At 69.7% G+C, this 47,482-nt stretch carries 47 protein-coding genes, 2 tRNA genes, 1 other RNA gene and 2 pseudogenes (1 of these 52 cut by a window edge); 17 read left to right on the top strand and 35 right to left on the bottom strand.

The features are described 5' to 3' along the window. Positions 1-203: 203 nt before the first annotated feature. Together AB0368_RS31545 and AB0368_RS31540 are read right to left on the bottom strand one after the other, a co-directional pair. Complete coding sequence (locus tag AB0368_RS31545) at positions 204-842, bottom strand: hemolysin III family protein (RefSeq protein ID WP_366157661.1); 639 nt, start codon at positions 840-842, stop codon at positions 204-206. A gap of 218 nt (positions 843-1,060) precedes the next feature. Further along, positions 1,061-1,498 (bottom strand): chemotaxis protein CheW, encoded by a 438-nt coding sequence (locus tag AB0368_RS31540; RefSeq protein ID WP_366157650.1) that lies wholly within the window; start codon positions 1,496-1,498, stop codon positions 1,061-1,063. A gap of 491 nt (positions 1,499-1,989) precedes the next feature. Here AB0368_RS31540 and AB0368_RS31535 point away from each other — a divergent pair, with 491 nt between their 5' ends. Next, complete coding sequence (locus tag AB0368_RS31535) at positions 1,990-2,913, top strand: phosphotransferase (protein WP_366157649.1); 924 nt, start codon at positions 1,990-1,992, stop codon at positions 2,911-2,913. Positions 2,914-2,998: 85 nt separating this feature from the next. Here the strand turns inward: AB0368_RS31535 and AB0368_RS31530 are convergent, their stop codons facing one another. Continuing rightward, complete coding sequence (locus tag AB0368_RS31530; RefSeq protein ID WP_366157648.1) at positions 2,999-3,493, bottom strand: pyridoxamine 5'-phosphate oxidase family protein; 495 nt, start codon at positions 3,491-3,493, stop codon at positions 2,999-3,001. A 347-nt stretch (positions 3,494-3,840) separates the two neighbouring features. Between AB0368_RS31530 and fxsT the strand changes: the two genes are divergently transcribed. Further along, positions 3,841-6,300 (top strand): FxSxx-COOH system tetratricopeptide repeat protein, encoded by a 2,460-nt coding sequence (fxsT, locus tag AB0368_RS31525; RefSeq protein ID WP_366157647.1) that lies wholly within the window; start codon positions 3,841-3,843, stop codon positions 6,298-6,300. Positions 6,301-6,307: 7 nt separating this feature from the next. Here the strand turns inward: fxsT and AB0368_RS31520 are convergent, their stop codons facing one another. After that, positions 6,308-7,006 (bottom strand): SDR family oxidoreductase, encoded by a 699-nt coding sequence (locus AB0368_RS31520; protein WP_366157646.1) that lies wholly within the window; start codon positions 7,004-7,006, stop codon positions 6,308-6,310. Positions 7,007-7,065: 59 nt separating this feature from the next. Here AB0368_RS31520 and AB0368_RS31515 point away from each other — a divergent pair, with 59 nt between their 5' ends. Next, positions 7,066-7,458, top strand: a complete 393-nt coding sequence (locus tag AB0368_RS31515) for a MerR family transcriptional regulator (protein WP_366157645.1) — start codon at positions 7,066-7,068, stop codon at positions 7,456-7,458. Further along, complete coding sequence (gene cutA, locus AB0368_RS31510) at positions 7,455-7,781, top strand: divalent-cation tolerance protein CutA (protein WP_366157644.1); 327 nt, start codon at positions 7,455-7,457, stop codon at positions 7,779-7,781. Before AB0368_RS31515 ends, cutA begins: the two co-directional genes overlap by 4 nt. Here cutA and pyrE read toward each other — a convergent pair. Then, the gene (gene pyrE / locus AB0368_RS31505; RefSeq protein ID WP_366157643.1) at positions 7,778-8,302 is read right to left on the bottom strand and encodes an orotate phosphoribosyltransferase; all 525 of its coding nucleotides are present in this window, start codon (positions 8,300-8,302) and stop codon (positions 7,778-7,780) included. The two genes, cutA and pyrE, sit on opposite strands and share 4 nt — an antisense overlap. Positions 8,303-8,457: 155 nt before the next feature. Between pyrE and AB0368_RS31500 the strand changes: the two genes are divergently transcribed. After that, positions 8,458-8,742, top strand: coding sequence for a hypothetical protein (locus AB0368_RS31500; RefSeq protein ID WP_366157642.1), 285 nt, complete (start codon positions 8,458-8,460; stop codon positions 8,740-8,742). 60 nt (positions 8,743-8,802) lie between these two features. Here AB0368_RS31500 and AB0368_RS31495 read toward each other — a convergent pair whose 3' ends face one another. From AB0368_RS31495 to AB0368_RS31485, 3 genes are all read right to left on the bottom strand, one after another. Beyond that, entirely contained in the window at positions 8,803-9,891 is a 1,089-nt protein-coding gene (locus AB0368_RS31495; protein ID WP_366157641.1) for a glycoside hydrolase family 19 protein, read from the bottom strand. Between the two features lie 171 nt (positions 9,892-10,062). After that, positions 10,063-11,127, bottom strand: a complete 1,065-nt coding sequence (locus AB0368_RS31490; RefSeq protein ID WP_366157640.1) for an aspartate-semialdehyde dehydrogenase — start codon at positions 11,125-11,127, stop codon at positions 10,063-10,065. 8 nt (positions 11,128-11,135) lie between these two features. Next, positions 11,136-12,401 carry an aspartate kinase gene (locus AB0368_RS31485; protein WP_366157639.1) on the bottom strand — a complete coding sequence of 422 codons (1,266 nt, stop codon included), beginning with the start codon at positions 12,399-12,401 and terminating at the stop codon, positions 11,136-11,138. 214 nt (positions 12,402-12,615) lie between these two features. Here AB0368_RS31485 and AB0368_RS31480 point away from each other — a divergent pair, with 214 nt between their 5' ends. The 5 genes from AB0368_RS31480 to AB0368_RS31460 all read left to right on the top strand — a co-directional run bounded on the left by AB0368_RS31480 (position 12,616) and on the right by AB0368_RS31460 (position 18,355). Next, positions 12,616-13,437 carry a hypothetical protein gene (locus tag AB0368_RS31480; RefSeq protein ID WP_366157638.1) on the top strand — a complete coding sequence of 274 codons (822 nt, stop codon included), beginning with the start codon at positions 12,616-12,618 and terminating at the stop codon, positions 13,435-13,437. 207 nt (positions 13,438-13,644) lie between these two features. Then, on the top strand, positions 13,645-15,384 hold the full coding sequence (leuA, locus tag AB0368_RS31475) for a 2-isopropylmalate synthase (RefSeq protein ID WP_366157637.1): 1,740 nt from the start codon (positions 13,645-13,647) through the stop codon (positions 15,382-15,384). A gap of 236 nt (positions 15,385-15,620) precedes the next feature. Then, a complete protein-coding gene (locus AB0368_RS31470; RefSeq protein ID WP_366157660.1) occupies positions 15,621-16,283 on the top strand; it encodes an HNH endonuclease family protein in 663 nt (220 codons plus the stop codon). Beyond that, a complete protein-coding gene (locus tag AB0368_RS31465; RefSeq protein ID WP_366157659.1) occupies positions 16,175-16,639 on the top strand; it encodes a hypothetical protein in 465 nt (154 codons plus the stop codon). The genes AB0368_RS31470 and AB0368_RS31465 overlap by 109 nt, the downstream gene beginning before the upstream one ends. Positions 16,640-16,687: 48 nt before the next feature. Next, positions 16,688-18,355 (top strand): beta-N-acetylhexosaminidase, encoded by a 1,668-nt coding sequence (locus tag AB0368_RS31460; RefSeq protein ID WP_366157636.1) that lies wholly within the window; start codon positions 16,688-16,690, stop codon positions 18,353-18,355. A gap of 133 nt (positions 18,356-18,488) precedes the next feature. On the opposite strand, the gene AB0368_RS31455 is transcribed toward AB0368_RS31460, so the two are convergent. From AB0368_RS31455 to ffs, 9 genes are all read right to left on the bottom strand, one after another. After that, complete coding sequence (locus AB0368_RS31455; RefSeq protein ID WP_366157635.1) at positions 18,489-19,544, bottom strand: dipeptide ABC transporter ATP-binding protein; 1,056 nt, start codon at positions 19,542-19,544, stop codon at positions 18,489-18,491. A 70-nt stretch (positions 19,545-19,614) separates the two neighbouring features. Beyond that, positions 19,615-20,682 carry an ABC transporter ATP-binding protein gene (locus AB0368_RS31450; RefSeq protein WP_366157634.1) on the bottom strand — a complete coding sequence of 356 codons (1,068 nt, stop codon included), beginning with the start codon at positions 20,680-20,682 and terminating at the stop codon, positions 19,615-19,617. A gap of 10 nt (positions 20,683-20,692) precedes the next feature. Next, positions 20,693-21,694, bottom strand: coding sequence for an ABC transporter permease (locus AB0368_RS31445; RefSeq protein ID WP_366157633.1), 1,002 nt, complete (start codon positions 21,692-21,694; stop codon positions 20,693-20,695). Between the two features lie 115 nt (positions 21,695-21,809). Then, the gene (locus AB0368_RS31440) at positions 21,810-23,579 is read right to left on the bottom strand and encodes an ABC transporter substrate-binding protein (protein WP_366157632.1); all 1,770 of its coding nucleotides are present in this window, start codon (positions 23,577-23,579) and stop codon (positions 21,810-21,812) included. An 85-nt stretch (positions 23,580-23,664) separates the two neighbouring features. Next, on the bottom strand, positions 23,665-24,672 hold the full coding sequence (locus AB0368_RS31435) for an ABC transporter permease (protein WP_366157631.1): 1,008 nt from the start codon (positions 24,670-24,672) through the stop codon (positions 23,665-23,667). 734 nt (positions 24,673-25,406) lie between these two features. Continuing rightward, positions 25,407-26,000: a recombination mediator RecR gene (gene recR / locus AB0368_RS31430; RefSeq protein WP_366157630.1), complete on the bottom strand. Its 594-nt coding sequence runs from the start codon at positions 25,998-26,000 to the stop codon at positions 25,407-25,409. 4 nt (positions 26,001-26,004) lie between these two features. Next, positions 26,005-26,337, bottom strand: coding sequence for a YbaB/EbfC family nucleoid-associated protein (locus tag AB0368_RS31425; RefSeq protein WP_366157629.1), 333 nt, complete (start codon positions 26,335-26,337; stop codon positions 26,005-26,007). A 71-nt stretch (positions 26,338-26,408) separates the two neighbouring features. Beyond that, positions 26,409-29,624: a DNA polymerase III subunit gamma and tau gene (locus AB0368_RS31420; RefSeq protein WP_366157628.1), complete on the bottom strand. Its 3,216-nt coding sequence runs from the start codon at positions 29,622-29,624 to the stop codon at positions 26,409-26,411. 74 nt (positions 29,625-29,698) lie between these two features. After that, positions 29,699-29,789, bottom strand: an RNA gene (gene ffs / locus AB0368_RS31415) — signal recognition particle sRNA small type. A gap of 84 nt (positions 29,790-29,873) precedes the next feature. On the opposite strand from ffs, the gene AB0368_RS31410 reads away from it, so the two are divergent. Continuing rightward, positions 29,874-29,961 (top strand) — tRNA-Ser (locus AB0368_RS31410). A 74-nt stretch (positions 29,962-30,035) separates the two neighbouring features. Here AB0368_RS31410 and AB0368_RS31405 read toward each other — a convergent pair. The 4 genes and pseudogenes from AB0368_RS31405 to AB0368_RS31390 all read right to left on the bottom strand — a co-directional run. After that, entirely contained in the window at positions 30,036-30,704 is a 669-nt protein-coding gene (locus tag AB0368_RS31405; protein WP_366157627.1) for a tyrosine-type recombinase/integrase, read from the bottom strand. Between the two features lie 128 nt (positions 30,705-30,832). Further along, positions 30,833-30,895: pseudogene (locus AB0368_RS31400) on the bottom strand (hypothetical protein); the annotation flags it as partial. 221 nt (positions 30,896-31,116) lie between these two features. Next, a complete protein-coding gene (locus tag AB0368_RS31395) occupies positions 31,117-31,380 on the bottom strand; it encodes a helix-turn-helix domain-containing protein (protein ID WP_366157626.1) in 264 nt (87 codons plus the stop codon). Between the two features lie 491 nt (positions 31,381-31,871). After that, a pseudogene (locus AB0368_RS31390) lies at positions 31,872-32,297 on the bottom strand (cell division protein FtsK); the annotation flags it as partial. 353 nt (positions 32,298-32,650) lie between these two features. Between AB0368_RS31390 and AB0368_RS31385 the strand changes: the two are divergent. Beyond that, complete coding sequence (locus AB0368_RS31385) at positions 32,651-33,391, top strand: GAF and ANTAR domain-containing protein (RefSeq protein WP_366157625.1); 741 nt, start codon at positions 32,651-32,653, stop codon at positions 33,389-33,391. Positions 33,392-34,122: 731 nt separating this feature from the next. On the opposite strand, the gene AB0368_RS31380 is transcribed toward AB0368_RS31385, so the two are convergent. The 5 genes from AB0368_RS31380 to AB0368_RS31360 all read right to left on the bottom strand — a co-directional run bounded on the left by AB0368_RS31380 (position 34,123) and on the right by AB0368_RS31360 (position 37,818). Further along, positions 34,123-34,926 carry a class I SAM-dependent methyltransferase gene (locus AB0368_RS31380; RefSeq protein ID WP_366157624.1) on the bottom strand — a complete coding sequence of 268 codons (804 nt, stop codon included), beginning with the start codon at positions 34,924-34,926 and terminating at the stop codon, positions 34,123-34,125. Positions 34,927-35,027: 101 nt separating this feature from the next. Beyond that, complete coding sequence (locus AB0368_RS31375) at positions 35,028-35,369, bottom strand: STAS domain-containing protein (protein ID WP_366157623.1); 342 nt, start codon at positions 35,367-35,369, stop codon at positions 35,028-35,030. A 332-nt stretch (positions 35,370-35,701) separates the two neighbouring features. Next, positions 35,702-35,911 carry a hypothetical protein gene (locus AB0368_RS31370; protein WP_366157622.1) on the bottom strand — a complete coding sequence of 70 codons (210 nt, stop codon included), beginning with the start codon at positions 35,909-35,911 and terminating at the stop codon, positions 35,702-35,704. Positions 35,912-36,151: 240 nt separating this feature from the next. Further along, the gene (locus AB0368_RS31365) at positions 36,152-36,586 is read right to left on the bottom strand and encodes a universal stress protein (RefSeq protein WP_366157658.1); all 435 of its coding nucleotides are present in this window, start codon (positions 36,584-36,586) and stop codon (positions 36,152-36,154) included. A gap of 5 nt (positions 36,587-36,591) precedes the next feature. Then, positions 36,592-37,818, bottom strand: a complete 1,227-nt coding sequence (locus tag AB0368_RS31360; RefSeq protein ID WP_366157621.1) for an SLC13 family permease — start codon at positions 37,816-37,818, stop codon at positions 36,592-36,594. A 39-nt stretch (positions 37,819-37,857) separates the two neighbouring features. On the opposite strand from AB0368_RS31360, the gene AB0368_RS31355 reads away from it, so the two are divergent. Beyond that, positions 37,858-38,259, top strand: coding sequence for a glutaredoxin domain-containing protein (locus tag AB0368_RS31355; protein WP_366157620.1), 402 nt, complete (start codon positions 37,858-37,860; stop codon positions 38,257-38,259). Here AB0368_RS31355 and AB0368_RS31350 read toward each other — a convergent pair. Both AB0368_RS31350 and AB0368_RS31345 read right to left on the bottom strand, forming a co-directional pair. Next, the gene (locus AB0368_RS31350) at positions 38,198-38,602 is read right to left on the bottom strand and encodes a DUF2809 domain-containing protein (RefSeq protein ID WP_366157619.1); all 405 of its coding nucleotides are present in this window, start codon (positions 38,600-38,602) and stop codon (positions 38,198-38,200) included. The two genes, AB0368_RS31355 and AB0368_RS31350, sit on opposite strands and share 62 nt — an antisense overlap. A gap of 145 nt (positions 38,603-38,747) precedes the next feature. Next, positions 38,748-38,837, bottom strand: a tRNA-Ser gene (locus AB0368_RS31345). A gap of 110 nt (positions 38,838-38,947) precedes the next feature. Here AB0368_RS31345 and deoD point away from each other — a divergent pair. Then, complete coding sequence (gene deoD, locus AB0368_RS31340) at positions 38,948-39,655, top strand: purine-nucleoside phosphorylase (protein WP_366157618.1); 708 nt, start codon at positions 38,948-38,950, stop codon at positions 39,653-39,655. Here the strand turns inward: deoD and tadA are convergent. The 4 genes from tadA to AB0368_RS31320 form a co-directional block, all read right to left on the bottom strand. Further along, entirely contained in the window at positions 39,652-40,101 is a 450-nt protein-coding gene (gene tadA / locus AB0368_RS31335; protein ID WP_366157657.1) for a tRNA adenosine(34) deaminase TadA, read from the bottom strand. The two genes, deoD and tadA, sit on opposite strands and share 4 nt — an antisense overlap. Then, positions 40,101-40,622, bottom strand: coding sequence for a tRNA adenosine deaminase-associated protein (locus tag AB0368_RS31330; RefSeq protein ID WP_366157617.1), 522 nt, complete (start codon positions 40,620-40,622; stop codon positions 40,101-40,103). Before AB0368_RS31330 ends, tadA begins: the two co-directional genes overlap by 1 nt. Positions 40,623-40,774: 152 nt before the next feature. Then, on the bottom strand, positions 40,775-41,350 hold the full coding sequence (locus AB0368_RS31325; RefSeq protein ID WP_366157616.1) for a DinB family protein: 576 nt from the start codon (positions 41,348-41,350) through the stop codon (positions 40,775-40,777). 41 nt (positions 41,351-41,391) lie between these two features. Further along, positions 41,392-42,369, bottom strand: a complete 978-nt coding sequence (locus tag AB0368_RS31320) for a prephenate dehydrogenase/arogenate dehydrogenase family protein (protein ID WP_366157615.1) — start codon at positions 42,367-42,369, stop codon at positions 41,392-41,394. 103 nt (positions 42,370-42,472) lie between these two features. On the opposite strand from AB0368_RS31320, the gene AB0368_RS31315 reads away from it, so the two are divergent. Then, positions 42,473-43,627, top strand: coding sequence for a hypothetical protein (locus AB0368_RS31315; RefSeq protein ID WP_366157614.1), 1,155 nt, complete (start codon positions 42,473-42,475; stop codon positions 43,625-43,627). Between the two features lie 89 nt (positions 43,628-43,716). Here AB0368_RS31315 and AB0368_RS31310 read toward each other — a convergent pair whose 3' ends face one another. Beyond that, positions 43,717-44,460 carry a M23 family metallopeptidase gene (locus AB0368_RS31310; protein WP_366157613.1) on the bottom strand — a complete coding sequence of 248 codons (744 nt, stop codon included), beginning with the start codon at positions 44,458-44,460 and terminating at the stop codon, positions 43,717-43,719. A 246-nt stretch (positions 44,461-44,706) separates the two neighbouring features. Between AB0368_RS31310 and AB0368_RS31305 the strand changes: the two genes are divergently transcribed. Both AB0368_RS31305 and AB0368_RS31300 read left to right on the top strand, forming a co-directional pair. Further along, positions 44,707-45,093 (top strand): hypothetical protein, encoded by a 387-nt coding sequence (locus tag AB0368_RS31305; RefSeq protein ID WP_366157612.1) that lies wholly within the window; start codon positions 44,707-44,709, stop codon positions 45,091-45,093. A gap of 103 nt (positions 45,094-45,196) precedes the next feature. Further along, positions 45,197-45,364: a hypothetical protein gene (locus AB0368_RS31300; protein ID WP_366157611.1), complete on the top strand. Its 168-nt coding sequence runs from the start codon at positions 45,197-45,199 to the stop codon at positions 45,362-45,364. A 93-nt stretch (positions 45,365-45,457) separates the two neighbouring features. Here the strand turns inward: AB0368_RS31300 and mtnA are convergent, their stop codons facing one another. Together mtnA and AB0368_RS31290 are read right to left on the bottom strand one after the other, a co-directional pair. After that, positions 45,458-46,420 carry an S-methyl-5-thioribose-1-phosphate isomerase gene (mtnA, locus tag AB0368_RS31295; protein WP_366157610.1) on the bottom strand — a complete coding sequence of 321 codons (963 nt, stop codon included), beginning with the start codon at positions 46,418-46,420 and terminating at the stop codon, positions 45,458-45,460. Positions 46,421-46,530: 110 nt separating this feature from the next. Further along, a protein-coding gene (locus AB0368_RS31290) for a DUF885 domain-containing protein (protein ID WP_366157609.1) crosses the window boundary here: on the bottom strand, positions 46,531-47,482 show its 3' portion. It continues 719 nt past the right edge of the window; only the last 952 of its 1,671 coding nucleotides appear in the window; its start codon lies off the right edge, out of view; its stop codon occupies positions 46,531-46,533.

Raw genomic sequence — 47,482 nt, 5'->3', positions numbered from 1 at the left:
TGAAACGACGCCTCTCCGACGTCGTCTACCAAGCGCTTCGCACCGACGTCAACGGCCGCCAACCAGCCGTCGCTTGACAGAGGAGCAATCCACAGGCCCGCCCGGCACTACCCCCTATCTGCGGGGGGCGAGGTTCGACGCCGGCGCGGTCGTGAGCAAGATGTGGTGATGCGGGTTCTGGCCTTGACCGGCGGGTGGGGTGTTCAGGCGGTGGCGGTGCGAAGGGCGAGGGTGATGCCGATGCAGTGGGCGGTGAAGGCTGCGATGGTCAGGGCGTGGAAGACCTCGTGGAAGCCGAACCAGCGCGGGTTGGGGTTGGGCCGTTGGAGGCCGTAGACCACGGCGCCGACGGTGTAGAGCGCGCCGCCGAGAAACAGGAACGTGACGACTGGCGCGCCGCCGGTCCGCCAGAATTGGGGGAGGTAGATCACGGCGACCCATCCCAGGGCGATGTACACCGGCACGTACAGCCAGCGGGGGGCGCCGATCCACAGCACCCGGAACGCGATGCCACCGACCGCGCCGCACCACACGATCCACAGCAACGTTCGGGCCTGCCCGGGTGGCAGCACGAGTACGCAGAAGGGTGTGTAGGTGCCGGCGATGATCAGGAAGATGTTGGCGTGGTCGAAGCGCCGCAGCACCTTCTCGGCGCGTTCGGCCCAGTCGCCGCGGTGATAGAGCGCGCTGATGCCGAACAGCAGCGTCGCCGACAGCGTGAACAGCGCTAAGGCCAGCCGGGAACGGGCATTCGGTGACAGTACGGTCAAGAGCCCGCCGGCCGCGACGGCGACAGGAAGGGTGGCGGCGTGCAGCCACCCTCGAAGCCGGGGTTTGATCATGGAGTTGAGATGGTCCAGGCCGTGCTCGACCCGGTCCTCCAGCCGATGCAGACCGGCATCCAGGCCGGTGTCCGGCCGGTTGTCGGCTTCTGTTCGCCGGCCACGGTCCGTACTCACGTCACCGTGGCTACCCGGTGTGGCTCGTCGATAACGCCCCCGCAGGAATGAGGATCGGTGGTAGGCAGGGGCGCCGAGCGCGCCTGCCGAGCAGCCTGGTCTTAGGCCGTGACGCGGGAGGTGTTCACGCACTCGGCGACGTCCAGCACCAGCATCAGCGGACCTTCGGTCTTGTACGCGCCGGTGATCAGCGCCCGTGACGGGCCGGTCAGTGTTGCCGGCGGCTCCTCGAACAACTGCACGTCCAGGTCGGCGACCTGCCCGATGCGGTCCACCAACAGGCTCACCGACTCACCGGCGTACCGCACGATCACGTTCATCACCAGGCCGGACATGTCCCGGCGCGGCAACCCGAACTGCACACGCAGGTCCACCGCGGCGATCACCTGCCCGCGCAGATTGAACAGCCCCCCGACCGCGTTCGGTGCCAGCGGCACCAGCGTGTACTCGCCGTACGACAGCACCTCCTGCACGGCGTCCACGTCCACGCCGAAGAACTGGCCGGCGACCTCGAAGGTGACGAACTGGCGAGTGGACATGTGTGACTCCCTGGGGGTGATGACCGCCGGGGACGTGCCGCGACCGATCGCCAGGATTATCGGAAGATCGAGTACCCGATCCAAGGAATCCGGCGTGATCAATCTCCGGCAGCGCCACTCTCGAACCACTGACAACGACGTGGCGACTCCCAGGAGGCCGGTGACCGGGGGCGGCGGTGTTTGTGCAGGTCAAAGCCCAGTTTGACTGTCAACAACAAGGCCGGCGGGTGTTGGTCGTCAAGAAGGCCGTCGGTTCAAATCCGGCCACCCCGACCACGTGAAAGTGCAGGTCAGGCCCGGTGGCCCGGTCACGGGAGCCGGGCCTGCCGCTTCTCCCCGGCCGGTCTTGCGAAGTCCTTCCTCCTCAGCCGGCTGCCGCCGGCTTCCAAGGCTGCCTGCTACATCTCGGTCAGGCCCTCCACCAACCGTCGGCGCATGCCTGCTGTGATGTGCTCATGCATCGACGAACTACCAAACCTGGATTGCGTGGGATGGACCTTTCACATCTCGGCGCGCCGATCGGTCCGATGGTCCGGGTCCACGGCGGGTTCGCCAACCGGATGTACCGACTCGACACCGACCAGGGGTCATTCGCGGTGAAGGAGTTGAACCTCCTCGATCGCCGCTGGTCCTACCGCGCCGATGACGTGTTCAGGTTCGAGCGGGCGGCCTTCGCCGCCGGCATCCCGATGCCGGAGCCGATCTCGGCCAGCCACCAGACACTCGTCCACCGGTGGGTCGAGGGCGAGAAGATGCCCGAAGCACCCGTGTCGCCGGCGTACGCGTTCGAGATCGGTGAGATTTTCGCGCGCATCCACGCGCTCGACGTCGCGTGGACCCCCGTCTCGATCGAGGACCCGACGTCTCGGGACTGGCCCGAACTCGCCGAGCGGGCGACGGCGACCGGACAGCCGTGGGCCGAGGAACTCACCTCCCAGGTCGAGACGTTCCTCGCGATTGCCCACTTCGTCGACACCTGCGAGCGACCGGGCCCCGTCGTGCTGACCCACAAGGACATCCAACCGTGGAACCTCCTCGCTCGAGAGGGTCGGCCGGTGGTGCTCGATTGGGAGCTCTCGGGGATGCTCAACCTGTCCAGCGAGCTGGGCTCGACAGCGCTGAGCCTCGCGAAGGGACCCGGCTTCGACGACGTCAAGCCCGCCATCTTCCGCTCGGTCCTCGACGGCTACGTCGCAGGAGGCGGAGCGCTGCCGCCTTGGGGTCCAGGCTGGTTCGTGTTCATGATCAGCGGCTGGCTGGGGCACACGAGGTGGAACATCCTCCGCTGCCTCGCAGGTGTCGAGGCCAGCACCGGCCCTGACCTCGCGCTGTCGCACGAGTCCGTGCGCAACGGAGTGCGCGGCCTCCCCGAACTGTTCGGCCGACTTCCCGAACTCGAGGCGCTGCTCGGGTGACAAGCGCCGGGTGCGCGGCGCGAACGCGCAAACAGATACGGCGGCCGCACATCGGGCACCCTCAGCCCCGCTCGATCGAGGAGTGTCAGGGCCGGGCGCGTTCGGCCAGTTCCTGCAGGAATCGGGGCAACCGGCCGGCGCCGAAGTCGTAGAAGCGGACCCACTGCGGGGCGATCGCGATGCGCGCCATCTGCCCGTACATCGCGCGGACCTGCCGTTCGAACTCGGCCGCCGCTGCGGCGTCCATGCTCTTGCGGGCGGCGGCCAGGTACTCCGGGACCACGCCGTCGATGATCTCGATCTTTGCCTGGCCGCGGATCGAGAGGGCTCGGGCCTGGCCGGGCGTGTTCCCGCCGTCGATGGACAGGGCAACGTCCGGGTGGGCGGACAACGCCGCGACCTTCGGGGCGGTAGAGGCGGTGGAGATCACGAATTCGTCGCCGGTCCAGAAGTACCCGACCGGGATCACTCGGGGTTTTCCGTCCTTGGCGGTGTAGGCGAGATGAGCGGCCGAGGTGGAGTCGAGCAGCTCCCGCGCGCCGGTCGTGGACAGCTCATCCTCGATCTCCTGCCGTTCCATCCGTGTCCTCCTCGTTGTGTCCCGGTGGCGATCCTCAGGCCGTCGCAGGGCGCCCGGCGGAGCGCCGCGATGATATCTCGCGCCGGAGCCGGTCGGCCTCGTCCTGCTCCCCAGAGCGACCAGGTCGAACACGTCGGACACGTCGATCGCGCCGGCCGGGCCGTCCATTCGTCGGTGGTGAACTTCTCGGGGTCGAGGTACGCGGTAGACAGCAGCCCCAACAGGGGATTCCGCCGGCCCAGATCGGGAGGCGGCTGCGGTCACGACGTCCACACTGCACGACCGGCAGACGGACGACGACCACCGAATGGGCGACAGATGCCCCCGGCGCCGGACCATGATGGACCATGGCCGGGTTCATCTTCGTCAGCTACAGCCGCCAGGACACCGCGTATGTCGACCGACTCGCGGCGCACCTGCAGCAGGCCGGGCTGGCGGTCTGGCGGGACACCGAGGGCATCACGTACGGCGACCGTTGGGAGCTGACGATCCGGGACCGCGTCGACGACTGCGCGGCGGTGGTGGTCGTGATGAGCCCGGCCGCCGAGGCGTCCCCGCACGTGGGCAACGAACTGCAGCGCGCCCGTGACCTGGGCAAGCAGGTTCTGCCGGTGCTCATCTCCGGCCAGGCGTTCTTCGCGCTGGGCACGACCCACCACTTCGACGCCCGTGACGGCGGCCTGCCCGACGATCGGTTCCTGCACCGCCTGACCGAGCTGGCCGGCGCGCCGCCGGTGACCGTTCGACCGGCACGGCCCGGCCCGAGCGACGCCGGACAGCAGATCGTCGTGGGCGACCCGCCCGGGCAGGCGGTGGCCTGGCAGGACCGGCCCGGCCTGCTTCAGGACCTGGTCGAGAGCGCGGGGGCCGGCGGCACCACGGTGGTCTGTGCGCTGGCGGGGCAGCGAGGCGTGGGTAAGACGCAGCTGGCCGCGGCGTACGCCCGGCTGCGCATCCAGCACGGCTGGCCGATCATCGTGTGGGCCACGGCGGAGACCGAGGCCGGGATCGTGGCCGCCCTCGACGAACTGGCCGGGGTGGCCGGGGTGCGTCAGGCCGGTACGGATCCACAGCAGGCCGCCCGGGCCGCGCTGCGCTGGCTGCGTACCCGATCCGGGCCCGCCCTGCTGGTGTACGACAATGCGGTGGACGCCGACCTGATCCGCGCCTGGACGCCGCCGTTCGGATCGGCGCAGACGGTGGTCACCACCACCCACCGGGACCTGGACGGTCTCGGCGACCTGATCGACGTCACCCTGTTCACACCCGGCGAGGCCGTCGACTACCTGCGCCGGCGTACCAAGGTGGACGATCCGGATCGCGCCGCGCAGCTGGCGGAGGAGTTGGGTCAGCTGCCCCTGGCGCTCGCACAGGCGGCGGCCGTGATCGGACCCGGACGTCGCTATCCCACGTACGAAAAATATCTGGTCGCGCTGCAGGAGACCGATGCCGCCCGGCTGCTGGCGCGGTCGCCCGGCGATCCTTACCCGCACGGTCTCGCCGAAGCGGTCTTCCTCAGCATCGAGGACCTGGCCAGCGTGGACCGTGACGGGCACGCCCGCCGGCTGCTCGACCGGCTCGCCGTCCTGGCACCGACCGGCGCCGACGCCGCACTGCTCGACCACCTCATCGCCACGGACGACGCCGGCCGGGAACGCGCCGACGACGAACCGGTCGAGGCGGACGCCCTCGTCGCGGCCCTGTCCGGGCGCTCCCTGACCGTCGCGGCCGAGGAGACCGACCGGATCGTCGTGCACCGCCTGGTCCAGCGGGTGGTCCGGGAACGCTCCCGGCACACCGGCACCCTCGACGCCGCGATCATCGCGGCGGCGACCGCTCTGCGAGAGGCCGCCGACCGGGTGGGTCTCCAGTGGGCGGCCCGTGCCCTGATCGGCGAGTACGCCGCTCACATGGAGGCCCTGCTCACCAACCCGGTGGCGAAGAAGACCCACCGGAGCCTGCTCACCGCGCGATTGTCGGTGCTCTACTGGCTACGCGAGGTCCACAACTACACCGCGGCGCTGCCGTTCGGCGTCGCCCTGCTCGCCGACTGCGAACTCACGCTCGGTGGGATGGACCGGACCACGATGACCACCCGGTTGAACCTGGCGGCCGCCTACCGCGCGGTGGGCCGGCTCAACGAGGCGCTCGACCTGCACGCCCGTACCGCCACCGATCGCGAGCGTGTGCTGGGCCCGGACCACCCCGACACCCTCAACTCGCGCAACGAGCTCGCCGCCGCCTACCAGGCGGTGGGCCGGTTGGAGGAGGCGACCGACCTCTATGCGCGTACCCTTGCCGACCGCGAACGGTTGCTCGGCCCGGACCACCCGCGCACTCTGACGTCGCGCAACAACCTCGCCAACGCTTACCAGGCGCTGGGCCGGTTGGACGAGGCCGTCGAGCTGTACACCAGGAACGTCGCCGACTGCCACCGGGTGCTGGGCCCGGATCACCCCCGGACCTCTACGTCACGGAACAACCTCGCCTACGCGTACCACGTGATGGGCCGCCTGGACGAGGCCATCGACCTGTACACCCAGACCGTCGCCGATCAGGAGCGGGTGCTCGGGCCGGACCACCCCGACACCCTCGTGACGTGCAACAACCTCGCGGGTGCGTACAAGGCGGCCGATCGGCTGGACGAGGCGATCGCGCTGAACGTCCGTACCCTGGCCGACCGCAGGCGGGTCTTGGGGCCGGACCACCCGGACACCCAGACCTCCCTCGGCAATCTCATCGCCGCCTATCTGGCGGCGGGCCGATCGGACGAGGCGAACGCGCTGCGGAACGACCAGGCACAGTGATCCGCGGTCAGGCCGCCGGGCTGGGGGCGTAGAACGCGCTCGGGTCGCCCGCGAGTGCCGCCTTGACGTGCCTGCTCCAGTCGTCCGCCAGCACCTCCAGCCGGTGCTCCTCGAGGCCGTCGAGGGCCGCCGTCACGGCCTGCTCCGGGGAGATCTTGGGCCCCTCGAAGCGGGCCGACATGTCGGTGTCCGCCGCGCCCAGGTGCAGGCCCGTGACCAGAGTGTCCTGGGCCGCCAGCTCCAGGCGGACGCCGTTCGTCAGGCTCCACTCCGCCGCCTTCGCCGCGGCGTACGCGTTGGCACCGGGGTACGAGAACCAGGAGAGCGCCGAGAGGACGTTGAGGATCGCTCCCCCGGCGAGCTGCGGTGCGAAGGCGCGGATCACGGCGAGCGTCCCGTAGTAGTGGGTGTCCATCTCGCGGCGGATCTCCGCCAGGTCGCCGGTGATCAGGTTCTGGCCGGTCGCGATGCCCGCGTTGTTGATCAGCAGGGTGACGTCCGGTGCCGCCGAGGCCGCCGCCGCGACCGAGGCCGGGTCGGTGACGTCGAGGCGCAGGGTGTCGACGCCGGGGATGTCGATGAGGTCGGGGCGGCGGGCGGTCGCGTACACCTTGGCCGCGCCGCGCTCGAGCAGGGAGGTCACGAACTGCTTGCCGAGGCCCCGGTTGGCGCCGGTGACCAGGGCGATCGATCCGGAAATCTTCATGCGGGCTACGCTAGAACCTGACGTTGACGTCAGAGGCAAGTGCTGCGACGGGAGTCACCATGCGGATCGGCGAGCTCGCCACGAAGGCGGGCGTGAGCGTACGCGCGCTGCGCTACTACGAGGAGCAGGGACTGCTCGGCGCCGACCGCAGCTCCAGCGGTCAGCGGCACTACCCGGAGCCGGCCGTCGACCGGGTGCGGCTCATCCAGATGCTCTACTCCGCCGGCCTCTCCAGCAGGACGATCGCGGAGCTGTTGCCGTGCGTCGACGCGAAGGTCAGCACGCCGGAGTCGCGGGCCCGGCTGGCCGCCGAGCGCGACCGCATCGACGCCCAGATCGCGGAGCTCACCCTGACCCGCGACCGGCTCGACGCCGTGATCGCCTGCTCGAGCAGCCACGACGGCTGCATGACCGTGGTGGAAGAGCCCCTGATGGAGGCGGTGTCCGCTTGAAGGGCGACGAGATCTGCGAGGTGGTGATCACGGCTGCCGACGCGGAATGGCTGGCCGGCTTCACGCGGCGCCTGGTCGAGGACCGGCTCGCCGCGTGCGGGCAGCAGGTCACCGCGATCCGGTCGATCTACCGGTGGGAGGGCGCCGTGCACGACGATCCTGAGGCGCGGGTCGCTCTGCACACCCGCGCCTCGCTCGTACCGGAGATCGTCGCCCGGGCCGATGCCGAGCACCCGTACGACGTACCGTGCGTCTTCGCCCTGCCGATCCTGGCCGGGAACCCGGCGTACCTGAATTGGGTTCTCGCGGAAACCCGCAGTTAGGCCGCGGCCTCGAGGTCCGCGCGGGTCAGCAGCGCACGCAGCTGGATCCCCTCCGCGGACAGCGCCTCGGCACCGCCCTCCTGGCGGTCGATCACGCAGAGCGCGTGGTCGACGTGTGCGCCCAGCTTGCGCAGGTCGGTCGTCGAGATGACGACCTGGCCGCCGGACGTGACCACGTCCTCCACGACCAGCACGCGGCGGCCGGCGACCTCGGCGCCCTCCGCCAGCCGGGCCGTACCGTACGCCTTGGCCTGCTTGCGCACGAAGGCGCAGGGCAGCTTGGCGTGCCGGCCGAGCGCGGTCACCACGGCGATGCCGCCCATCTCGAGGCCGGCCAGCACCTCGGTGCCCTCGGGGATGAGCACGGCCATCTGTTCGGCCAGCCGGTCGAGCAGCACCGGATCCGACTCGAACTGGTACTTGTCGAAGTATTCGGTGGCGGTCCGGCCGGAGCGCAGCACGAACTCCCCGGTCAGTCGGCTCACGTCGCGGACCTGCCGCGCAAGGTCAGAGTCAGTCACGAGGACATAGCCTTTCACCTCGCCGCCCGGTCCGGCCGGGCGGGTGGCCAGGCGCGTTTCACCCGTACGCGTAATTGCTCGAACGACTGGGTAGAGGTTTGTCTAGATTCGACTATTTTGCGGGTAATGAACGTCGACCCTTTGAAAGGCTTGTCGTGACACCCTTCGCGCTGCTCTTCCTGATCGCTCTCGCCGGTTCGTCGTGCTTCGCCATCGGCCGCGCTCTCGGTCGCGGCGAACGCTACGAGAAGGGTTATCGCGAGGGCTTCCGCGACGGCGAGACCGGTTCGCTGGCGCGCGCCGCCCGCCTGATGCAGCTCGGCGAGCGCCGCTCGATCGCGCCCGCCGTGGAGTCGATGCTCATCCCGCACCCGACCGTGCCCCAGCAGGCGGCGCCGGTGATCGTCGGCATTCCGGCCCGTCCGCAGCTCGCGCTCTGAGAACACCGAAAACCGACGGGGGTACGGCCGGAGCGGCCGTACCCCCGTCATGTTTTTCGCTCAGCAGTAAAGGTTTCCTCCGGGGCTGACGCCCAGGATGGCGGTGAACCGGTTGTACGCGTCCACCCGGCTCTGCACCTGCGCGGGGTTGCCGCCGTTGCACTCGAGCGAGCCGTTGATGCTGCGGATCGTCTCACCGAAGCCGCGGCTGTTGACCATGGCGTCGTGCGGGGTCATCGTGCCGGGCCCACGCTGGGTCATCCAGTACCAGACGGCGGTCTGATAGGCGACCGACGTCTCGTTCTTGACCCGGTCCGGGTTGTTGAGCAGGTCGATGCCGAGCGCGTCACCGGCCGCCTTGTAGTTGAAGTTCCAGCTCAACTGGATCGGCCCGCGGCCGTGGTACGCCGACTGGCCCGCCGGGCACCCGTACGGCTGACTCTGATCGCAGTAGAGCGGCCAGTTCGCCTGGTTGATCTCCTCGACGTAGACCAGCCCACCGGACTCATGGTTGACGTTCGCGAGGAACGCCGCGGCCTCCTGCTTCTTCACCGTGTCGCTGCCCGTGGTGGCGAATGCCGGGTACTTCTTCACCGCGTCGATCAGGCCGGCGTACGAGTAGAAGGAGATCCGGCTCGGGAACATCTGGTTGAACTGGGACTCGCTGACCGGGAAGCCGCCGTCGCCTCCGGGAGGCTGGGGGGTTTCGCCGCCGCACGTGTACGGCTCCCAGTACCAAGTGCTGATGACCGGGTCGTAGCCCGGGTTCTCGTTCTTGGCACGGTAGTAATTGCCGTCGGTGTATTTCACGATCGAGCCGGCCGGGTAGAAGGTGCCCGCCGCCCAGTTCGGGTAGTCGCAACCCGTGCCACCGCCGCCACCGTCACCGCCGCCACCGCACGCGCCGTTGTCCTGCCAGACGCCGGAGCCACCGGTGCTGGGCGCCTCGTACTGGGTCCACCACTTGGCGGTCCAGTTGTGGCTGCTGTACGACACCTTCGCGCCACCGGTGTAGACCGCACTGTTGTTGTACGCCGCAGCGCACGCCTCCGCCGCGTTGGAGGCCGTCATGGGGATGACTGCGGCAACCGCACCGACGATGGCGACGCCGATCGTCGCCATGATCGCCATGAGCCGTTTTCTGGGCATGGTTCACCGTTCCGCATCGGGGGATGAGGGGATTGACATCGACCTAACTAGATGTCCGGTGATCCCGTCAATATCTCTAAAGAAACTTCAAAGATTCCGTGAACCAAGCCGTGACCTGCCGGACCGACCTGGCATACTCCACTGGGGAGCGTGTCCTGCACCAAGCGGGCGTCAGCCCTTGGCGATCTCCGCGGCCAGCAGTTCGGCGATCTGGACCGTGTTCAGCGCCGCGCCTTTGCGCATGTTGTCGCCCGTGATGAAGAGGTCCAGCGCTCGAGGGTCGTCGATCGCGCGGCGGATGCGGCCAACCCAGGACGGGTCGGTGCCGACCGCGTCGATCGGCATCGGGAATTCGCCGGCCTCCGGATCGTCGACGAGGATGACGCCCGGGGCGTTGCGGAGGACCTGGCGGGCGCCCTCGGCGTCGAGTTCCGAGCCGAAGACCGCGTGGACCGCGATCGAGTGGCCGGTCACCACCGGTACGCGGACGCAGGTGGCCGAGACCTTCAGGGCCGGCAGCGCCAGGATCTTGCGGGACTCGTTGCGGAGTTTCAGCTCCTCGGAGGACCAGCCGTCCGGGGCCAGGTCGCCGGACCACGGGACCACGTTGAGGGCGAGCGGGGCCGGGAAGGGGCCGAGGTCGTCGCCGACCGCCTGGCGGACGTTGCCCGGGCGGGAGCCGAGGGCGCGGTCGCCGGCCACCTTGCTGAGCTGGTCGTGCAGGGTGTCGACGCCGATCTGGCCCGCGCCGGAGACGGCCTGGTACGACGCGAGGACGAGTTCGCGCAGGCCGTACTCGCGGTGCAGCGGGGCGATCGCCATGATCATGGCCATCGTCGTGCAGTTGGCGTTGGCCACGATGCCGCGGGGGCGATGGCCGAGGTCTTCCTTGTTGACCTCGGGGACGACCAGGGGCACGTCCGGTTCCATGCGGTACGCCGACGAGTTGTCGACCACCGTCGCGCCGCGGGCGACGGCGACCGGCGCCCATTCGAGGGAGACGTGGTCGGGGACGTCGAACATCGCGACGTCGACGCCGTCGAAGACCTCCGGGGTGAGTTCCTGGACGGTGAGCTGCTCGCCGCGGCAGGACAGCTCCTTGCCGGCCGAGCGGGCCGACGCGATCAGGCGGATCTCGCCCCAGACGTTGCGGCGGGAGGTGAGCAGCTCACGCATCACCGTGCCGACGGAGCCGGTGGCTCCGACGACGGCGAGGGTGGGCTGCGGCGACCCCATCCGTCGCGTTACCGGCCGGTGCCCGCGTAGACGACGGCCGTCTCGTTACCGCCGAGCTCGAACGTGTCGTGGACGGCGCGTACGGCGGTGTCGAGGTCGCTGTCGCGGCAGACCACCGAGACGCGGATCTCCGAGGTCGAGATCATCTCGATGTTGACGCCGGCCTCGCCGATGCAGGCGAAGAACTGCGCCGCGACGCCCGGGTGCGAGCGCATGCCGGCGCCGATCAGCGACACCTTGCCCACGTGGTCGTCGAAGAGCAGGCTCTTGAACTTGATCTGCTCCTTGATCTTGTCCAGCGCCGCCATCGCGGTGGGGCCGTCGGCCTTCGGCAGCGTGAACGAGATGTCGGTGCGGCCGGTGCCCTCGGTCGACACGTTCTGCACGATCATGTCGATGTTGATCTCGGCCTGGGCGACCGTCTCGAAGATGCGGCCGGCCGCACCGGGCTCGTCGGGCACGCCGACGATCGTGATCTTGGCTTCGCTCCGGTCGTGGGCGACCCCGGTGATCAGCGCTTGTTCCACGTTCGGGTCCTCCATCGATCCCTTGACGAGAGTGCCCTGCTTGTTCGAGTACGACGAGCGTACGTGGATCGGCACACCGAATCTGCGGGCGTACTCCACGCATCGCAACATCAGCACCTTCGCCCCGCCGGCGGCCAGCTCGAGCATCTCCTCGTAGGTGATCTGCTTGATGTGGCGCGCGTTGGAGACGATTCGCGGGTCGGCGGTGAAGACACCGTCGACGTCGGTGTAGATCTCGCAGACGTCGGCGCGCAGCGCCGCGGCGAGGGCGACGGCCGTGGTGTCCGAACCGCCGCGACCCAGCGTCGTGATGTCCTTGGTGTCCTGCGAGACGCCCTGGAATCCGGCGACGATCGCGATCGCACCCTCGTCGAGGGCGGTCCGCAGCCGGCCGGGGGTCACGTCGATGATCCGGGCCTTGCCGTGCACCGACGTGGTGATCACGCCCGCCTGCGAGCCGGTGTACGACCGGGCCTCGTAGCCGAGGTTGTGGATCGCCATCGCGAGCAGGGCCATCGAGATGCGCTCACCCGCCGTCAGCAGCATGTCGAGCTCGCGGCCGGGTGGCAGCGGGCTCACCTGATTGGCGAGGTCGAGGAGGTTGTCGGTGGTGTCGCCCATCGCCGACACCACGACCACCACGTCGTCCCCCGCCTTGCGGGCCGCCACGATCCGCTCCGCCACGCGCTTGATGCGCTCGGCATCGGCCACGGACGAACCGCCGTACTTCTGCACCACCAGGGCCACGGCAGCCGACTCCTTCCAACGCCGCACGTGCCGACGCCGCCGGCGTTCCGGCCGGCGGCGTCGGTCGAGTCAATCGGTGACCACCCTAGCGGCGCATGTCCCGGTCGCTGACATGCGATCCCAGAATCCGGCCGAGCGGACTTCGCGACACGCCGGAAAAGGGTTCCGCTCGGCGCAACGACCCGTACGGGCGAAGAGAGGCGAGAATGTCTCAATGCGCTCCCGCCCCGCCTCGCGTGTTCTGCCCGCGCTGGCCGCCGTCCTGCTCGCCGCCGGCGTCTCCGCCTGCGGTGATGCGGCCCCGGCGAAGGGACCGGCGAGCCCGGAGCCCAGCGCGGCGCCCGAGGCCGAGGACGCACGCATCGAGCTGGCCGCTCGGGCCGCGCTGGCCCAGGACCACCGTTTCGCGGCGCTCTACACCCTCGACGTCCCGGGCCGGGCGCAACGCTCGATCATGGCGACGGTCGCCGCGGACGGAAGCTGGCGGGTGGACGTCCCCGGCGGCGCCCTGGGCGGCACGACGAACGTGTCGATCGCCGAGACCGAGGCGGGCGTGTTCCAGTGCGCGATCCCGTCGGCGACCAACCCGGTGACGCCCTCCTGCGTGCGGGTGGCCGATCGCGGCAAGCGCGTACCGAGGAGGTACGACCCCAGGGTCCAGCGCGTCTTCCGCCAGTGGCTGCCCGTCTTCACGGATCGCCAGGCGGCGTTGTCGGTGACCGCCGCGCAGCCGCTTCCCGGCTCGACCGGCAGCTGCTACTCGGTCGACACGATCTCCGCTTCGCTGTCCGCGCCGGTTGACGTGGGCATCTACTGCTATGCCGACGACGGCCTGCTCACGGCGGCGCGGGTGACCTTCGGGACGATCACGATCTCGGGTACGGCCGCAGCACCGCCCCCGTCCGTGGACCTGCCGGGCCCGGTGGTCGGCGGCGACCCGATGGGCATGGACGCACCGCCGCCGACCACACCCCCGACGACGACGGCGTCCACACCCGCCACCCCGGCTTCCGGCCGGCCGTCCCCGTCCGCGTGAAGCCGGCCGCCGGACGCTGCGGTTTCCCACGATCCGGGCGTACAGTTAGCGACGGCCAGGTTGATCACGTAGGGTGACGTTCGACATGTGGCATGCGCTCCTTCTTCGCTGCCGCGACGAGGCCCCATCCGAGGCCGGCACCTCGTCGCGGAGTTGACGCGCGCCGGTCGGTCCTCGTGAACTGACCAACCTCCTGTAGGAGCTCGCATGTCCAGCGACGTAACCGTTGATCCCATCGCCCGGCAACGTCCCAGCCGGATGCCGTTCCAGCGGTACACCCCTTACCAGCAGCAGTTCGCCATCGACCTCCCCGACCGCCGGTGGCCGTCCCAGCGCGTCGAGGCCGCCCCGCGGTGGTGCGCGGTCGACCTGCGCGACGGCAACCAGGCCCTGATCGACCCGATGTCCCCCGAGCGCAAGCGGCGCATGTTCAGCCTGCTCGTCGCGATGGGTTACAAGGAGATCGAGGTCGGCTTCCCGGCCGCCAGCCAGACCGACTTCGACTTCGTCCGCCAGCTCATCGAGCAGGACCTGATCCCGGACGACGTGACCATCCAGGTGCTCGTCCAGTGCCGGGAGCACCTGATCGACCGCACCTTCGAGTCGATCCGCGGCGCCAAGCGCGCGATCGTCCACTTCTACAACTCGACCTCGACGCTGCAGCGCCGCGTCGTCTTCGGCCTGGACAAGGCGGGCATCACCGACATCGCCACGACCGGGGCGCGGCTCTGCCAGAAGTACGCGGAGATCCACACCCCCGACACGGAGATCTTCTACGAGTACTCGCCGGAGTCCTACACGGGCACCGAGCTCGACTACGCCCTGGAGATCTGCTCGGCCGTCATCGACGTGATCGACCCCACCCCGGACCGCCCGCTGATCATCAATCTGCCGGCGACGGTCGAGATGGCCACCCCCAACGTGTACGCGGACAGCATCGAGTGGATGCACCGCCACCTGCCCCGCCGCGAGAGCATCATCCTGAGCCTGCACCCGCACAACGACCGTGGCACCGCCGTGGCCGCCGCCGAGCTGGGTGTGCTGGCGGGCGCCGACCGCGTCGAGGGCTGCCTGTTCGGCAATGGCGAGCGTACGGGCAACGTCGACCTGGTCACGCTGGGCCTGAACCTGTTCTCCCAGGGCATCGACCCGATGATCGACTTCTCGGACATCGACGAGGTGAAGCGCGCGGTCGAGTACTGCAACCAGCTGCCGGTGCACGAGCGCCACCCGTACGTGGGCGACCTGGTCTACACCGCGTTCTCGGGCTCGCACCAGGACGCGATCAAGAAGGGCCTGAGCGCCCTGCAGGACGACGCGTCGGACGCCGGCGTCGAGGTGGACCGGTTCACCTGGGGCGTGCCGTACCTGCCGATCGACCCGAAGGACGTGGGCCGCACGTACGAGGCGGTCATCCGGGTCAACTCGCAGTCCGGCAAGGGCGGCGTGGCGTACATCATGAAGGAGGAGCACAAGCTCGACCTGCCGCGCCGGCTGCAGATCGAGTTCTCCGGCGTGGTGCAGCACGTCACCGACGAGGAGGGCGGCGAGGTCGGCCCGCAGCAGATGTGGGACATCTTCGCGAGCGAGTACCTGGTGGACCACCAGCAGTTCGGCGTGATCGAGCTCGAGCGCTACTCGACGGCCACGGTGGACGGCAAGGTCGAGATCGACGCGGAGATCCGGCACCGCGGCACCCGCCGGCCGCTGATCGGCCTGGGCAACGGCCCGATCGACGCGTACGTGCAGGCGCTGGAGCCGCTCGCGATCAAGGTCCGGGTGCTGGACTACGCCGAGCACGCCCTGACCTCGGGCGAGGACGCGCAGGCGGCGGCCTATGTGGAGTGCGAGATCAACGACCGCACGGTGTGGGGCGTCGGCCTCGACGCGAACATCGTCACCGCGTCGATCAAGGCCGTGACGAGCGCCGTCAACCGCGCCCGCTGACCTTCCGAACTGAGGACCGCCGCCGGCCACGAGCCGACGGCGTCCGTCGGCGTGCCCTCCACAAGAGTCGCAAGCGCCCGACAGCGACTCGCGCCCCCGCCGGGTGAATGTCCGGCGGTGCGCGGGACGCAGAACGGCTTCGTGCGCCGCCCGGTGACACCCGGGCGGCGCGCGGAACGTATCCGGCACGGATGACGAGCGGCGCCAAACGGGCGTACGCCGCATACGCTGGTTTCGTGCCCCCACGCCCCGCTCCTCGATGGACCCTGCGCCTCGCCGCCGCCCTGCTCGTCTCTCTCACCCTCGCCGGCTGCGAGGTGACCGTCACGGACCCCGGCTCCAAGTCCGGCGGCACCAGCTCGACCCGCAACGGTGACGAAGCCCGGAAGCAGCTCGCCAAGCTGACCGTCGCCAAGGCCGGATCCATGCGCGGCTACAGCCGTGACAAGTTCCCGCACTGGCGCAGCACCGGAGACAACTGCGACGTCCGCGACACCGTCCTCAAGCGCGACGGCACGAAGGTCAAGGTCTCCGGATGCAACGTCGTCGCGGGTACGTGGACCAGCGCGTACGACGGCGACAAGCTCACCGACCCGGCGAAGGTCGACATCGACCACATGGTGCCGCTCGCCAACGCCTGGCGCTCGGGTGCGAGCGCGTGGACCACGGACAAGCGCGAGGACTTCGCGAACGACCTGGACGACCCGCAGCTGGTGGCGGTTTCGGCGGCGGCCAACCGGTCAAAGGGAGATCAGGACCCGTCGACCTGGAAGCCCGAGCGAACCGGTTCCTGGTGCCAGTACGCCGAGGACTGGGTAGCAGTGAAGACCCGGTGGAAGCTGACTGTGACCTCCGCCGAGAAATCCGCGCTCGCCGACATGCTGGAGAACTGCCGATGACCGACCCGGCCACCCCCGACACCGCCGCGCCCGCAACCGCCGCCTCGTCCGCAACCCCGGCCGGCGCCGAATCTCCGGCCGGCGCCGGTGCGGCGACTCTCGCCGGCGCGGAGAGCAGGACCACGGACATCACGGCCGGTCAGGGCGGGGTGATGACCGACGAGGTCGGCGTCATCACCGGCGATCTCACCCTGCGCACCGAGCTCTCCAGCGGCCAGGTCGTCGTCCGGGCCCAGTACAAGGACGCCGACGAGTGGTACGCGGTCACCGGAGCCAAGGCCGCTCTCAAGGATCCGGCCGATCTGGAGGCGGTGCACACGGTCGTCGTGGGGATTCTCAACCGTCCCGAGGGATGACAATGAGGATGCTTTACAGATAGACCGCGTTCTTTGTAGCGTCGGGCCATGGCCCAACCCCCGATCTTCCGCCTGCTGTCCGCGGCAGCGCTCGGCCTGCCCCTCATAGCCGCACCCGCCTCGGCGGCCTCCATCACCGCAAACGGCGCCATCACTGCGAGCGGCCCCGCGGCCGTTCACTCGGCGGCGAACTCACCGGCCGTCGGATCCCGGCCGAGCGCCACCCCGGCCCTGACCGCCGTCATTCCCGCTCCGGTGCAGGTCACGCCGGCCGCCGGGAGGACGTTCCGGCTCGGGCCGCTGACCGTGATCCGCACTCAGCCCGGCTCCCCCGCCGCCCGCGCGGTCGGCGAGCAGCTGGCCCGGGACCTGCGCCCAGCGACCGGCTTCCGGCTCCCCGTGCTGCCGGTCGCGCCGCCGCGGCTGCCGGTGGTGTCGCTGCTGCTCGGCGCCGGCGACGGCCGGCTCGGGACGGAGGGGTACCGGCTGACCGTCGCCGCCGACCGGGTCACGATCCGGGCGAACAAGCCGGCCGGCCTCTTCGCCGGCACCCGTACGCTGCTGCAGCTGCTGCCCCAGGAGATCGACTCGCCGACACCGGTCCGTCGCCCCTGGACGGTCGCGGGCGGCAGCATCCTTGACTATCCGCGGTTCGCCTATCGCGGCGCGATGCTCGACGAGGCGCGGCATTTCCATACGCCAGACGAGATCAAGAGCTACATCGACGAGATCAGCCGGTTCAAGGTCAACTACCTGCACCTGCATCTCTCCGACGATCAGGGGTGGCGCATCCAGATCGACAGCTGGCCGAAGCTCACCACGGTCAGCGGCGGTCCGGGCACCGGCGTCGACGGCGAGGGTCCCGGCTTCCTCACGAAGAGCCAATACCGGGAGATCGTCGGGTACGCGGCCAGACGGTACGTGACGATCGTGCCGGAGATCGACATGCCGGGTCACGTGAACGCGGCTCAGGTGGCGTACCCGGAGCTGACCTGTGACGGGGTGGCACCTCCGCCGCGTACGGACACCGAGGTCGGGTACAGCTCGCTGTGCATCGGGTCGGAGACGACGTACCGCTTCGTCGAGGACGTGATCCGCGAGCTGGCCGCGATGACGCCGGGGCCGTACATCCACATCGGCGGCGACGAGGCGCATGCCACGCCGGAGGCCGACTACCTGGCCTTCGAGCAGCGGGTGCTGCCGCTGGTCGCGAAGTACGGCAAGACCGCGTACGGCTGGAACGAGATCGCCAAGTCGCCGGCGTCGACCACGGCTGTCGCCCAGTACTGGGACACCGCCACGACCAATGCGACCGTGGCGGCGGCCGTCACGCGCGGCACCAAAGTGGTGATGTCCCCGGCCAACCAGGCATACCTCGACATGAAGTACGACCGGCACACCCCACTGGGCCAGTCGTGGGCGGGCTACATCGAGGTGCGGACGGCGTACGGCTGGGATCCGGCCACCCGGGTGACCGGCGTGGGCGAGAGCGCGGTGCTGGGGGTCGAGGCGCCGCTGTGGTCGGAGACCCTGCGCACCCTCGACGACATCGAGTTCATGGCGTTCCCGCGCCTGCCGGCGATCGCGGAGCTGGGCTGGTCACCGGCGTCGACGCACGACTGGGAGTCGTTCTCGACCCGCCTCGGCTCCTACGGTCCGCGATGGACCCTCCAAGGCGTCAACTTTTATCCGTCGCCGCAGATCAATTGGGGTTGAACGACCACTTACGCAGAATGAAGGGCCCGGGGATCCGCCCATGAGCCGCTAGGCGATTGGATCTCCGGGCCCGGCCTCGACGGGAGTTGCGGTCCGCACCACCCACCGAGCTACGACATGAAGCTCTTGATCTTTAAGCTGATGCCCCCGCGGGCCGGCGCCCCTCGACGGCCTCGTCCTCGACGATCGGGAAGTGGCAGGCGGTCCGGTGCGAGGCCGGGTCGTCGAGGCGCGCGACCAGCGGCGGTTCCTCGGTCGCGCAGATGTCCTGAGCCTTCCAGCAGCGGGTCCGGAAGCGGCAGCCCGACGGCGGGTTGATCGGGCTCGGGACGTCGCCGGTGAGCAGGACCCGCTCGCGCTGGGCCCGGTCGCGGCGTGCCGGGTCGGGCACCGGGACGGCCGACATCAGCGCCACCGTGTACGGGTGCCGCGGGCTGCTGTAGAGCTCGTTCCGGTCGGCGATCTCGACGATCTTGCCCAGGTACATGACCGCGACCCGGTCCGAGATGTGGCGGACCACCGACAGGTCGTGCGCGATGAACACGTACGTCAGGTCGAACTCCCGCTGGAGGTCGTCCAGGAGGTTGACGACCTGGGCCTGGATCGACACGTCGAGGGCCGAGACCGGCTCGTCCGCGACGATCAGCTTCGGCCGCAGCGCGAGGGCGCGGGCGATGCCGATGCGCTGCCGCTGGCCGCCCGAGAACTCGTGCGGGTAGCGGTTGTAGTGCTCGGGGTTCAGGCCGACCAGCTTGAGCAGGTCCTGCACCGCGCTCTTGAGGCCGTTCGGCGTCGGCATGTTCTGGATCTGCAGCGGGGCCGAGATGATCGAACCGACGGTGTGCCGCGGGTTCAGCGACGAGTACGGGTCCTGGAAGATCATCTGGACGTCGCGGCGGAGCGGGCGCAGGCCGGACTGGCCGACGTGGGAGACGTCGCGGCCCTCGAAGACCACCTTGCCGCCGGTCGGCTCGAGGATCCGGGTCATCAGGCGGCCGGTGGTGGACTTGCCGCAGCCGGACTCGCCGACCAGGCCGAGCGTCTCGCCGGCCTTGACCGCCACGTCGATGCCGTCGACCGCCCGCACCGCGCCGACCTTGCGCCGGAGCAGGCCCTTGGTGATCGGGAAGTGCATCTCCAGGCCGCTGACCTCGAGCAGGTTCTCGTCACGCTGAGCTGCGTTCGTCATGCCTCCTGGCCCTTCACTCGTTCCTCGCTCCGGTGCAGTCGGTCATGACCGTCCTTCTCCTCACTCCCGCTCACAGGTTCGGAGCGACTTCCTGCTCGAAGATCGTCCGGCGGTCCTCGGCCGGCAGGTGGCACGCCACCGCGTGCACTCCTCCACGCAGCTCCGGGACGTCGGTGAAGGACCGGTCACCGTTGCGGCCCGCGTACGGGCAGCGGGGGTGGAACGCGCAGCCGGACGGCAGGTTGATCAGGCTGGGCGGGGTGCCCTTCACCGGGGTGAGCCGGTCGCGCACCTCGCGGTCGAGGCGGGGCATCGACCCCAGCAGACCCCAGGTGTACGGGTGCTGCGGCTCGTGGAACACGTCGGCGGCCGGGCCGCGTTCGATGATCTTGCCGCCGTACATGACCAGGACGTCGTCGGCCAGCTCCGCCACCACGCCGAGGTCGTGAGTGATCATGATGACCGCGGAGCCGAACTCCTCCTGCAGGTCCCGGATCAGGTCCAGGATCTGCGCCTGCACGGTCACGTCGAGCGCCGTGGTGGGCTCGTCCGCGATCAGCAGTTGCGGGTTGTTGACCAGCGCCATCGCGATCATCGCGCGCTGGCGCATACCGCCGGAGAACTGGTGGCCGTACTCGTTGAAGCGCCGCTCGGGCTGCGGGATGCCGACCCGGGCCAGCATGTCGATCGCGCGCTCCCGGGCCTCCTTCTTGGACGCCTTCGGGTGGTGCACCCGGTACGCCTCCACGATCTGCGCACCCACCGTGTAGAACGGGTGCATCGCGCTCAGGGGGTCTTGGAAGATCATGGCCATCTTGCCGCCACGGAGCTTGCGCACCTGCTCGTCGCCGGCGGTGACCAGCTCCTCGTCGTCCAGCCAGATCTGGCCGGAGACCTTGGCGTTGCTGCGCGTCCGGTGCAGGCCCAGCACGGCGAGCGAGGTGACGCTCTTGCCGGAGCCGGACTCGCCGACGATGCCGAGGGTCTGGCCGCGCTCGACCGCGAAGGACGAGGAGCTGACCGCCTGGACGACGCCGTCGTCCGTCTCGAAGCGGACGGTGAGGTCCTTGACCTCGAGGAATGGTCGGGTGCTGCGGTCGCCCGGCAGCGTGAGGCCCGCGAGGGAGTCTGTCGACATGGTTCTCTCCTCAGCCCAGCCGTACGCGCGGGTCGATCACGCTGTAGAGCAGGTCGACGATGAGGTTGATGATCACGATGAAGATCGCGGCCAGCAGCGTCACCCCGAGGATCACGGGGAGGTCGTTCTGCCGGATCGCCGTGAGTGCCTGGTAGCCGAGGCCGCGCAGGTTGAAGACCTGCTCGGTGAGGATCGCGCCGGCGAGCAGGGCACCGAAGTCGAGGCCGAAGATCGTGATCAGGGGGGTCAGGCCGGAGCGCAGGGCGTGCTTGCCGATGACCGTACGTTCCGGCAGGCCCTTGGAGCGCGCCGTCCGGATGTAGTCCTCGCCGAGCGTCTCCAGCATGTTCGCCCGGGTGAGCCGGGCGTACGTCGCGGCGAAGAGGAAGGCCAGCGTCACCCAGGGCAGGATGAGGCCGGTGAACCAGGCCACCGGATCCTCGAAGAAGGGCGTGTACGCGGAGGGTGGAAGCCACTCCAGCCAGTAGACGAAGATCAGCAGTGCCAGCTGACCGGTGAAGTAGATCGGCAGCGAGACCCCGGCCAATGCGCCGGTCATCGCCATTCTGTCGAGGAAGCTGCCTCTTCGCAGGGCGGAGAGCACACCCGTGCCCACGCCGATGAGAACCCAGAGCACGGCAGCGCCGATCGCCAGTGACAACGTCACCGGGATGTCGCTGATGAGCAGTGGGGTGACTTCCTGCTCGGTCTTGAACGAGTAGCCGAGGCAGGGCGCGTCGCAGTGCGTCACGTCGTTGCCGCTGACGTAGTCGCGGCCGACCGCGAGGCCCTTCAGGAACTTGCCGTACTGGACCATGATCGGGTCGTCGAGCCCGAGCTTCGTCCGGATGCCCTCCAGCGCCACGGCGTCGGCGGTCTTGCCGATGTAGAGCAGCGCCGGGTCACTGCCGGTGACCTTCGGAACCATGAAGAAGATGCCGAAGGTCACGAGCGTGACCACCAGCAGGGTGATCACGGCGTTGACGATCCGCCTGATGAGGTAAGCCAGCACGACGTTCGGCCGAACAGCGGGCGGGCGCCGATTCCTCGCGGAACCGACGCCCGCCCACCGTGGGCGGCCTTCACCTGCCCTTCGATCTACCCGTTACTTGGTCGGGCGGGAGTTGTTACTTGCCGTCGCTGACGCCGACGGCCTGGAAGTCGACCATGCCGAACGCGTCGTGAATGTAGACGTTCGTCAGCCGCGGGTTGCGGTAGTTGAGCGCCTTGTCGAACACGAACGGCAGGTAGTACGCGCCTTCCATGACCTTGGTGTTGACCTGCTTGTAGAGGTCCTGCGCCTTGGTCAGGTCGGTCTCCTGCGAGGCCTGGTCGAACAGCCCGTCGATCGCGGGATCCGCGACCTCGGCCAGGTTGTAGTTGCCGTTCTTCTGGATGAAGCGGCTGTCCACGAGGGCCTGCAGGTAGCCGGTGCCGGACGGCCAGTCGGCGCCCCAGCCGGCGATCATGATGCCGTAGCCCTTCTTGTGGACGTTGTCCGGCGCACCGACGACCGACGACACCTGGGCGCCGTCGTACTGGTCGATGGTGGCCTTGACGCCGATGGTGGCCAGCGACGCCTGCAGCGCCTCGGCGGTCTTGACCTCGGCCGGCTTGTTGTTGCGGACGGCGATGATCGTGTTGAAGCCGCTCGGCTTGCCACACGCCGCGAGGGCGGCCTTGGCCTTGTCGACCTGCGGCTTGCCCTGGGCGCGGCCGTACGGGTCGTACGCCGGGTCCGAGCCACCGATGTTCGGGGGCAGCATGTTCGTGCCGATGTCGCCACCGGCCACCGGGCCGCCACGGGCGGTCTGGAGCGCGGTCGGGTCCGACGCGTAGATGACGGCCTTGCGGCAGTCGACGTTGTCGAACGGCGCGACCTTGGTGGACATCGCGGCGTACCGGATGAAGCCGGTGGCCGGGGCATCCGAGTTGGCCTTCTTCTTCGGGTCCTGCAGGATCTCGGCGCGGGCCTTGGCCTGCACACCCGTCTGGCCGATGTCGAGGTCCGCCGTGCCGGCGACCAGGCGTGAGTCCATGTCGTCGGCGTTGGTCGTGATCGTCACGTTGATCGCGTCCGGCAGCGCCTTGCGGATCGTGTCCGTGCTCGGGTCCCAGTTGGGGTTACGCACGAACTTGACGATCTTGCCCGGCTGGTACTCCGACATCATGTACGGGCCGGAGGCGGCGGGCTTGGAGGTGTACTGCGCGCCGGTGTCCCGCTTCTGCGGCACCGGGCCGGAGCCCGGCATGGCGAGCAGGTACGGGAAGTCCGCGAACGGCTTGGCCAGCTTGAAGATGATGGTCGAGTCGTCCGGCGTCTCGACCGACTTCAGGCCCAGCTTGTTCGGGTCGGTGTCCTTGTACGGGCCGGGGTACTTCTGGCCCTGGTCGAGCTGCTCGATCATGTACGTCGGGCCACCCGGCAGGACGTCCTGCGCGAAGACGCGCTCGACGCCGTACTTGATGTCCTTGGAGGTGATCGGGCTGCCGTCGTCGAACTTGATGCCCGACTTCAGCTTGAAGGTGTACGTCTTCTTGTCCGCGCTGATCTCCGGCTCCGACTGCGCCAGGTCGGGGGCCAGCTTCAGGCCCTCCTTGCCGGGCGCCGCGGAGTAGTCCACCAGCTTGCGGGTGTACAGCCGGTTCATGTTCCACACGAACGCGTAGTAGCCGCGTACCGGGTCCCAGAAGTCGGCGTCCTGGGCGGTCCACAGGTTGAGCGTGCCGCCCTTCTTGTCGCCCGGGTTGACCACAGAGGTGATCGCGGCGTTGTACTCGCTCTTGCCGGAGCTGGTGCTCCCCTTGTCGCTGCTGGAACCGCCACCGCACGCGGCGGTGAAGCCCAACGCGACGGCGACCCCTGCGGCCGCCACCACCCTCGTCTTGCTGACCACCTGTTCTCCTACCTCCTTGAAACGGAACCAGCGGCTCCGCGAACCGTGCGACGGTGCACCACGACCCGGCAGATCACGGATGTGATCAGCGGGCCTTGGGGTCAAGGGCGTCCCGCAGGCCGTCTCCGAAGAGATTGAAGGCCAGTACGGTAACGAAGATCATGACGCCCGGAATGATCATGTACATGGGGTCGGTCGTGTAGTAGCTCAACGCGTCCGACATCATCCCGCCCCACGACGGGTTCGGCGGCGGGATGCCGACGCCGAGGAAGCTCAGCGCGGCCTCGGTGAGGATGTTGGTCGGAATGATCAGCGTCGTGTAGACGAGGATCGGCGCGGCCAGGTTCGGCAGCAACTCCCGGAAGAGGATGCGCGGGGAGCGGGCGCCGAGGCTCTTGGAGGCCTCGATGAACTCACGCTCGCGCAGCGACAGGGTCTGGCCCCGCACGATGCGCCCGATGTACGGCCACCCGAAGAAGCCGATGACCCCGACCAGCACGCCGACCCGGGACCACCGGCCACCCAGGCCGAACATCTCGTGCGGCAGGACGGAGACGAGGGCGATCGCGAAGAGCAGCTGCGGGAAGGCCAGCAGGAAGTCCATGATCCGGCTGATCACCGAGTCGACCCAGCCGCCCAGGTAGCCGGCGGCCAGCCCGAAGAGGGAGCCGAGGAAGGTGGAGACGAGGGCCGCCAGGACGGCCACGACGAGCGAGGTCTGCGCGCCGTAGAGGATGCGGCCGAAGATGTCGCGGCCGGAGCCCGGCTCGACACCCAGCAGGTACTCCTTGCTGATGCCACCGAGCCTGCCCAACGGCGTACCGATCGTGGTGTCGATCGTGTCGCCGTGCCACTCGTTGATCGGGTGGCCCCACAGGCCGGTCAGCACCGGCGCGAGAAAAGCGAGGAGCACGAAGATGATGACGACGATGCCACCGGCCATCGCGACCTTGTCGCGCTTGAGCCGCCGCCAGGCGATCTGCTTCAGCGACCGGCCGACGACCGCCTTCTCGCCACTGTCGCGAATGTCGGCGGGGTCGTCGGTGGGCGCCGACCGCTCATCGGTAATCGACGCCTCTGGGCCGATCGACATCTAACCGCCGGTCCTTTCCCCGGCCGCCGACCACCACACGGCTCCATAGCCTCTTCAAGCGGGCAAAGGCCCGTTCGTCCGGAGGCGATGGCTCCCGCAGCGCTCCGGCAACCGATCGGTTAACGCAAGCCTCGAGTGCCGTCCTCCGAGAACCGGCCAGGTCCGGCCGGGCCGCGGAGGCAGCCGACGGCGGGTGTGCCGCCATCGTTAGGAACATTCACCTAAGGCGGGGGTGCGGTCAAGGCTGTCGCCAGCTCTCGGTAGCTTCCGTGTCTCGCCCGTGATGCGACCGTGACCTAGGCGCCCGCCAAGACGGAAAACTACCGGGTACAAGACCGAGAAGTAGGTTAAACCGGGCAAAAGAGACCGGGTTGCGACGATGAAAGAGTGACGTCGGGAACAGTCGGCTGACCGGTGGAGGGCGGTGTCATCCGGCCGAGGGATGGTTCGGGGGCCTCGACCGCCGTTCGGACTACGGGGTGTCGGGCGGGTCGGGGGTTGTCGACACGTCACTGTTGCTTTCGGACGGCCGTGGGGTGCTTTGGACGGCGGCGGGCGATCGGTGCTGTTTCGGCTCCGGCGGATGCGGGGTTGGCCGCGCGGCTGGGCGGCGATTCCGGCACCTCGCCCGGTGCTCGTCTTCGGTCGCGGCCGGCACCCGGCCCCGCTCGCCCCGCTGCTCGCCTTGGTCGCCCCCGGCGCCCGGCCCGGCGGCGCGGGGCGGGCGGCCGCCGTCAGACGGCGCGGCGCCCCTCGAAGGCTCTGCCCAGCGTGATCTCGTCGGCGTACTCCAGGTCACCGCCGACCGGCAGGCCACTGGCGAGCCGGGTCACCGCGATGCCCATCGGCTTCACCATCAGGGCGAGATAGGTAGCCGTCGCCTCGCCCTCGGTGTTCGGGTCCGTGGCCAGGATCAGCTCCTTGACCTCGCCCGTACCCAGCCGCATGAGCAGCTCACGGATGCGCAGGTTGTCGGGGCCGATGCCCTCGAGCGGATTGATGGCGCCACCCAGGACGTGGTACCGGCCGCGGAACTCGCCGGTGCGCTCGATCGCGACGACATCCTTGGGCTCCTCGACGACACAGAGCACCTCATTGGTACGCCGTGAGTCGCGGCAGACCCGGCATTGCTCCGACTCGGCCACGTTGAAGCAGATCGTGCAGAAGCGGACCAGCTCCTTCACCTTGCGCAGGGCGGTGGCCAGCCGGTTCACGTCGGCGGGGTCGGCGGAGAGGACGTGGAACGCGATTCGCTGGGCACTCTTCGGGCCGACGCCCGGGAGCCGTCCCAGCTCGTCGATCAGGTCCTGGATGGCGCCCTCGTACACGGACTCAGAACCCCGGCAGGGTCAGGCCGCCGAGACCACCGGTGGCCGGGCCCATCTTCTGCTCGGTGAGCACGCGCTGCGCCTCGGCGGCATTGTGGATCGCCGCGAGCACCAGGTCCTCCAGCGTCTCGACGTCGTCGGCGTCGACGGCCTTGGGGTCGATCTTCACGGACTTGAACTCACCGAGTCCGGTCACGACCACCGTGACGAGGCCACCGCCGGCGGTGCCGGTCAGCTCGGCCTCGGCCAGCTCGGCCTGCGCCTGGGCGACCTGCTGCTGCATCTTCTGCGCCTGCTTCATGATCTGTTGCATGTTCGGCTGTCCACCGGGGCGCATTCGTCACTCCTCAGTCCAGGGGGTAGTACGGTCCATTGTCCCGCGCGCGGCCGCGCACCCGGGGAGCCGGGTCAGGACTCGCTGATCTTCTCGGCCCCGAAGGCCTCCTGCAGCAGCCGCACCGCCTGCTGCTCACTGCTCTGCCGCGCGGTCTTCTCGTCGATCACGTCGTCGAGCGGCTCGTCACCGGGATCGAACCCCTCGAACGAAGACCCGTCGGCACCGCGGATCGGCCCGTCGTAGTCGGGGTCGTAGGGCGCTTCCTCGGTCGGTGAACCGTCGGACCAGGCGCCTTCGCCGTTCGCCGGCCCACCGTTGGGACCAGCCTGAGACCCGGGCCGCCCGCCCGCGCCACCTGGCCGAGCAGCCGCGCCCCCCGCGGAACCGGGCCGAGCAGCCGCGCCACCCGCGGAACCGGGCCGGACAGCCGCACCGCCCGCAGCGCCACTTGCAGAGCCGGGCCGACCAGCCGCGCCTCCTGCAGAGCCGGGCCGGACGGCCACGCCGCCGGACGCGCCGCCCGCAGCGCCGGATCGGTCGGCCGCGCCCGATGCGGCGGTCTGGGAGCCGGGCCGGATGCCCGCGGGTGCGGCACCCCGGGCGGCAGCGGCTCGAGCGGCGGCGATGCCCGGGCTCGGTGCATTGTCACTCGTGGAGCCGGCGACAACGGCACCAATTCCGACGTTGACGGAGCCCGCCCCGCCTGCACCGGAATCGGTCGCCGCGCCCGGCGCGTCGTTGCGAGGAACCGCGCGCGCCTCCGGCACGGCGGGCCGACGGGCAATTTCAGCGGAAGGTTCGGCCGCCGGCACTTCTGCGTTGCCGATATGCCCGGGCTGGACCGGCTCAGGCCAGCTCTCGTCCTCATCCTCGTCGTGCGCCGGAGGAGCCGCCGAGGAATCAGCGGCCGGGGAGACCTCCGGGGCCGCGAGGCCGCCGGGCTTGACCGGTTCCGGCCAGCCCCCGTCATCCTCCTCGTCGGCCGAGCTCTGCGGCGCGGTCGCGGTTTGCCGGGAGGATGCACCCGATCCGGTACGCGCCTGAGCCGGCGTCCGCTGCTCCACGGCCTCATCCGGCGCCGGCCGAGGCTGCCCGGGGCCCGAGTCCTGCGGCCCCCGAGGAGCAGGACCGCCACCACCCTGCGGCCCCCGAGGTGCGGGACGCCCACCGGAACCCTGTCCACCCTCGCCCGCGACGTCGCACCGGATCTGCCACCGGCCCCCGAGCGCCTCGTAGAGGGCGTCCGAGATGAGCTGCGGCTCGGCGGCGACCATGCGCGCGTGCGCCGGGAAGCGGAACGTCAGGACGACGGTCTGGCCCTCGAGGTCACGGACCGTCGCGCCCTGGGCCAGGGCGGCGATCTTCTTGCTCTTCCGCCCGACCGCGACCATGATCTCCGGCCACACCTCGCGGATCGAGGCGGCGGAGAGCTGGCCCGGGACGGCCTCGACGGCACTGGGCTCATCGGGGGCATCCGGCATGATCCCGGCCGGCTCGGCCCGTCGAGGCTCGGGCGCCGGTGAGACCGGCACAGGCGCCGCAATCGCCGAAGCTGCCGATCCCGTGTCGGTGCTGGGAGTGGGCACGACGGCGTCCGAAGATGGGGCCGGAGCATCGATGGCAATCTCGGAGGCACCAGCTGGCGGCGCGGGACTTGGAACGGGGGAAGCGGACGCAAGGGGCGACGCCGGCTCGGACGAAGAAGCTACAAGAGTCGACCCGGTCGAAGAAGCCGCGAGAGTCGGCTCCGGCGAGGAAGCCGCCGAGGAAGCCGCGAGAGTCGGCTCGGGGGAAGGAGCCGCGTGGGTCCGGTCGGGTGAGGGCGCAGCGGACACCGGCGCGACGACGGACGCCGGCTCTGGCGAGGACTCGGCGGAAGCGGAACCGGAAGCGAGACCGGAGGCGTAACCGGAGGCGGAAGCGGAAGCGGAAGCCGTGGCCGGCCCAGAAGGCTCCGGCTCAGCGCCGCCGGCCCCGCCCGGACCAGGCGCTCGCCGGCTCGCCGCGGCCGCGGCCGCCCGCGCCGCCGACAGGCCCCCGCTCCCCGCCGGAGCTCCGGCGGCGCCCGAGGACGTTGCGGCGGGCGGGGACGGGTGCTCCGGGCGTACCGAATCGTGGTCTGAAGTGAGGGTGAGCCGCCGCTCCATGCGCTCCAACCGCTGGAGCAACGCGCCGCTGGAGTTGTCGGCGCCGGGGAGGAGCATGCGGGCCGTGATCAGCTCGAGGAGCAGGCGCGGGGCCGTCGTGCCGCGCATCTCCACCAGGCCGTTGTGCACGATGTCGGCGCAGCGGGACAGGGTTGCCGGGCCGAGGCGGGTGGCCTGCGCGCCCATCTGGTCGAGCTGGTCGGCCGGGCCGTCGATCAGGCCCTTGGTGACCGCGTCCGGCACCTGCTGGAGCACGATCAGGTCGCGGAACCGTTCGAGCAGGTCGGATGCGAAGCGGCGGGGGTCGTGGCCGGCTTCGGCGACGCGGTCGATGGTCTGGTACGCCGCCGCGCCGTCGCCGGCGGCGAGCGCGTCGCACATCTCGTCGATCAGCGCGGCGTCGGTCACGCCCAGCAGGGCCACCGCGCGGGCGTAGCCGACGCCCTCGGGGCCGGCCCCGGCGATGAGCTGGTCGAGGACCGAGAGGGTGTCCCGGGCGCTGCCCCCGCCGGCCCGGACGACCAGGGGGAAGACCGCCGGATCGACGTGGGCGCCCTCGGCCTCGGTCAACTGCTGAAGGTACGGCCGGAGCACCGCCGGCGGGATCAGCCGGAACGGGTAGTGATGGGTCCGCGACCGGATCGTGCCGAGCACCTTCTCCGGCTCGGTCGTGGCGAAGATGAACTTGACGTAGTCCGGCGGCTCCTCGACGAGCTTGAGGAGCGCGTTGAAGCCGGCCGACGAGACCATGTGCGCCTCGTCGATGACATAGATCTTGTAGCGGCTGTTGGCGGGCGCGAAGAACGCCTTCTCCCGCAACTCCCGCGCGTCGTCGACGCCGCCGTGGCTGGCCGCGTCGATCTCGATGACGTCGATCGACCCGGTGCCGTCGTTGGCCAGCGACTTGCAGGACCCGCAGGCGCCGCACGGCTCGGGAGTGGGACCCTGCTCACAGTTGAGCGACCGGGCCAGGATGCGCGCGCTGGAGGTCTTGCCGCAGCCGCGCGGTCCGGAGAACAGATAGGCGTGGTGCAGCCGCCCGCTGCGCAATGCCTGCGACAGCGGCTCGGTGACGTGTTCCTGCCCGATGACCTCGGCAAACGTGCGAGGCCTGTACTTGCGGTAGAGGGCCAGTGCCACTCCTGCCTCCTCCTGACGACCGCGCCATTCTCCGTCGAGGGTGTGACAAGAACAAACGGCGTGCCCCAGAAGTGAAGGACCCCCCGTGCACCCGCCAGAGCCCGCTTATCCTTGCTGCCTTCCGGCCCTGGGGAGGTTCACGGGGTACGCGCCGCACGAGGGGCTGTGGGACAGCGTACCCGGAGCCTCCGGTGAGTCACCGGGCAGTCCCGCGGAAACCCGGTGGGCCGGTTCTGTATCCTGTCGGACGGAGGATTCGCCTAGTGGCCTAGGGCGCACGCTTGGAAAGCGTGTTGGGTTTACACCCTCACGAGTTCGAATCTCGTATCCTCCGCCAGCCTGACCAGGCACGACGCAAGGGCCGACCCTCTGAGGGATCGGCCCTTCTGCGTAGGTGGTCTCAGTTGGTCGTCAGGCGGCCTCCGGATCGCTCTTCTGGCCCCCTGCCTGGTTGGCCGACGGATCCGCCGGGGGTGGCTCGGCGGACCTCCAGATGAGGCCACCCACTCGCTTGGCGATGTCGGCCCGGATTGGGTCGGTCACGTGTTGGTAGCGAGCTGCCATGCTCGTGGTCGCCCAGCCCATGACTCCCATCGCGGCTCGCTCGTGCACCTGGAGGATGAGGAGCACGGTCGCGGCGGTGTGCCGGGCGTCGTGCAGGCGGCCATCACGTAGCCCGGCGTCGCGAAGGATTTGCTTCCAGTCGTGGTAATCGGTGTTCGGGTTCAGTGGGCGGCCGACGGGAGTCGTGAAGACCCAACCGCCTTCCTCCCACATTCGGGCTGCCGTCTTGCGCTCGGCACCTTGCTCTGCCTTGTGCAGCTTGAGTAGCTCCACGATCTCGGGCGGGAGCCCGATGCTGCGTCGACCAGCTCGCGACTTGGTGTCGTTCGTGTCTGCTCGGGTCTTCTGCCGCTGGGGGCAATACCCGGCCTTGCGTCCACAGGCGGTCTCGCATCCGTGCGCGTACTTCGGGCGCAACCGGCCGCGCCGTACGCGGAGCGAGAAATTGGCGAGGTCGATGTCTTCCCACATGAGCCCGAGCACTTCACCTTGCCGCATCCCGAGCGCCAAAGCCATTGCCCACCGCGCCCGGTTCCTGCGCTCGGAAATGCTGGCGCGGTGGCCGGCGCACTGCCGGTCTGCTGCATTTTCTGAGTCAGCTTCTCAATGTGCTCAGGTTGCAGCCGTTCCAGACGGTGAGCGCCGAGACCGGGAACGAGGTGCACGTTGACGGCAACTCGATACCCGTCGAGGGTGTTTTCACGCACGTTGGGCGCGGCGATATTCTCCAGCCAGTACGTCAGCCACTTGCCGACGGTCCAATTCTGACCGGCCTTGCGAACGATTCCCGCGTCGCGCTCCTTTTCGAGCGCGCGCACCTTCCGCGTGGACGATCGCTTCCGTCTTGCCGCGCACGTGACGGCGATCCGGTGTGCCGTCGTCCTTGACGCCGACCGTTACTCGGCCGTGCCAAGCTCCGTCGGTTCCCTCATAGATGCTCGATGCTCCGTTCGGCTTGCGTCGTCCCATTGTCAGCATTCCCCTCAGGCGGCGGCGGAAGATCCTCAGGCTGTTCCAGCAACTGCGCCAAGTAGGCCGCTATGCAACTGGCTGGAATACGGCGACATCGGCCGATGGTGACCGAGCGGACTCGGCCACTCATGACGAGTTCGTACATGGCGGTCCGGCCGATCTTGAGTTGCCGAGCAGCCTCGGCGACGGTGTAGACAAAGTCCAGGTTCTGCGGTTCCACTTCGGCTTCCCCATTCCGATGCGGCGGTGCTGCGCTAGCGGGTCCGTTGGGGCTGTGAGCCCCGTTCGTCGTCGCGGTGTCATCCGGGGCTCGTACGGATGTCGTGGCGTTAGGCGGGCTCCTACCTGCCCGCCAAGAAGGCCGCAGAGCCATGATCCGAGATGACTCGGTATGGACGGATGGGTCGGAGTGTCTGTGTGGCTCTGGCGGGGTTTGCTCCCGCGCCTGTTCGACGTAACCGGGGACAGGAGTGGGCCTGACAGAACTGACAGAACTGACAGAACTGACAGAACCTCGGTTGGTCGGGAGTTGTGTCAGTTCTGTCAGGGCGGTCACGCGGACCGCCGGACGCTGTCGAGGGCGTGCACGGTGGCGGCGGCGGGTCGGTGCACGTCGGGGTGGACGAGGTAGCTCGGCGAGGGGGGGTCGGCCGCCCACTCGCTTCGGTGCGGGTGGTTCGAGTTGGCGCAGGTATCCATGGGTTTCGAGCACAGCAGCGGGAACGGCTTCTGCTTCGCCCGGGACATGTCCTTGTCGGCCACGAACAACACCAGGCGCCCGGGGTGCACCTCGGCGTTAGCCTCCGGCCACACACACCCGAGCGGGCGCGTCAGCGCCGCCGCGAGCTCCTCGCGTTTCTCGACCACCGTGGAGGCGGTCACGCCGCGCGGGAGTTCCACCTCGCAGCGCCAGCCGACGCCGTTCTCCCGCGCGACCGGCGCCGGGAACCAGCGCTTTCCGTTGTCACCGCGGCGGATGGCCTGATTGATCCCGGCGATGTTCAACGCCGCCAGAGCGGCGAACACCTCCGCCGAGGTCAACGGTGCCGCGTCGTGGCGCACCACAGCGGTGTCGAGCAGCGGCTTGTCGGCCGGGGCGCCGAGGTAGCCGTACACGGCCACCAGCGCCGCTATCACGGTGTTGCACAGCCAGTCCGGGGCCACCAACGCTAATACTGCCCAGGCCGGGAGGAACGCCAGCACGAACAGCACAGTCACCAAGCTGGCCGGATGGAGCGTGAGCGGCGGTATCCGTCGGACTCCGCCGCCTGGCCCGCGACTACGAACGTGATCCTGCAGTCTCCGAAGCGATGATCCGTGGGCCGCGATCGATACGATGGTCCGGCGCCTCGAACGGGCCGTGCAGCCACCCGACAGCACGCCGCAGGTTCAACACGTCCGAGAACAGCCCTGACAAACGCTGCCCGGGTGCTGGCGCTGGGTAAGTCAGCGGAGTCTTCACCCACCACCGAAGCGTCTGGGAGCCGATCATGATTACCGTGTCTCCGCACCGTCTCGCGACGATGTTCGTGGAGGTCGCCGACACCCACAGCCCCGAATTCGACGTCGTCGAGTTCCTGCAGATGCTCGCGGACCACCTCGCCGAACTAGTCCCTGATGCCACCGCCGGAACGCTGCTGGCCGGCCCGCAAGGCCGTCTGCACTACATGGCCGCCTCGGACGAGACCACCAAGCTTCTGGAACTGTTGCAACTGGAGAAGCAGGACGGCCCATGCGTGGACGCGTTCCACCAGCGCGAACCGGTGATCAACACGGACCTGCAGAGTGCGGCAGAACGCTGGCCACAATTCGCACCGCACGCCAGCGCTGCCGGATTCCGCTCCGTGCACGCCTTCCCACTGCGGCTACGCGAGCACGCCATCGGCGCGCTGGGGGTATTCGGCACCACCGCCGGCGCCTTCGACGACACCGATCTGCATATCGTGCAGTGCCTCGCCGACGTCGCCACTAGCAGCCTGCTGTACCGCCGGTCGATCAAACACGCCGAAGGCCACGCCCAACAGCTGCAAACCGCACTGGACAGCCGAGTCCTCATCGAGCAGGCCAAAGGAGCGATCGCTCAAGCCCACAACATCAGCGTCGACCAGGCCTTCACCCTGCTGCGCGCCTACGCACGACGCACGAACCAGCGACTCAAAGACGTCGCCCGCCAAGCCGTCACCGACCCGAACGCCCTGCCCGGACTCAGCTCCGGCGACAGCACCACATAGTGACACCTCGACGGACAGCATTTTAAGCACGCTCGGAAAGCAGGCTTCTCAAACACTCACTAAGTGACCAGACCGCCGACAGGCGCGAGGCTCAGATGGATCAGCGGGACATGGATGCTGAACTCGACCGTTGGAACGCACCACCTAACAGCCGAGTTCGTGGGCCGTAAATGGCGCCCGAGCGCGTTAACACGTCTACGGCTCGTCGTCACACCGCAGGTCCCGCTGGGGAAGATCGATTCATACGATGGTTGTCCCCTGATGCATACGCGCGATCCTCACAGGCCGCGCGCCGGTGTTCAGCCGCACGGCGCAGATGGTGTTTGCGACCACGTTCGTCAAGTGTGGAGAGTTGCTCATGTACGGCAGCGGCGCGGTCATGAGCGTGCGCTGTGACCTCGTGGGCCTCAGCTGCCAGTTCAACCGCTTCGCCTGCCGCCTTACGGGCTCGCTCAACGGTCTGGCGTGCCGTACGCACTTGTTCAACGCCTGAGCCGCGAGCCTCACCGATGTAAGTCAGAATCTCCGAGCGCCGCTGTTCCAGCTCGTATCCTCCGCCAGCTGATCAGCACGAAGGCCGGTCCCGTCCGCCGGCGCCGACCTTCAGCGTCAGCGGGCCTATCCGACGGCCGGTCCGGCAGCCAGGTGCGTCAACGGGCCCTTGCGACGGCCGGGTTCGATGGCCCGGTGCGTTAACGACCCTTCCCGACGGCCGGTCCGGTGCGGGTGCGTCAGCGGGCCCTTCCGACGGCCAGCAGCGCCACCGTGGGCAGGCAGAGCAACCCGTCCCGATCAAGGTGCATCCGGACGAGCTCGTCGTAGCAGTCCCTCATCCGCTGGACCGTGGCGGCGTCCTGCCGGCTGATCACGTACCCGATGCCCGCCAGGCCGTCAGCCGCACCCGCCCACCACCGTTCCGGGTCGACCCGATGCTCCCAGCGCACGGTCCGAACCTCGACCTCGTCCAAGCCACTCTGCTCGAGCAGACCCCGGAGCCCATCCGCCGTACGCGGGAAGTCCGCAGCAACCCCGGGCGTCGGCGGCCTGATCACCCCGGCCGCCTCGACGACGTCGTCCCAGAGCTGTTGCAGCGGTGGCGCCGGCTGCGGCCACACCGTCACGCCGACCCGACCGGACGGGCGCGTCACCCGAGCCAGCTCCGTCACGGCCACGGCGGGACGGGCGACGTGGTTGATGACGAAGTTGGCCGCGACGCCGTCGAAGGTCCCGGCCTCGAACGGGAGGCGGGGCAGGGCCGCGACCGAGATACGGGCCGACGAGACGCGGGCGGCGGTCGCCGCGACCATGCTCGGCTCCGCGTCCACGGCAGTGACGTCGGCCTTGCGAGTCGACGCGGCCTCGGTGAGGGAACCGGTGCCGCAGCCCACGTCGAGGATGCTTGTCCCGGACGAGGCACGGACGGCGTCGAGCAGGTCGCCGACGGGATGGGCGCATAGATCGGCGAAGCTGCGCCGGTAGGCGTCGGCCTTGTCCCGCCAGAGATCCCGCCTGTACGCGTCGTAGTCCTCCGCCATCCCCGCCCCTCGGCCTGGAGCCGCCCTCGGCTTGGAGGCCGCCCTCAGTCTGGAAGCGGCGCTCAGTCTGGAACCGCCGACGGCCTGGAAACGGCGTGACTCTATATCTGCGCCGCCGCGATGGCGTCGTCGACCTCGGGGAAGATCGCGAAGTACCGGCTCAGCCCCACCGTGTCCAGCAGGTCGACGAGGAAGCGGTTCGGTCCGGCGAAGCTCAGCCAGCCGCCGCGGGCGGAGATCACCTGCTTGGCCGTGATGAAGGCGCTGAGTCCGACGGAGTCGCAGAACTTGAGGGCGGACAGGTCCACCACGATCCGCGGGACCGGCCGTTCGAGCAGGTCGGCGAGCAGCTCGTGGAGTTTCGAGGCGGTGTCGGCGTCGAGCTCGCCGCTCAGGCGGAGCACGGCGACGTCGGTGCGGTGGTCGGTCACGGTGGCCTGCATGGCATCGCTTTCGTCCTGGTTGCGAGGGTTGCCATCCTAGATCTGGCCGATCAGCGGATAGCGCACAAAGCGTCCGTCCAGATCGCGAATGACCATCCGCATTACGCGGACACGAGCGTGGATTCCACAAGCGACGGTGCGACGAAGCAACAGCAGCGGCAGCGGGGGCCGGCGGAGCGGCAACGGGAGCGGGAGGCGACGGCGCACCGAAGCATCGGCAGCGGACGAAACGGCGACGGTGCAACGGAAACGGGCCGGACCCCGAGGGGTCCGGCCCGTTCAACGGCTGGCCGAGAGAAGGTTGCGTGCGGCGCAGCCCGGCTCCTGGCGTCCTACAGCTGACGCCACTGCCAGCGTGGACCACGCCACGCGTCTGCCAGGATCAGCGCGGACGCCTTCCCCGGACACTGCTGCACCTTGGATTTGCCTTGAGGGCCACCCATCTGGGCTTCGACCTCCCAGACCTCGCCATCGGTGCGGACGTAGACGTCCCGGCGTGCAAGCCGGACGTCACCATTCCACCAGTGCTTCTCAACTCTCACGTGTCAACCTTATGACAGACATCGACGACTCTGCGCGAGGCGAATCTGTGAAAGTTTTTCGACGGCAGGTTGGAGCGCATTGTCCGATCCGGTGGTTTTCCGCCCCACGACTTGCGGAGAGGTGCCCGTATTAGGGCGGCTTCCTAATTGACACTCTGCGTAGTCATCGCAGGTGGCGAGGCCGGGGCCGGGGCGACGAAACGGTACCGACACGCAACCCACGCCCACCAGCGCATTTGATCATGGAATCGAGCCGATGCGGGGTGGCGCCTCCGGCCAGACGAGGAAAATTCGGCACGGTGCGTGATCAACGACGAAGCGGGTGCGGTGCCCCAGACTGCGGGGCCCGAGCCGGCTCCGGTCGCCGTCGCGGGCGAGGATCAACACATCGGCTCCGGCGCATGCGGCCACCACTTCGCGCTCCGGCCGGCCACGCAGAGTGAGCGTTCTCGCCGTACGGTCGAGCCGCTCGACAGCGGCCCGCAGGAGGCGGTTCTCGGCCGCACCGAGCAGTTCGGCGGGATCGGCGCCCGCCACCCGTCCGAGGAGCCCGGCCGATCCGCTCAGCGCCGCCTCGGTGCCGACGTCGATCACGTGCAGCAGGGTGATGTCCCCGCCCAGCTCGCGGGCAGCGTCCACACACGCCTCCCACGTGCCCTCGTCGAGCCACACCATGACCTTCACAGGCCTGACACTCGCAGACTCAGCCACAATCCGGCCACCCCGGCCAGCAGGCAGGCCGGCACGGTGATCAGCCCGAGCCGCAGGAACTCGCCGGTCACCGGCGGATGCCCGCGGCCGTGCAGGATCTGGCGCCACAGCAGGGTGGCGAGCGAACCCACGTACGTGAGATTGGGCCCGATGTTGGCACCGAGCAGCACCGCCAAGACCAGTCCCGGGGAATGCGCCGCCGCCGGCAGCAGCATCAGCGTCGCCGGCAGGTTGTTGACCAGGTTCGCCAGCACCGCCGCCAGCCCGGCCATGACGAGCAGCCCGACCAGCCCAGCTTGCCGCGGCGCCAGCCGGTCGACGAGCGACCCGACTCCGCCACGGCTCACCGCCAGCACCACCACGCCCAGGGCCAGGACGAAGAGGCAGAACCCCGGATTGGCCCGGCGCAGGAGGGTTCCCACGGGCTCCTTTTCGCGTACGGCCAGAGCCAGCGCCCCGATCAACGCCACCCAGGCGGGGTGCACCCCCACCGGACCGGCGACGGCGAAGCCGGCGAGCGTGAGGCCGAGCACCACCAGCGCGAACCGCGGCGGATCCGGCCGGTCGACCTCGCCGGGATGCGCCGGGGTGCCCAGGTCGTCCGCGAAGAAGCGGCGCAGGATCACGTACTCGACCGCGATGACCGCCAGCCACGGCAGCACCATCAGGCCGGCGAAGGCGACGAACGACAGGCCTGCCGCCGACATCGCGAGCAGGTTGGTCAGGTTGGACACCGGAAGCAGGAGCGACGCCGAGTTCGCCAGGTGGTTGCAGGCGTACACGTGGGGCTTCGGGCGTACGGCCAGGGTCGAGGCGGTGGCGAAGACGACCGGGGTGAGCAGGACGACCGTGGCGTCGAGGCTCAGCGCCGCGGTCACCACCGAGGCGATCACGAAGACGATGCCGAGCAGCCGCCGCGGCGAGCCCCGGCTCCATCGGGCGGCGACGGCTCCGGCGTACCGGAAGACCCCGGCCCGGTCCGCGAGATAGGCCAGGAGCAGAACCGCCGCGAGGAAGCCCACGGTGGGCCCGAGATGGGCGAGCTCGCGCAGGGCGTCCCGCCACGGCACCAGCCCGGTCGCGACGACGATGACCGCCGCCGGCACCGCGGCGACCGCCTCCGGCAGCCCACCCGGCCGCACGACGGCGAAGCCGAGTACGCCGGCCAGCAGCACGAGCGTCACCACAGTGATCACAAGGCGCCCAAGGTGCCCGCATCCCGTAGCGTCGAAACCATGCTGCGTCGATGGCTCCCCGCCGGTGTGCTGCTCCTCACCGGCATCGTTCTGACCTTCGCCGCCGGTCCGGTGCCGCTGATCGTCCTGGCCGCGCTGGCCGTGGCCTTCTCGCCCCTGGCGTTTCCCCGTTCGATCCCGGCGGCGGAGGCCCAGCGCCGCAGCGCCGCGGACGGCAAACCGATCGTCTACTGGCGGCCGGGCTGCCCCTTCTGCCTGCGCCTCCGCGCGACCCTCGGCCTGCGCGCCCACCGCGCCCACTGGGTCGACATCTGGCGGGACCCGGAGGGCGCCGCCGCCGTCCGCGCGGTGGCCGACGGCAATGAGACCGTCCCGACGGTCATCCTGGCGGGCGAGCCCCTGGTGAACCCCGACCCCCGCCGGATCCGCGCCGCGCTCTGATCGCCAGGTGGGCGACGACCAGCGGCACGACCCCCACGGGATACCAGGCCATGTCGGTCCGGTCGAAGCGCGCACCGAGGACCAGGCGGGCTGCGGGCAGGGCGGCGGGGATGCCGGTGAGCTGGAAGAACTCGACGAGCCAGCAGAAAAGGATCGCAACGACGCCGGCGAGGATCGGGTGTGTCGCGGGGCGAAGGACGAAGACGCCGGCGTAGATCAGCGAGGCGTAGAGAGCGGTGCCGGAGTACTGCTCGACGGGCCCGTCAGCGATCGCTCGGATCAGGAAGGCGACGGCAAGGACCAGAGCGGCCCCAGCCAGGGGGAACAGCCGGCGCCTGACCATGGAAGCGATGCTAGGTCACGGCCGACGGCGGCGTGATCAGGCCGGGACGGCAGCGGCGCGGCGTGCGCCACGGTGCTGGACTGCGCCCGTACCTGAAAAAGCAAAACCGCCCGGCAGCTCGCAGTGAGCTGCCGGGCGTTTCCAATGGCGGTGGTGAAGGGATTTGAACCCTTGGAGGGCTTGCACCCTCACACGCTTTCGAGGCGTGCTCCTTAGGCCGCTCGGACACACCACCGCGAAGTAGGTTACCCGACCGCTCCCGGGCTTCGCCGCCGGGTTGCCCTTCACACGCGAACAGGCAGGTAGTGCCGCCTGCCGGAGCGTCGCCTGGCAGGATCTCCAGGCATGAGTGTGCACATCGGCGCGCAGCCGGGCGACATCGCCGAGCGGGTTCTGCTTCCCGGGGACCCCATGCGGGCGAAGTGGATCGCCGAGACGTTCCTGAAGGATCCCGTCTGCTACACGCAGGTCCGCGGGATGCTGGGATTCACCGGTACGTGGCAGGGGGTGCCCGTCTCGGTGCAGGGATCCGGCATGGGCATGCCGTCCGCCTCGATCTACAGCCACGAGCTGATCAACGAGTACGGCGCCAAGTCCCTGATCCGCATCGGGTCGTGCGGCGCCCTCTCCGAGGACCTGAACCTGGGTGACGTGATCGCCGCCATCGGGTCGGCCACCGACTCGAACATGAACCGGGTGCGCTTCGACGGCCTGATCGATTACGCGCCGGTGGCGGACTTCGGGCTGCTGCGGACCGCCGCGGACGTCGCCGACCGGCGGGGTGTCGCGCTGCGGGTGGGCCCGATCCTGGCCGCGGACGCGTTCTACACCGACCGGCCCGACCTCTACGACACGCTCGCCGACTACGGCGTGCTGGCGGTCGAGATGGAGTCGGCCGCCATCTACACGATCGCGGCCCGCTACCGGGCGAAGGCCTTGACGATCCTGACGGTCAGCGACCACATCAAGCGCGGCGAGAAGATGGATTCGGCGCAGCGCGAGCAGGGCTTCTCCGACATGGTGCAGATCGGCCTGGACACGGCGATCGCCTAGGAGCGGCGGAAGAAGTCCCGCATCAGGGCCGAGCACTCGGCCTCGAGCACGCCGGAGTACACCTCCGGGCGGTGGTTGAGGCGCCGGTCCCGGACCACGTCCCAGAGCGACCCGACCGCGCCGGTCTTCGGCTCCCAGGCGCCGAAGACCAGCGTGCCGACCCGGGCGAGCACGAGCGCGCCGGCGCACATCGTGCACGGTTCGAGGGTGACGACCAGCGTGCAGTCCGGCAGCCGCCAGCTGCCGGTGAGCAGGGCGGCCCGCCGCAACGCCAGGATCTCGGCGTGCGCGGTCGGGTCGCCGGTCGCCTCCCGCTCGTTGCCGGCGGCGGCCAGCTCGTTGCCGTCCGCGTCGAAGACGACCGCGCCGACGGGTACGTCCTCCGGGAACGAGGAGGCCACGGCGATGGCCCGGCGCATCCACGTCTCGTGCCGGGGACCGGGCATCACGCCTCGCGCAGCTCCTCGAGCTCGTCGCCGCAGCCGAGCTTCTGGCAGATCTCCGCGGTGACGTCCGACGGCAGCATGCCCTCGAGCCCGCACAGGGTGAGCAGCCGGTGCGAGTTGACCCCGAGGTCGGCGAGCAGCTCGACGTCCCCGACCGGATCGGCGTCCGGGTCGGCGGCGGGCCGGTCGTCCTCGTCGTCGTCGCCGGGCCCCGCGGCCAGGTCGTCGATTTCCAAGGCCGGCGTCGTCTCCACGTCGGCGAGCAGCAGCGCCCCGAGCCGCGACTCGTCGGCGAACGCCGAGTCGGACCCGAAGACCCGCAGGTCCTCACCCTCGTCGAGGCGCAGTATCACCAGATACTGGTCGTCCGCCTCGACGAAGAGCAACGACAGGTCGGCGTCGGGCTCGGCGTCCCGCAGCCTGTCCACCACCTCATCGATGTCGGCCAGCCCGGCGAGCTCCAGCTCGGACGCCGTCCAGCCGTTCTTGCCCCGAGCTACGGCGGCAGCGAAAGTCGACACGAATCCCCCCACGAACGTCTGTTCTCAGCGAGACGGTAGCGGCTGCATCGGCCCGAGCGCAGCGCCACGCCCCGAAGGAGACAAGCTCTCTTAACGGTACGGGCACAGCATCGTTCCGTGGCACACGGCCGGCCGGCTGCCGTCCCGGCCGATCACCCCGCCGCCGGCTGCCATTTCTGCATCCAGGGCGAGTCGGGCCAGTCCTCGGCCGCCGCCATGATCGGGTACGCCGTACCGCCGTCGACGGCCTCGCGGATGATGTCCGCGTGGCCGGTGTGCCGGGCCGTCTCCTGGATGAGGTGGAGCAGGACCCAGCGCACCGACCAGTTGTCGATGTCCTTGGGGTTCCACGGCACCGAGTGGTCGACCGGCACGTCCTGGTTCAGGTCGGCGATCTCCGCGATGGTCTTCTCGGTCCGCTCCGCCACCCGCTCGTAGTGGGCGAGCACGTCCTCGATGGACTCGCCGTCCGCGAGCCGGAAGTTGTCCGCGTACGCCTGGTAGTCGACCGGGCGGGACTCGCGGCGGATGGTGTCGATCCAGCTCTCCTCGGTGGAGGCACAGTGCTTGATCAGGCCGCCGACGGTCAGCGGGCTCGCCGTCGAGGCGGCGCGCAGCTGGTCGGGGGTGAGGCCGTACGCGGTGAGCCTGAGCACGTAGCGCATCTGGGCGAGGTAGGCGAGCAGCCCCTCGCGCTCGTTGCTGATGGCACCGACCTGACCGGGCATGACGTTCTCCTGTCGTCGTTCTTCGTGGCTACGTCTCGAGCCTAGGAGCCATTGAGGTCACTTTCCGGCCGCATTCCGGACAGCTTGGGGCCGATGGCGGTCACCCAGCCGCCTGCGCGTCCCAGGGCCAGAAGAGCTTCCCGATCACATTCCACTTCCACGGGTACGACCGCAGCAGCCGGCCAGCCCCGACGCAGCTCCCCCGGCCGGCGCAGCAGCGGCGTCAACGCCTCGACCGGGTCCGGTTCCGCCAGCCGCCCCGCGTACGCCTCCAGGTCCGCCAGCACGTCCGGCAGGATCCCGCGTACGGCCGGCGCGTTGCCGCCGCACATGGCCGCGATCAGTTCCGCGCGGGTGGCGGCTACCCGCGTACCGTCTCGGAACGAACCGGCCGCGAGCGCGCCGGCGAGCGGATGCCCGTCGATCAGATTCGTCAGGGCCGCGGCGAGCAGGTGCGGGATGTGGCTGATCCGGGCCACCGCCTCGTCGTGCTCGGCGGCGGTCGCCGGGACGACCCGGGCGCCCAGCGCGGTGCAGAGCCCGGCCAGGCGCACCCAGTCCTCGAGCGGAGTCTCCGGCTCGAGGCAGAGCACCCAGGCGCAGCCGTCGAACAGGTGCGGGTCGGAGGCGCGGAAACTGGACTCCGCCTTGCCGGCCATGGGGTGGCCGCCCACGTACCGTCGATTGTCGAGAAGATCCCGCACCGGAACCTTGACCGAGGTGACGTCCGTGATGAGACCGGGAAATCCGTCGAGCTCGCGGAGGACCGGCGGCAGGGCCGGCAACGGTACGGCGAGCACGACCACGTCCGCGCCGTCGGCGGCCGCGGCAATGCTGTCGGCCACCTGCCAGGCTCCCGTGCCCGTGCCCGTGCCCGTGCCCGTGCCCGTGCCCGCGCCCGCGGCGACCTCGCGCGTGTCCGGGGAGATGTCGTACCCGGTCACGTCGTGCCCATGGGCGGCGAGGGCCCGGAGCAGCGAGCCGCCGATGAGACCGAGACCGATGACCGCGACGTTCACGCCGGTGACTCTCGCACACCGGCTCACCTCATCCGTACGGCCATGTGAGTTTTAGTCCGTTTCGTCACTAGATAACCCACATCAATGCCGTTACGTTCGGGATGTGACGTACAGGGGCAAACTTCGCAAGCAGTGCATGGTGGTCCTGGCAACCCTCGGCGCGGTCCTCGCCACGGCGGCGACCCCCGCGCAGGCGGCGGTGTCGGAGACGTCGGACGCCGTGCCGGGCTTCAACGGGACCGTGCTGGCCGTGGCCTACTCGGGCAGCACGATCTACATCGGGGGCGACTTCACGTCGGCCGTCGTCAAGGGCAAGAACTACGCGCGGAGCCGGCTCGCGGCCGTCAACGCGTACACAGGGGAGCTGCTGCCCTGGGCGCCCAGCGCCGACGGGCGGGTGAAGGCGATCGCCGTGAGCGGGTCGTCGGTCTACGTCGGCGGCGAGTTCGGCTACGTCAGCGGGCAGAAGCGGGACAGCCTCGCCCGGCTCGACGCCACCAGCGGCGCGGTGTCCAGCACCTTCAAGCACGCGATCGACGGCAAGCCGTACGCCCTGGCCGCCGCGAACGGCCGCCTGTACGTCGGGGGCACCCTGACCAAGGTGAACGGCCAGGTCCGTACCCGGCTCGCCGCCTTCGACCTGTCCACGGGAGTGCTCGACGCGGCCTGGAAGCCCACGGCCGACGACCAGGTCGAGGCACTCGCCGCCGGCAGTGGCCGGGTCTACGTCGGCGGCAAGTTCCACAAAGTCAACGGCACCAGCGGGTACGACCGCCTGGTCGCCCTCGACCCCGCGTCGGCCGCGATCGTCACCGGGTTCAAGCCCAAGCCGGCCGTGATCGTGTTCGCCATCGCGCTGACCTCGGACGGCGTGTACACCGCGCACGGCGGCCAGGGCGGGACGGCCGCCGCGTACACGCTGACCGGCAGCAAGCGCTGGAGCGCGACCTTCGACGGCGACTCCCAGGCGATCACCACCCTCGGCGACACCGTCTACGTCGGCGGCCACTTCGACCATGCCTGCCGCACCGCCCGTACCGGAGATCAGGGCGTCTGCCTGGACGGCCAGGACGACCGGATCAAGCTGGCCGCCCTGGCGATCGACGACGGCCACCTGCGCGACTGGACCGCGAACATGAACGGCATCGAGGGCGTCCTGACCATGGCGACCAGCACGACGGTCGGCGCGTTCGCGGCGGGTGGCGCGTTCACCACCATCAACGGGGCGTCACAGAAGAGGTTCGCGCAGTTCAGCTGAGGTTCGACCATGCAGCAGGGCCGCATCCGTGGGTGACGGATGCGGCCCTGTGTCCGTTCGCAGCCCTGGGCCCGCTGTGCGCGGCGGGCTCAGGCCTGGCAGTTGTGGGCGGCCTTCCAGGCCTTCACCGTGGCGACCGGGCTCTTGCTGCCACCCTTGCGCCATGAGGTCAGGAAGGTCGCGGGCCAGACCACCCCACGGCGCACCTTCCAGTCGCCCACCTTGGCGCACGGCGGTGAGATCCCGTAGTGCAGGTGACACACCCCGTTGGCGTTGCCGGTGTGCCCCACCTTGCCGAGCTGCTGACCGGCCTTGACCCGTACGCCCGCCTTGATGCCGCTCTGCACCTTGCTGAGGTGCGAGCCGTAGTAGCGCACTCCGTCGTCACCGAGGATCGACACCGACAGGCCGCCGTTCAGGGGCCCGTCCGGGCGGCCCTCGACGTACGCGTCCTTAAGGCTGATCTCGAGCACGACACCGCTGGTCGTTGCTACGACGGACTCACCGCAGTCGGCGAAGATGTCCGTCGCCGGATACTTGCTGTGGGTCGGGTGGAAGTCGACGTTCGAAGCCTTCACCGGAAACACGTACTTGACGCTCTGAGCAGCAACGGGCGGCTTCTTGCTCGGTGTCTTCTTCGGCGCGGGCGCCACACTGACCTTGCCGGCGGCAGCAGGCGGCGCTGCCGACGCGGGCGAGGACGCGGCGGTCGTCGCCGACGGCTCCACGAACTGCGGTGTCACGCCCGCCGACGACCCGCCGTCAGACGTTCCACAGGCGGCCAGCGAGAACGCGGCAACGGTCAGAACCGAGAGAGTACGTACGGAAACCACCGCGCCATCCTGGCAGAAGAGGCCAAGGGTTGCCGACCCGAGCGGTCGATTCCCCTCGATCCGCCGCGAGGTGCGGGGGGCATTCCGGGCTTCTCGCTCACCCAGCACTTTTCCTCCGCGCCGTCCTGCCTCGCGTCTATGTCGTCCTGCCTCGCGGGGCCGTCGCCTCTGGGTGTCGTCCTGCCGCGCGGGGCCGGTCACCCTGGATAGGGTTGGCAGGAAGTCACCGACGCCGGGAGGAATGGCATGCCGGAGCAGCACGGAGGGTGGGCGGAGACGAGCCCGCCACCCGGATGGTTGCCGCCGACCGCCTCCCCAGCACTGCCGCGCCTGCCGCCCCGCCCCGTCTACCGCGAACCGCACCCGATCCGGACGGCCCCCCTGCTCTCCGGCCTCGGCGCGGCATCGCTGTGGTTCGCCCTGTTCGGAAGCATCGGCCGCGAGCTGCTGAGCTACGCCTGGTGGACCGTGGCCGCCGCGATCTCCGCCTGGCTCGTAGCAGGCTTCCTGTCCCTGTTCGGCGACCGCGGCGCAGCCGTCGGCGTGGCCCTCGCGAGCGGCCTCGGTCTATCGATAGCCGCCAGTATCGTAGGTGCGAGATGGATCACCACCAGTGACTGGCCGCTGTGGTGAATGTCCAGCTCTGAGCACGTCTGTCATTGACGAACGGTACTGCCGCCGTGGCGCAGCGCACTCGGCCTTGACGAACGCCGAACACCTCGGCAGTCTCGGCCTCATGGCCCACGTACCGCAGCGACTCGACCCGGATCGTCGCCGTCGCAGGCTCGAGCTCCTTGCCGCTCTGGCCGACGCGAAATCGGCCCGCGAACACACCCAGCCCCGACGCCTCCGCGGGGCCCGCATCCGCGAGTTGATCGCCAACCGCCGCCGGCTGGCCAACTGATCCACCGCATCGGCCGCGGTCCGCTCCACTGCCTCGGCCGCCGTCCGCTCCACTGCCTCGGCCGCCGTCCCGCCGCCAGCCGTCGGCGGAGGGTCAGAGCTTCTCGCCCCGGTCCAGCCGGACGACCCGCCGGTCCGTGACGATCGCCGTGACCAGGTCGTGCGGCGTGACGTCGAAGGCCGGGTTGACCGCCGCCGAGAAGGCCGTCACCTCGGCAGCGCCCCGGTCCTCGATCTCCACCGCCGCCCCGTCCAGCGTGTCCATGTCCACCGTCGACTCCGGCGCCACCACCACGAACGGCACGCCGGCGCGCTGGGCTCCGAGAGCATGGGCGTACGTGCCCACCTTGTTGATGACGTCCCCGTTGGCGCAGATCCGGTCCGCGCCGAGGATCACCGCGTCGGCTTCGCCGCGGGCGAGCAGGAACGGGCCGGCCGAGTCGACCGAGACCCGGAACTCGATGCCCGCCTGCGCCAACTCCCACGCGGTCAGCCGGGCTCCCTGCAGCAACGGCCGGGTCTCGCTCGCGATGACCCCGGCGAGGACTCCGCGCCGCTGCAACTCGAACACGACGCCCAGTGCCGTACCGCCCACTACGGCCGCGAGCCCACCGGTGTTGCAGTGGGTCAGCACCCGAGGCCGGCCTCCGCACAGCTCGACCAGCAGATCCGCCCCGAGCACCGCCATCGCCTCCGACGCCGCGATCTCGTCGTCGCGCACGGCGCACGCCTCGGCGAGGACGCTCTCGAACCCGTCCCCGAGCCGGGCTGCGGCCCGCCGGGCACCCCGGGCAAGGTTCACCGCGGTGGGCCGGGCCACTTCCACATCGTGTACGGCCCCGGCCAGCCCCTCAGCGTCCCCGGCAAACTCCCGCGCCGCCAAAGCCACGCCGAAGGCACCGGCCACCCCGAGCGCTGGCGCACCTCGCACGGCCAGCGTCTGAATGGCCCTCACCAGTTCGGCAACGGTCGTGGCCCGCAACATTCTGAGCTCGCCGGGCAGAGCAGTCTGATCGACGAGCTCCACAGCGCCGTCCACCCAGTCAATGGTCCGCATAAGCCGCAGCCTATCGACGCCCACCCCAGCCCTCACCCGGCAAGACGCCCACGCAACCCCGCCCGGCAAGACGCCCAGCCCAGCCCCGCCCGGCAAGGAGCATGACCAGGTCAGAGGCGGCCTAGCGCCTTCCGCAACGGGTCCAGTCCCAACGCCCCCAGGTTCAGCGCGTCCCGGTGGAAGTCCTTCAGGTTGAAGTCGGCACCCTTGCGCGCCTTCGCGTCGTCGCGCGCCTGGAGCCAGATCCTCTCGCCGACCTTGTACGACGGTGCCTGCCCCGGCCATCCCAGGTAGCGCTTCCACTCGAAGCGGAGCACGTCCTCCTGCATGCGGCAGTGGTCGCGGAGGAACTCCCAGCCCAATTCCGGCGTCCAGCGCTCGCCCGGGTGGAAGCGGAACGGGTTGTCGCGCGGGATTTCGAGTTCGAGGTGCATGCCGATGTCCACGATGACCCGCGTCGCGCGCAGGGCCTGGCCGTCGAGCATGCCGAGGCGGTCGCCCGGGTCGGCGAGGTAGCCGAGGTCGTCCATCAGGCGTTCCGCGTACAGGGCCCAGCCCTCGCCGTGGCCCGAGCACCAGCAGAGCAGGCGCTGCCAGCGGTTGAGGAGGTCGGCGCGGTAGATGGTCTGGCCGATCTGGAGGTGATGGCCAGGGACGCCCTCGTGGTAGACCGTCGACGTCTCGCGCCAGGTGGAGAACTCCGTCTGGTTCTCCGGGACCGCCCACCACATGCGGCCGGGCCGGCTGAAGTCCTCGCTCGGAGCCGTGTAGTAGATGCCGCCGTCGCTGGTGGGGGCGAGGCACGCCTCCACGGTGAGGACCGGCGAGGGGATGTCGAAGTGGGTGCCGTTCAGCTCGGAGATCGCCTTCTCCGCGGTGGCCTGCATCCAGTCACGGAAGGCCTCCTTGCCGGGGATGCGGCGTGCCGGATCGGCGTCGAGCACCTCGACGGCCTGGTCGACGGTGGCGCCGGGACCCGCGATCTCGGCGGCGACGGCGCGCATCTCGCGCTCCAGCCGGGCGAGTTCTTCGAAGCCCCACGCGTACGTCTCCTCGAGGTCG

Source organism: Actinoplanes sp. NPDC051475 (assembly GCF_040689425.1).
Taxonomy (GTDB): Bacteria; Actinomycetota; Actinomycetes; order Mycobacteriales; family Micromonosporaceae; genus Actinoplanes.
Note: the sequence above shows the minus strand (reverse complement) of the source record. Positions and strands in the feature narration are given on the sequence as shown.

What these genes read in the sequence shown, in the direction of transcription:
- AB0368_RS31545 (WP_366157661.1), bottom strand. Translation starts at nt 842, where the DNA reads ATGATCAAACCCCGGCTTCGAGGGTGGCTGCACGCCGCCACCCTTCCT.
- AB0368_RS31540 (WP_366157650.1), bottom strand. Translation starts at nt 1,498, where the DNA reads ATGTCCACTCGCCAGTTCGTCACCTTCGAGGTCGCCGGCCAGTTCTTC.
- AB0368_RS31535 (WP_366157649.1), top strand. Translation starts at nt 1,990, where the DNA reads ATGGACCTTTCACATCTCGGCGCGCCGATCGGTCCGATGGTCCGGGTC.
- AB0368_RS31530 (WP_366157648.1), bottom strand. Translation starts at nt 3,493, where the DNA reads ATGGAACGGCAGGAGATCGAGGATGAGCTGTCCACGACCGGCGCGCGG.
- fxsT (WP_366157647.1), top strand. Translation starts at nt 3,841, where the DNA reads ATGGCCGGGTTCATCTTCGTCAGCTACAGCCGCCAGGACACCGCGTAT.
- AB0368_RS31520 (WP_366157646.1), bottom strand. Translation starts at nt 7,006, where the DNA reads ATGAAGATTTCCGGATCGATCGCCCTGGTCACCGGCGCCAACCGGGGC.
- AB0368_RS31515 (WP_366157645.1), top strand. Translation starts at nt 7,066, where the DNA reads ATGCGGATCGGCGAGCTCGCCACGAAGGCGGGCGTGAGCGTACGCGCG.
- AB0368_RS31495 (WP_366157641.1), bottom strand. Translation starts at nt 9,891, where the DNA reads ATGCCCAGAAAACGGCTCATGGCGATCATGGCGACGATCGGCGTCGCC.
- AB0368_RS31490 (WP_366157640.1), bottom strand. Translation starts at nt 11,127, where the DNA reads ATGGGGTCGCCGCAGCCCACCCTCGCCGTCGTCGGAGCCACCGGCTCC.
- AB0368_RS31480 (WP_366157638.1), top strand. Translation starts at nt 12,616, where the DNA reads ATGCGCTCCCGCCCCGCCTCGCGTGTTCTGCCCGCGCTGGCCGCCGTC.
- leuA (WP_366157637.1), top strand. Translation starts at nt 13,645, where the DNA reads ATGTCCAGCGACGTAACCGTTGATCCCATCGCCCGGCAACGTCCCAGC.
- AB0368_RS31460 (WP_366157636.1), top strand. Translation starts at nt 16,688, where the DNA reads ATGGCCCAACCCCCGATCTTCCGCCTGCTGTCCGCGGCAGCGCTCGGC.
- AB0368_RS31455 (WP_366157635.1), bottom strand. Translation starts at nt 19,544, where the DNA reads ATGACGAACGCAGCTCAGCGTGACGAGAACCTGCTCGAGGTCAGCGGC.
- AB0368_RS31450 (WP_366157634.1), bottom strand. Translation starts at nt 20,682, where the DNA reads ATGTCGACAGACTCCCTCGCGGGCCTCACGCTGCCGGGCGACCGCAGC.
- AB0368_RS31435 (WP_366157631.1), bottom strand. Translation starts at nt 24,672, where the DNA reads ATGTCGATCGGCCCAGAGGCGTCGATTACCGATGAGCGGTCGGCGCCC.
- AB0368_RS31425 (WP_366157629.1), bottom strand. Translation starts at nt 26,337, where the DNA reads ATGCGCCCCGGTGGACAGCCGAACATGCAACAGATCATGAAGCAGGCG.
- AB0368_RS31405 (WP_366157627.1), bottom strand. Translation starts at nt 30,704, where the DNA reads ATGGCTTTGGCGCTCGGGATGCGGCAAGGTGAAGTGCTCGGGCTCATG.
- AB0368_RS31385 (WP_366157625.1), top strand. Translation starts at nt 32,651, where the DNA reads ATGATTACCGTGTCTCCGCACCGTCTCGCGACGATGTTCGTGGAGGTC.
- AB0368_RS31380 (WP_366157624.1), bottom strand. Translation starts at nt 34,926, where the DNA reads ATGGCGGAGGACTACGACGCGTACAGGCGGGATCTCTGGCGGGACAAG.
- AB0368_RS31375 (WP_366157623.1), bottom strand. Translation starts at nt 35,369, where the DNA reads ATGCAGGCCACCGTGACCGACCACCGCACCGACGTCGCCGTGCTCCGC.
- AB0368_RS31365 (WP_366157658.1), bottom strand. Translation starts at nt 36,586, where the DNA reads ATGGTGTGGCTCGACGAGGGCACGTGGGAGGCGTGTGTGGACGCTGCC.
- AB0368_RS31355 (WP_366157620.1), top strand. Translation starts at nt 37,858, where the DNA reads ATGCTGCGTCGATGGCTCCCCGCCGGTGTGCTGCTCCTCACCGGCATC.
- AB0368_RS31350 (WP_366157619.1), bottom strand. Translation starts at nt 38,602, where the DNA reads ATGGTCAGGCGCCGGCTGTTCCCCCTGGCTGGGGCCGCTCTGGTCCTT.
- deoD (WP_366157618.1), top strand. Translation starts at nt 38,948, where the DNA reads ATGAGTGTGCACATCGGCGCGCAGCCGGGCGACATCGCCGAGCGGGTT.
- tadA (WP_366157657.1), bottom strand. Translation starts at nt 40,101, where the DNA reads ATGCCCGGTCCCCGGCACGAGACGTGGATGCGCCGGGCCATCGCCGTG.
- AB0368_RS31325 (WP_366157616.1), bottom strand. Translation starts at nt 41,350, where the DNA reads ATGCCCGGTCAGGTCGGTGCCATCAGCAACGAGCGCGAGGGGCTGCTC.
- AB0368_RS31305 (WP_366157612.1), top strand. Translation starts at nt 44,707, where the DNA reads ATGCCGGAGCAGCACGGAGGGTGGGCGGAGACGAGCCCGCCACCCGGA.
- AB0368_RS31300 (WP_366157611.1), top strand. Translation starts at nt 45,197, where the DNA reads ATGGCCCACGTACCGCAGCGACTCGACCCGGATCGTCGCCGTCGCAGG.
- mtnA (WP_366157610.1), bottom strand. Translation starts at nt 46,420, where the DNA reads ATGCGGACCATTGACTGGGTGGACGGCGCTGTGGAGCTCGTCGATCAG.